Origin of the sequence: Amycolatopsis orientalis DSM 40040 = KCTC 9412 (assembly GCF_000478275.1) — a bacterium.
GTDB classification, from domain to species: domain Bacteria; phylum Actinomycetota; class Actinomycetes; order Mycobacteriales; family Pseudonocardiaceae; genus Amycolatopsis; species Amycolatopsis orientalis.
Genome location: NZ_ASJB01000093.1, coordinates 56,066 through 111,620, shown reverse-complemented (window position 1 = coordinate 111,620; position 55,555 = coordinate 56,066). Strand labels below are relative to the sequence as shown.

Annotated in this window: 63 protein-coding genes (2 of these 63 cut by a window edge); 24 read left to right on the top strand and 39 right to left on the bottom strand. The window is 68.4% G+C overall.

What is annotated here, in order from left to right:
* The 4 genes from L324_RS38080 to L324_RS38065 form a co-directional block, all read right to left on the bottom strand.
* Positions 1-357, bottom strand: the start of a protein-coding gene (locus tag L324_RS38080) for a flagellar basal body-associated FliL family protein (protein WP_037320484.1). 441 nt of this gene lie to the left of the window's left edge; 357 of the gene's 798 nt are visible here — the first part of the coding sequence; it begins with the start codon at positions 355-357; the stop codon falls past the left edge of the window.
* Between the two features lie 175 nt (positions 358-532).
* Entirely contained in the window at positions 533-1,378 is an 846-nt protein-coding gene (locus L324_RS38075; protein WP_037320481.1) for a lysozyme, read from the bottom strand.
* Between the two features lie 185 nt (positions 1,379-1,563).
* Positions 1,564-2,379 (bottom strand): lysozyme, encoded by an 816-nt coding sequence (locus L324_RS38070; RefSeq protein WP_037320479.1) that lies wholly within the window; start codon positions 2,377-2,379, stop codon positions 1,564-1,566.
* Positions 2,380-2,484: 105 nt separating this feature from the next.
* Positions 2,485-3,105, bottom strand: a complete 621-nt coding sequence (locus L324_RS38065; protein WP_438938481.1) for a type VII secretion system-associated protein — start codon at positions 3,103-3,105, stop codon at positions 2,485-2,487.
* Positions 3,106-3,164: 59 nt separating this feature from the next.
* Here L324_RS38065 and L324_RS38060 point away from each other — a divergent pair, with 59 nt between their 5' ends.
* Positions 3,165-3,545, top strand: a complete 381-nt coding sequence (locus L324_RS38060) for a sterol carrier family protein (RefSeq protein WP_037320474.1) — start codon at positions 3,165-3,167, stop codon at positions 3,543-3,545.
* 90 nt (positions 3,546-3,635) lie between these two features.
* Here the strand turns inward: L324_RS38060 and L324_RS38055 are convergent, their stop codons facing one another.
* Entirely contained in the window at positions 3,636-4,433 is a 798-nt protein-coding gene (locus L324_RS38055) for an SAM-dependent methyltransferase (protein WP_037320470.1), read from the bottom strand.
* Positions 4,434-4,637: 204 nt separating this feature from the next.
* On the opposite strand from L324_RS38055, the gene L324_RS38050 reads away from it, so the two are divergent.
* The 6 genes from L324_RS38050 (at position 4,638) to arfB (ending at position 9,821) form a co-directional block, all read left to right on the top strand.
* Positions 4,638-5,516: a Sco1979 family transcriptional regulator gene (locus tag L324_RS38050; protein WP_037320468.1), complete on the top strand. Its 879-nt coding sequence runs from the start codon at positions 4,638-4,640 to the stop codon at positions 5,514-5,516.
* A gap of 283 nt (positions 5,517-5,799) precedes the next feature.
* On the top strand, positions 5,800-6,039 hold the full coding sequence (locus L324_RS38045) for a DUF397 domain-containing protein (RefSeq protein ID WP_037320466.1): 240 nt from the start codon (positions 5,800-5,802) through the stop codon (positions 6,037-6,039).
* Positions 6,023-6,424 (top strand): hypothetical protein, encoded by a 402-nt coding sequence (locus tag L324_RS38040; protein ID WP_037320464.1) that lies wholly within the window; start codon positions 6,023-6,025, stop codon positions 6,422-6,424. Before L324_RS38045 ends, L324_RS38040 begins: the two co-directional genes overlap by 17 nt.
* A 276-nt stretch (positions 6,425-6,700) precedes the next feature.
* A complete protein-coding gene (purF, locus tag L324_RS38035; RefSeq protein WP_037320462.1) occupies positions 6,701-8,239 on the top strand; it encodes an amidophosphoribosyltransferase in 1,539 nt (512 codons plus the stop codon).
* 30 nt (positions 8,240-8,269) lie between these two features.
* Entirely contained in the window at positions 8,270-9,340 is a 1,071-nt protein-coding gene (gene purM, locus L324_RS38030) for a phosphoribosylformylglycinamidine cyclo-ligase (RefSeq protein WP_037320460.1), read from the top strand.
* Between the two features lie 49 nt (positions 9,341-9,389).
* Positions 9,390-9,821: an alternative ribosome rescue aminoacyl-tRNA hydrolase ArfB gene (arfB, locus tag L324_RS38025; protein WP_235783770.1), complete on the top strand. Its 432-nt coding sequence runs from the start codon at positions 9,390-9,392 to the stop codon at positions 9,819-9,821.
* Here arfB and L324_RS38020 read toward each other — a convergent pair.
* The 3 genes from L324_RS38020 to L324_RS38010 form a co-directional block, all read right to left on the bottom strand.
* Positions 9,810-10,568, bottom strand: coding sequence for a GNAT family N-acetyltransferase (locus L324_RS38020; protein ID WP_081736602.1), 759 nt, complete (start codon positions 10,566-10,568; stop codon positions 9,810-9,812). The genes arfB and L324_RS38020 overlap by 12 nt on opposite strands.
* Before the next feature lie 177 nt (positions 10,569-10,745).
* Positions 10,746-11,396, bottom strand: a complete 651-nt coding sequence (locus tag L324_RS38015) for a VanZ family protein (RefSeq protein WP_037320456.1) — start codon at positions 11,394-11,396, stop codon at positions 10,746-10,748.
* A 234-nt stretch (positions 11,397-11,630) separates the two neighbouring features.
* Positions 11,631-12,530, bottom strand: a complete 900-nt coding sequence (locus L324_RS38010; RefSeq protein WP_037320454.1) for a Gfo/Idh/MocA family protein — start codon at positions 12,528-12,530, stop codon at positions 11,631-11,633.
* A gap of 123 nt (positions 12,531-12,653) precedes the next feature.
* On the opposite strand from L324_RS38010, the gene L324_RS38005 reads away from it, so the two are divergent.
* Positions 12,654-13,112 carry a helix-turn-helix domain-containing protein gene (locus L324_RS38005; RefSeq protein ID WP_037320452.1) on the top strand — a complete coding sequence of 153 codons (459 nt, stop codon included), beginning with the start codon at positions 12,654-12,656 and terminating at the stop codon, positions 13,110-13,112.
* A gap of 12 nt (positions 13,113-13,124) precedes the next feature.
* Entirely contained in the window at positions 13,125-13,550 is a 426-nt protein-coding gene (locus L324_RS38000) for a PIN domain-containing protein (RefSeq protein WP_235783769.1), read from the top strand.
* Positions 13,551-13,570: 20 nt separating this feature from the next.
* Here L324_RS38000 and L324_RS37995 read toward each other — a convergent pair whose 3' ends face one another.
* On the bottom strand, positions 13,571-14,431 hold the full coding sequence (locus L324_RS37995) for a 3-hydroxybutyryl-CoA dehydrogenase (protein WP_081736600.1): 861 nt from the start codon (positions 14,429-14,431) through the stop codon (positions 13,571-13,573).
* An 88-nt stretch (positions 14,432-14,519) separates the two neighbouring features.
* Positions 14,520-14,705: a DUF3073 domain-containing protein gene (locus tag L324_RS37990; RefSeq protein WP_007032561.1), complete on the bottom strand. Its 186-nt coding sequence runs from the start codon at positions 14,703-14,705 to the stop codon at positions 14,520-14,522.
* 207 nt (positions 14,706-14,912) lie between these two features.
* Between L324_RS37990 and L324_RS37985 the strand changes: the two genes are divergently transcribed.
* The gene (locus L324_RS37985; RefSeq protein ID WP_037320447.1) at positions 14,913-15,812 is read left to right on the top strand and encodes a DUF8083 family protein; all 900 of its coding nucleotides are present in this window, start codon (positions 14,913-14,915) and stop codon (positions 15,810-15,812) included.
* On the opposite strand, the gene L324_RS37980 is transcribed toward L324_RS37985, so the two are convergent.
* The 3 genes from L324_RS37980 to ygfZ all read right to left on the bottom strand — a co-directional run bounded on the left by L324_RS37980 (position 15,809) and on the right by ygfZ (position 19,045).
* Entirely contained in the window at positions 15,809-16,756 is a 948-nt protein-coding gene (locus tag L324_RS37980) for an asparaginase (RefSeq protein WP_037320441.1), read from the bottom strand. The two genes, L324_RS37985 and L324_RS37980, sit on opposite strands and share 4 nt — an antisense overlap.
* Complete coding sequence (locus L324_RS37975; protein ID WP_037320439.1) at positions 16,753-17,316, bottom strand: RsiG family protein; 564 nt, start codon at positions 17,314-17,316, stop codon at positions 16,753-16,755. The genes L324_RS37980 and L324_RS37975 overlap by 4 nt, the downstream gene beginning before the upstream one ends.
* A gap of 601 nt (positions 17,317-17,917) precedes the next feature.
* Entirely contained in the window at positions 17,918-19,045 is a 1,128-nt protein-coding gene (gene ygfZ, locus L324_RS37970; RefSeq protein ID WP_037320437.1) for a CAF17-like 4Fe-4S cluster assembly/insertion protein YgfZ, read from the bottom strand.
* Positions 19,046-19,075: 30 nt separating this feature from the next.
* Between ygfZ and L324_RS37965 the strand changes: the two genes are divergently transcribed.
* Positions 19,076-19,930, top strand: a complete 855-nt coding sequence (locus L324_RS37965) for an aminodeoxychorismate lyase (protein ID WP_037320435.1) — start codon at positions 19,076-19,078, stop codon at positions 19,928-19,930.
* Here the strand turns inward: L324_RS37965 and L324_RS37960 are convergent.
* The 9 genes from L324_RS37960 to L324_RS37920 all read right to left on the bottom strand — a co-directional run bounded on the left by L324_RS37960 (position 19,923) and on the right by L324_RS37920 (position 25,869).
* The gene (locus L324_RS37960; protein WP_037320433.1) at positions 19,923-20,336 is read right to left on the bottom strand and encodes a hypothetical protein; all 414 of its coding nucleotides are present in this window, start codon (positions 20,334-20,336) and stop codon (positions 19,923-19,925) included. The genes L324_RS37965 and L324_RS37960 overlap by 8 nt on opposite strands.
* Positions 20,324-21,196 (bottom strand): 5-oxoprolinase subunit C family protein, encoded by an 873-nt coding sequence (locus L324_RS37955; protein WP_037320425.1) that lies wholly within the window; start codon positions 21,194-21,196, stop codon positions 20,324-20,326. Before L324_RS37955 ends, L324_RS37960 begins: the two co-directional genes overlap by 13 nt.
* Entirely contained in the window at positions 21,193-21,804 is a 612-nt protein-coding gene (gene pxpB / locus L324_RS37950; RefSeq protein ID WP_037320423.1) for a 5-oxoprolinase subunit PxpB, read from the bottom strand. The genes L324_RS37955 and pxpB overlap by 4 nt, the downstream gene beginning before the upstream one ends.
* Positions 21,805-21,813: 9 nt before the next feature.
* Positions 21,814-22,437: a heme-binding beta-barrel domain-containing protein gene (locus L324_RS37945; RefSeq protein WP_037320421.1), complete on the bottom strand. Its 624-nt coding sequence runs from the start codon at positions 22,435-22,437 to the stop codon at positions 21,814-21,816.
* A 263-nt stretch (positions 22,438-22,700) separates the two neighbouring features.
* Positions 22,701-23,012, bottom strand: a complete 312-nt coding sequence (locus L324_RS37940) for a DUF1416 domain-containing protein (RefSeq protein WP_037320418.1) — start codon at positions 23,010-23,012, stop codon at positions 22,701-22,703.
* On the bottom strand, positions 23,012-23,848 hold the full coding sequence (locus L324_RS37935; protein ID WP_037320416.1) for a sulfurtransferase: 837 nt from the start codon (positions 23,846-23,848) through the stop codon (positions 23,012-23,014). Before L324_RS37935 ends, L324_RS37940 begins: the two co-directional genes overlap by 1 nt.
* A 21-nt stretch (positions 23,849-23,869) precedes the next feature.
* Positions 23,870-24,304, bottom strand: coding sequence for a DUF4395 domain-containing protein (locus L324_RS37930; protein ID WP_037320414.1), 435 nt, complete (start codon positions 24,302-24,304; stop codon positions 23,870-23,872).
* A 229-nt stretch (positions 24,305-24,533) separates the two neighbouring features.
* Positions 24,534-24,953: a TlpA family protein disulfide reductase gene (locus L324_RS37925; protein ID WP_037320412.1), complete on the bottom strand. Its 420-nt coding sequence runs from the start codon at positions 24,951-24,953 to the stop codon at positions 24,534-24,536.
* A 22-nt stretch (positions 24,954-24,975) separates the two neighbouring features.
* Positions 24,976-25,869, bottom strand: a complete 894-nt coding sequence (locus L324_RS37920; RefSeq protein WP_081736599.1) for an LmeA family phospholipid-binding protein — start codon at positions 25,867-25,869, stop codon at positions 24,976-24,978.
* Positions 25,870-26,012: 143 nt separating this feature from the next.
* Here L324_RS37920 and L324_RS37915 point away from each other — a divergent pair, with 143 nt between their 5' ends.
* From L324_RS37915 to pstB, 6 genes are all read left to right on the top strand, one after another.
* On the top strand, positions 26,013-26,765 hold the full coding sequence (locus L324_RS37915; RefSeq protein ID WP_037320410.1) for a winged helix-turn-helix transcriptional regulator: 753 nt from the start codon (positions 26,013-26,015) through the stop codon (positions 26,763-26,765).
* A 67-nt stretch (positions 26,766-26,832) separates the two neighbouring features.
* Positions 26,833-27,708: a mycothiol synthase gene (gene mshD / locus L324_RS37910; protein WP_037320408.1), complete on the top strand. Its 876-nt coding sequence runs from the start codon at positions 26,833-26,835 to the stop codon at positions 27,706-27,708.
* 229 nt (positions 27,709-27,937) lie between these two features.
* A complete protein-coding gene (pstS, locus tag L324_RS37905; protein ID WP_037320407.1) occupies positions 27,938-29,065 on the top strand; it encodes a phosphate ABC transporter substrate-binding protein PstS in 1,128 nt (375 codons plus the stop codon).
* Between the two features lie 211 nt (positions 29,066-29,276).
* Complete coding sequence (pstC, locus tag L324_RS37900) at positions 29,277-30,194, top strand: phosphate ABC transporter permease subunit PstC (protein ID WP_037320607.1); 918 nt, start codon at positions 29,277-29,279, stop codon at positions 30,192-30,194.
* A 2-nt stretch (positions 30,195-30,196) separates the two neighbouring features.
* Positions 30,197-31,114, top strand: a complete 918-nt coding sequence (gene pstA, locus L324_RS37895; RefSeq protein ID WP_037320405.1) for a phosphate ABC transporter permease PstA — start codon at positions 30,197-30,199, stop codon at positions 31,112-31,114.
* A gap of 10 nt (positions 31,115-31,124) precedes the next feature.
* Positions 31,125-31,901 (top strand): phosphate ABC transporter ATP-binding protein PstB, encoded by a 777-nt coding sequence (pstB, locus tag L324_RS37890; RefSeq protein ID WP_037320403.1) that lies wholly within the window; start codon positions 31,125-31,127, stop codon positions 31,899-31,901.
* 82 nt (positions 31,902-31,983) lie between these two features.
* On the opposite strand, the gene phoU is transcribed toward pstB, so the two are convergent.
* From phoU to L324_RS37865, 5 genes are all read right to left on the bottom strand, one after another.
* Complete coding sequence (phoU, locus tag L324_RS37885; protein WP_037320401.1) at positions 31,984-32,646, bottom strand: phosphate signaling complex protein PhoU; 663 nt, start codon at positions 32,644-32,646, stop codon at positions 31,984-31,986.
* Positions 32,647-32,738: 92 nt separating this feature from the next.
* Positions 32,739-34,142 carry an LCP family protein gene (locus L324_RS37880; RefSeq protein WP_037320399.1) on the bottom strand — a complete coding sequence of 468 codons (1,404 nt, stop codon included), beginning with the start codon at positions 34,140-34,142 and terminating at the stop codon, positions 32,739-32,741.
* A gap of 810 nt (positions 34,143-34,952) precedes the next feature.
* Positions 34,953-35,672 carry a GGDEF domain-containing protein gene (locus tag L324_RS37875; RefSeq protein WP_037320397.1) on the bottom strand — a complete coding sequence of 240 codons (720 nt, stop codon included), beginning with the start codon at positions 35,670-35,672 and terminating at the stop codon, positions 34,953-34,955.
* A 65-nt stretch (positions 35,673-35,737) separates the two neighbouring features.
* Positions 35,738-36,349: an isopentenyl-diphosphate Delta-isomerase gene (gene idi / locus L324_RS37870; protein ID WP_037320602.1), complete on the bottom strand. Its 612-nt coding sequence runs from the start codon at positions 36,347-36,349 to the stop codon at positions 35,738-35,740.
* A gap of 58 nt (positions 36,350-36,407) precedes the next feature.
* Positions 36,408-37,241, bottom strand: coding sequence for an alpha/beta fold hydrolase (locus tag L324_RS37865; RefSeq protein ID WP_037320395.1), 834 nt, complete (start codon positions 37,239-37,241; stop codon positions 36,408-36,410).
* Between the two features lie 72 nt (positions 37,242-37,313).
* Here L324_RS37865 and L324_RS37860 point away from each other — a divergent pair, with 72 nt between their 5' ends.
* Positions 37,314-37,508 carry a hypothetical protein gene (locus L324_RS37860; RefSeq protein WP_235783768.1) on the top strand — a complete coding sequence of 65 codons (195 nt, stop codon included), beginning with the start codon at positions 37,314-37,316 and terminating at the stop codon, positions 37,506-37,508.
* Positions 37,509-37,560: 52 nt separating this feature from the next.
* On the opposite strand, the gene dusB is transcribed toward L324_RS37860, so the two are convergent.
* The 3 genes from dusB to L324_RS37845 form a co-directional block, all read right to left on the bottom strand.
* Positions 37,561-38,706, bottom strand: a complete 1,146-nt coding sequence (dusB, locus tag L324_RS37855) for a tRNA dihydrouridine synthase DusB (RefSeq protein ID WP_037320393.1) — start codon at positions 38,704-38,706, stop codon at positions 37,561-37,563.
* A gap of 82 nt (positions 38,707-38,788) precedes the next feature.
* Positions 38,789-39,166 carry a hypothetical protein gene (locus L324_RS37850; protein ID WP_037320391.1) on the bottom strand — a complete coding sequence of 126 codons (378 nt, stop codon included), beginning with the start codon at positions 39,164-39,166 and terminating at the stop codon, positions 38,789-38,791.
* On the bottom strand, positions 39,163-39,378 hold the full coding sequence (locus L324_RS37845; RefSeq protein ID WP_037320389.1) for a hypothetical protein: 216 nt from the start codon (positions 39,376-39,378) through the stop codon (positions 39,163-39,165). Before L324_RS37845 ends, L324_RS37850 begins: the two co-directional genes overlap by 4 nt.
* Positions 39,379-39,619: 241 nt before the next feature.
* Between L324_RS37845 and L324_RS37840 the strand changes: the two genes are divergently transcribed.
* Complete coding sequence (locus L324_RS37840; protein WP_037320387.1) at positions 39,620-41,659, top strand: DUF2339 domain-containing protein; 2,040 nt, start codon at positions 39,620-39,622, stop codon at positions 41,657-41,659.
* A gap of 44 nt (positions 41,660-41,703) precedes the next feature.
* Positions 41,704-42,105: a TIGR03667 family PPOX class F420-dependent oxidoreductase gene (locus tag L324_RS37835; protein ID WP_037320385.1), complete on the top strand. Its 402-nt coding sequence runs from the start codon at positions 41,704-41,706 to the stop codon at positions 42,103-42,105.
* A 9-nt stretch (positions 42,106-42,114) separates the two neighbouring features.
* Here L324_RS37835 and L324_RS37830 read toward each other — a convergent pair whose 3' ends face one another.
* Entirely contained in the window at positions 42,115-42,666 is a 552-nt protein-coding gene (locus tag L324_RS37830; RefSeq protein WP_037320384.1) for a superoxide dismutase, read from the bottom strand.
* Positions 42,667-42,751: 85 nt separating this feature from the next.
* Between L324_RS37830 and L324_RS37825 the strand changes: the two genes are divergently transcribed.
* Entirely contained in the window at positions 42,752-43,714 is a 963-nt protein-coding gene (locus tag L324_RS37825) for a DMT family transporter (protein WP_037320382.1), read from the top strand.
* On the top strand, positions 43,659-44,123 hold the full coding sequence (locus tag L324_RS37820) for a DUF6328 family protein (RefSeq protein ID WP_037320379.1): 465 nt from the start codon (positions 43,659-43,661) through the stop codon (positions 44,121-44,123). The genes L324_RS37825 and L324_RS37820 overlap by 56 nt, the downstream gene beginning before the upstream one ends.
* Here L324_RS37820 and L324_RS37815 read toward each other — a convergent pair whose 3' ends face one another.
* Positions 44,124-44,663, bottom strand: coding sequence for a hypothetical protein (locus L324_RS37815; protein ID WP_037320377.1), 540 nt, complete (start codon positions 44,661-44,663; stop codon positions 44,124-44,126).
* 77 nt (positions 44,664-44,740) lie between these two features.
* Here L324_RS37815 and L324_RS37810 point away from each other — a divergent pair, with 77 nt between their 5' ends.
* Entirely contained in the window at positions 44,741-46,555 is a 1,815-nt protein-coding gene (locus tag L324_RS37810) for a LamG-like jellyroll fold domain-containing protein (protein ID WP_037320375.1), read from the top strand.
* A 181-nt stretch (positions 46,556-46,736) separates the two neighbouring features.
* Positions 46,737-48,941, top strand: coding sequence for an RNA polymerase recycling motor ATPase HelR (gene helR, locus L324_RS37805; protein WP_268871973.1), 2,205 nt, complete (start codon positions 46,737-46,739; stop codon positions 48,939-48,941).
* Between the two features lie 348 nt (positions 48,942-49,289).
* Here helR and L324_RS37800 read toward each other — a convergent pair whose 3' ends face one another.
* From L324_RS37800 to L324_RS37775, 7 genes are all read right to left on the bottom strand, one after another.
* The gene (locus L324_RS37800; RefSeq protein ID WP_037320370.1) at positions 49,290-49,784 is read right to left on the bottom strand and encodes an Lrp/AsnC family transcriptional regulator; all 495 of its coding nucleotides are present in this window, start codon (positions 49,782-49,784) and stop codon (positions 49,290-49,292) included.
* Between the two features lie 168 nt (positions 49,785-49,952).
* Positions 49,953-51,296: a diaminopimelate decarboxylase gene (lysA, locus tag L324_RS37795; protein ID WP_037320368.1), complete on the bottom strand. Its 1,344-nt coding sequence runs from the start codon at positions 51,294-51,296 to the stop codon at positions 49,953-49,955.
* A 141-nt stretch (positions 51,297-51,437) separates the two neighbouring features.
* Positions 51,438-51,596 (bottom strand): DUF6307 family protein, encoded by a 159-nt coding sequence (locus L324_RS43170; protein WP_162835893.1) that lies wholly within the window; start codon positions 51,594-51,596, stop codon positions 51,438-51,440.
* A 10-nt stretch (positions 51,597-51,606) separates the two neighbouring features.
* Positions 51,607-51,789 (bottom strand): RGCVC family protein, encoded by a 183-nt coding sequence (locus tag L324_RS37790; protein ID WP_037320366.1) that lies wholly within the window; start codon positions 51,787-51,789, stop codon positions 51,607-51,609.
* Complete coding sequence (locus L324_RS37785) at positions 51,786-52,838, bottom strand: fatty acid desaturase family protein (RefSeq protein WP_051174361.1); 1,053 nt, start codon at positions 52,836-52,838, stop codon at positions 51,786-51,788. The genes L324_RS37790 and L324_RS37785 overlap by 4 nt, the downstream gene beginning before the upstream one ends.
* A gap of 451 nt (positions 52,839-53,289) precedes the next feature.
* The gene (locus tag L324_RS37780; protein WP_037320364.1) at positions 53,290-54,213 is read right to left on the bottom strand and encodes a dihydrodipicolinate synthase family protein; all 924 of its coding nucleotides are present in this window, start codon (positions 54,211-54,213) and stop codon (positions 53,290-53,292) included.
* A 150-nt stretch (positions 54,214-54,363) separates the two neighbouring features.
* Positions 54,364-55,555, bottom strand: partial view of a M20 metallopeptidase family protein gene (locus tag L324_RS37775; protein ID WP_037320362.1) — the 3' portion only. Its footprint extends 38 nt past the window's final position; the window shows 1,192 of its 1,230 coding nt (coding positions 39-1,230); its start codon lies off the right edge, out of view; its stop codon occupies positions 54,364-54,366.

Sequence of the window (55,555 nt, the reverse complement as noted above, 5' to 3'; positions counted from 1 at the left end):
GTCCTTGCTCAGCAGGAAGCCCGGCGCGACGAAACCGGTGACACCGAAGGCGATCAGCACGACAAGGCCGATCACGATCCCGATGATCAGCCCGGTCTTGCTCTTCGGCGGCGGCGCGGGCGGGCCGCCGTGACCCTGCGGGTAGCCCGGGTTGTTCGGGTCCCAGCCCTGCTGCTGCGCGTTCGGATCCCAGCCCTGCTGCTGTTGCGGGTACTGCTGGGTCTGGTCCCAGCCCTGCTGAGGCTGCTGACCGTACTGCTGGGTCTGGTCCCATCCACCCTGCTGCGGGTAGCCGCCGGGCTGCTGTCCCTGGGGGTCCTGGCCGTAGGGCTGGCCTGGCTGGGGTGGGTAGGTCATCGGGTCTCGCCTTCCGTACTGGGGCCTGAGGCTGGAGATCAGACGGACGGTGGCCGATACCGGTTCCGGATCCGCCCGTGCCAGGAGCTCAGGGGCATTCTGCTCGGAAGGTACCTCGCGCGCGAGGGCGGCTCCCGGCCGAGGCCGGGAGCCGCTTCTTCACGAAATGCGCAGCTCAGCCGTTGGCCAGTGCCTGCAAACGGTCGTAGGCGCCGTTGAAGGTGTTCTGGTCGAGCGGACTCGAGGTGTACTGCCACACGGTGTAGAAGCTCCAGCCGTAGGGCAGGGAACCCACGGTCGACGCGTAGCGCGCGATCCACAGGGGGACCGTGCCACCGAAGTTCTGCGACGTGCCGACGCAGGTGCTCCACCAGCTCGTCGAGGTGTAGATGACGGGCCAGCGGCCGGTGCGCGCCTTGTAGCGATCGTGGAACGCCCGGATCCATGCCCCCATGGACGCCTGGCTCAAGCCGTAACAGGTGGCCCCGTACGGGTTGTACTCCATGTCGAGCGCACCCGGCAGGGTCTTGCCGTCGCCGGACCAGCCCCCGCCGTTGTTGATGAAGAAGTCCGCCTGCGCGGCGCCGCCGGAGACGTTGGGCAGCGCGAAGTGGTACGCGCCGCGGATGAAGCCCTGGTTGTAGGAACCGTTGTACTGCTGGGCGAAGTACGGGTTCTTGTAGCTAGTGCCTTCGGTGGCCTTCGTCCACACGAAGCGCTTGCCCTGTCCCCACCAGTACGCCCAGTCGACGTTCTGCTGGTAGCTGGCGACGTCCATGCCCGCGACCGTCGCGAGCACCCCGGCTTCGGGCTGCGGCTGAGCGGCCTTGGCCTTGGACTCCGGGGTGGAGGTGTCGCCTTCCACGCGCCGGATCTGCGATCCGATCGTGTGGTCGTTCCGCTGGAGATCCTGTTCGATCGACATGATCTCCGGGGACGGGGCGGCCGACGCCTGAACCGTGCTGCTGAGCAGGAGCAGCGCGGAGCCGACGGCGATGGCGATTCTTCGGGAAGTGCGCATACGACAATCCCTTCACGGATAACCCTCGCTGAGGACGACTAACTGCAGGTAGCCGTCCGGCCACGATTGTTGACGACGGTGTCGGGTTTGTCACTAACTTCCGTGAAATTGGTACTACACGTGGGTGATTTTCATTTCCATCTTGGTGGTGATTTGTGATCTTGTAACACTCGTAGGTGAGGGGCTCAGCCCTGTGACAGAGCGCGCACTCGATCTTCCGTGCCGTTGAACCAGTTCTGGTCGCCGGGCAGGCTGCCCTTGTTCGAGAACTGCCAGATCGTCTGGGTCTTCCAGCTGGCGGGCAGCTCACCGATCTCGGTGTTGTAGCGCGCGAGCCAGAGCGGGTTCTGCCAGAACACGTTGCTGTTGCCGGTACAGCGCTTCCACCAGCTCGTCGACGTGTAGATCGCCGGATGCCGTCCGGTCCGCCACAGATAGGTCTCCGCGAACGACGCCATCCACGCCACCATCTGGGCGGGCGTCTTGCCGTAACAGGTTTCGCCGTACGGGTTGTACTCGACGTCGAGCGCGCCCGGCAGCGTCTTGCCGTCGCCGGACCAGCCGCCGCCGTGGTCGACGAAGTAGTGCGCCTGCGAAGCGCCGTCCGAGATGTCGGGCCGCGCGAAGTGGTACGACCCGCGGATCAGGCCGACACCGTAGGAACCGTTGTACTGCTGAAGAAACCGGGGATTGACGAAACCCGTGCCCTCGGTCGCCTTCACGTAGACGAATTTCGCGCCGGTCCTGGCCGCACCCGGCCAGTCGACGTCGCCCTGATGTCCGCTGACGTCGTGGCCGAGGGTCTGCGCCTCGCCGCCGTAAAGCGGGCCGAGCACGGCGTCGACGCCTTCGTGCAACGCGATCTGCGAGCCGGCGTAATGCTCCTCGGCCCCGTCGTATCTGGGCCTGGCTTCCTGTGCCGCGGCGGGGGTCTGCGCGAGCAGCAAGACCCCCGCCGCGAGGACGGCCCCCCAGCCTTTCGAACACACTCTGCGACTCATCACGTCGCCACGATCCCCCGCGGAAAGGGAATCAGCGACTCGAACATCACCCGAAAGAGTTGCGTTCGACGGCGGAATATTGGGCCGAGTGGGTTAATCGAGCCCCTAGCGGCGCTCGTCCGAAAGGGCTTTGTCGAGGTGCTCCGAGGGGACGATCGCGGTGAGGCGATCGTGCGGATTGATCGCCACCGGATGCCCGGCGAGCAACGGGACCATGTCCCGGCCCAGCACCGCGCGGGCGTGCGGCCATTCGCTCGGAACCAGCGTCTTCGCCGTGTACGCCGGCACCAGCACCTGGCCGTCGGTGTTGTGGAAGCCGATCACCGTGCGCTGGACCGGCGAAAGGGCGTAGACGAACAGCGTCGAGTCGAGGAAGACCCGCGGCAGGTCGGCGGCCGGGCGGTGGTTCGTGCGCACCAGCTGCAGCAACTGCTCCAGCTCGTTGCGCGGCTCCGGGAAACCGAGCGCCTTGGGCGAGGGGCGGTAGCGGTCGTTGGGGTGGAAGTCCTCGACGATCTCGCCCGTGCCGTTCACCGGGTACGCGCCGACGACCGCCCAGGACGGCACCGGGCCATCGGGATCGAAGGCCTCGTCGATGACGTACAGCCAGCTGTTCGGATTGGCCTTGGCGTTGGCGCGCATCTCTTCGGTGATCTTCGGCTTGCGCTGTTTCCGCTTGCCCGCCAGGCTCGACGCCGACCGATCCGCCTCGTCCCGCTGCGCCATCGCCATCCCCACGTTCCGGGTGCCTGAAGGTTTGTTCGCGCTCACTCTACTGTTCTCCCATGGCCTCTTCGCGTTCGGTCGACCCCGCTGAGTTACGTGCCGCGATCACGGCGATTTCCCCCTGGTTGAGCGGATCCGCTCCGGATCCGGCCCGTCCCGAGCTGGCCGCGGCGGTCCGCCTGAGCCTGCGGACGCTGGCCGCGGACGCCCCGGGGAAGAGTGTCGAAGTGCGGGTGCCGCCGTTCGCGGCGGTGCAGTGTGTCGAAGGATTGCGGCATACGCGCGGGACGCCGCCGAACGTCGTCGAAACGGATCCGCGCACGTGGCTGGAACTGGCGACCGGCCTGCTCGCCTGGGCCGACGCCGTCGAATCGGGGCGGGTCACCGCCTCCGGGAGCCGGGCCGACCTGGCCCGCTGGCTGCCGCTGGTCCGGCTCTGAACCCCGTCCCCGCGTGCAATGAAAGGTCCTTTCCTTGCGAAATTTGCAAGGAAAGGTCCTTTCATTGCACGCACGCGAGGGGGCGGAGCCTTACTTCTTGCGGCCGACGCCGCCCGAGATCGTCCGCTGAGCCGTGTTCAGCTCCTTGATCCGCGGGCCGTCCGGCCACCAGTCGGCGCACAGGGTGACGCCGGGCTCGACCATCTCGAGGTCGTGGAACAGCTCCTCGATCTCGGCCTTGGTGCGGAAGGTGCCCGAGCCCATCGGGCTGTGGAGGAAGAAGTCCTCCATCTTGCGGGCGACCTCGGACAGCTCGTCCTGCGGGTCGGAGAAGTGCGAGATCGCCACGTACGAACCCGACGGCAGCGCGTCGATGTACTTCTTCATGATCTGCGCGGGCGCTTCGTGCGGCCCGTTGTAGTGGTGCAGGGTCCCGAGCTGCAGCAACGCGATCGGCTGCGTGAAGTCGATGTGCCGCTGGATGTCCGGGTTCTCCAGGATCCGCTCCGGCTCGAAGATGTCGTCCGAGACGAAGTGCGTGTTCTCGTTCTCTTCGAGCAGGGCGCGCCCGTGCGCGAGTACGACCGGGTCGTTGTCGACGTAGACGACCTTGATCTCCGGGTTGATCCGCTGCACGACCTGGTGCGTGTTCTCCGCGGTCGGGAGGCCGGATCCGAGGTCGAGGAACTGGGTGATGCCCGTCTGGCTGGCGAGGAACCGGCACGACCGGATCAGGAAGCCGCGGTTCTCGGTCGCCAGGTCCTGCGCTTCGGGAGCGGCCTGCTGGACCTTGCGCAGCACCTCCCGGTCGATCTCGTAGTTGTCCTTGCCGAGGAGGAAGGCGTCGTACACCCGGGCGATGCTGGCCCGGGTCGGGTCGACACCCACAGGCACTCGTTCCGTCCGGGTCGGGGCGTCGGGCATCTTGAACCTCACAAAACTGTGTCGGAAGTCTCGGGCTCTACGTAGAGTAGAACCACGTGCGCGACCGGTAAACCGAGCCATGCCTGTCGTGTCGAGGCCCAAACGTGTACTTTGAGTAGTCGGGTTTTGATCCCTGGTGAGTATTGGCGTACGAAAGGTCCCCGGTCGATGAACGCGGTCAACCCGCCCGGTGGTGAGCAGTCCCTGGGTCCCACCGCGCGCCGGATGATCCTCGGCTCACAGCTCCGGCGGATGCGCGAGGACGCCGGGATCACGCGCCAGGAGGCCGGCTACAGCATCCGGGGTTCCGAATCGAAGATCAGCCGTCTCGAACTCGGCCGGGTCGGGTTCAAGGAACGCGACGTCGCCGACCTGCTGACCATGTACGGGATGACCGACCCCGACGAGCGGCAGCAGTTCCTCGACATGGTCAAGGAGTCGAACGAGCCGGGCTGGTGGCGCCGCTACGGCGACCTGATGCCGAGCTGGTTCAACGACCTCGTCGGACTCGAAGAGGCGGCGGCCCGGATCCAGGTCTGGGAGCCGCTGTACGTCACGGGTCTGCTGCAGACCGAGGCCTACGCGCGGGCGATCATGAGCCACGGCCGTCCGGACATGGTCAATGAGCAGGTCCTTCGCCGGGTCGCGCTGCGCATGCGGCGGCAGAAGATGCTGTCCCGGCCGGACGCGCCGCGGTTGTGGCTGGTGCTCGACGAGTCGGTGCTCCACCGGCCGATCGGCGATCGCGAGATCCTGAAGGGGCAGATCGACTACCTGCTGGAGATGATCCAGCAGCCGAACATCTCGGTGCAGATCCTCCCGTTCGATCGCAGCGGTTACTCCGCGGACAGCGCGTTCTCGCTGCTCAGGTTCGCGGAAGAGGAATTGCCGAACATCGCCTACACCGAATGCCTGACCGGCGCGCACTACATCGACAAGCGCGACGAGATCGAGCGGTACAGCCGGGCGCTCGACATGCTCGCGGTCGACGCGGAGACGCCGGACCGCAGCCGCCAGATGCTCCTGAAGCGCCGCGCGGAAATCTGAGTCACTCACCGTTGTGGGGTTCTCCGCCGTCCCGGTGACGGTGGGGGTTTTCTCGCGCCCGCCCCAAAACGTGCTCACGAACTGTAGTTGTTCCCCCATTGGGGAAGGCGATCATCACGCTTTAGTGGGACGGTCGATGGACCTGATACTCACTGCACGCGAATTCTGCAGAAACTTCTGCACGTGCATTTACCGCTGCAGCCACACGTGCTAACTTTGGATCACAAGCAAATGCACATGCAGATGCATCGCCCGAAGTCTTCTGTCGGGGAAGGTGGGGACCATGGCTGAACAGTTCGACAACGGCATCCCGGCTGATCGTCTTACCGGTGCGCACTGGCGCAAGGCGAGCTACAGCAACGCGATCGGCAACTGTGTGGAGGTGGCTCCGCTCGCGTCCGGTGAGATCGCGATGCGCAATTCGCGCTTCCCGACCGGACCCGCGCTGATCTACACCCAGGCTGAGATGGCCGCGTTCCTCGCGGGTGCCAAGGACGGCGAATTCGATGATGTTCTCGGGTGACACCATCACCGCGGAAATCACCGATATCGAAAGCGGCCTCAAGGAACTGATCCACCGCGGGTATCAGTTCGTGCACCCGTGCGACGCGAACGGCGAGGTCCTGGCCGTGGTCGGCGTGCGAGTCCACGACAACGTGGTCGACGTCGTCCGGCTCAACGCCGAGGACGATGTCATCGCGACCCGTATGCCCGGCACCGAGGAGGACATCCTCGAGCCGGAGGTGTGGCTGTGGCGGTCCGCCGGCGACGCGGCGACGGTGCTGACGGCACTGCTCGCGCTCCCGGACGAGCGCACGCCCGGCTCGCTGTATCTCCCGGAGAAGGTGTCCAAGGGATGCTGGGTTCCGGGTCGCGGTGGCACGTCCAAGTGGCTCGCCGCCGGTTGATCAAGCCGCTCAAGCACAGTCGACCGCCTCTGTCGAGGGGGAGCGGTCGGCTGGTCGGGGGTCGTGAGTGCCGGGTCCTGAACCCTGCCCGTCACTCACGGTCATACGTAGAGGTGCGAGCTTCGATCACGTCCTGCCCACTTCGATCGTGGGACGCGGACTCACTGCGAGTAGCCGACTGAAGCGTGTCCAGTGCCACGTCGCGCGGCGCGTTGATCTCCTGCCCACCGTTTACACTGGTGGCGGCCTGCCCTCTTCTCCCCTGGGAGCACCTCGGTGGTTTCCGACCCGTCCGTCCCTGGACAGCCCGTGACCGACCAGCCCGATCCGGAACCCCGCGAGGAATGCGGCGTCTTCGGTGTCTGGGCGCCCGGAGAAGAGGTCGCGAAGCTGACCTACTACGGGCTCTACGCACTTCAGCACCGCGGCCAGGAAGCGGCCGGCATCTCGGTCTCCGACGGTTCGCAGATCGTCGTCTTCAAGGATCTCGGCCTGGTCAGCCAGGTGTTCGACGAGCAGGTCCTGCAGTCGCTGCAGGGGCATATCGCCGTCGGGCACTGCCGTTACTCGACCACCGGCGCGACCATCTGGGAGAACGCGCAGCCGATCTTCCGCACCACCGCCACCGGCAGTGGACTGTCGTTCGCGCACAACGGGAACCTCGTCAACACCGCCGAACTGCGCGACCGCACGGCCGAGGCCGGGCTCAAGCCGCACGCGGGCCTGACAGGTTCTTCCAGCGACTCCGACCTGGTGTGCGGGCTGCTCGCGGCCAACGCCGCCGACAAGGGCATCGAAGCCGCCGCGCTGGAACTGCTGCCCACCCTCAAGGGCGCGTTCTGCCTGGTCTTCGCCGACGAGTCCACCCTGTACGCCGCGCGCGACCCGCACGGCGTACACCCCCTGGTGCTCGGCAGGCTCGAACGCGGCTGGGTGGTCGCGAGCGAGACGGCCGCGCTGGACATCTGCGGCGCGTCGTTCGTCCGCGAGGTCGAACCCGGCGAGCTCATCGCGATCAACGCCGAGGGCCTGCGTTCCTCCCGTTTCGCCAACCCCGAGCCCAAGGGCTGCGTCTTCGAGTACGTCTACCTCGCCCGCCCGGACACCTCGATCGCCGGCCGCAGCGTGCACGCGACCCGCGTCGAGATCGGCCGCCGCCTCGCCGGCGAGCACCCGGCCGACGCCGACCTGGTCATGCCGGTGCCCGAATCCGGCACCCCGGCGGCCATCGGCTACGCGCAGGGCTCCGGCATCCCCTACGGCACCGGCCTGGTGAAGAACGCCTACGTCGGCCGCACCTTCATCCAGCCGTCGCAGACCATCCGCCAGCTGGGCATCCGGCTGAAGCTGAACCCGCTGCGCGACGTCATCCGCGGCAAACGGCTCGTCGTGGTGGACGACTCCATCGTCCGCGGCAACACCCAGCGCGCGCTCGTCCGCATGCTGCGGGAGGCCGGCGCGCTCGAGGTGCACGTCCGGATCGCCTCGCCGCCCGTCCGCTGGCCGTGTTTCTACGGGATCGACTTCGCCTCCCGCGCCGAACTGGTGGCCAACGGCGTCGACCTCGACGGCATCCGCCGTTCCATCGGCGCGGACACGCTGGGCTACATCTCCCTGGACGGTTTGGTCGCCGCTTCGGAACAGCCGAAGTCGCGGCTCTGCACCGCGTGCTTCTCCGGCGAATACCCGATCGCGCTCCCCGACGACGCGCTGATCGGGAAGCACCTGCTGGAGAGCCTGGACTCGGTCAATGGCGCGGCGAAGCCCGTCAGCCCTGCCGGGTACGGTGCTGAAGACGCCATCCGGCGTCCCTAGTCCTTTCTTCCAGAGTTGGAGTCCGCTTCCGTGAGCGAGTCCACGAGCGCCACGTACGCCGCCGCCGGCGTCAGCATCGACGCCGGTGACAAAGCCGTCGAGCTGCTCAAACCGCACGCCGAGAGGGCCACCAGGCCCGAGGTGATGGGCGGGGTCGGCGGTTTCGCCGGGCTGTTCTCCCTGAAGCTGGACAAGTGGAAAGAGCCGGTGCTGGCGTCGTCGACCGACGGCGTCGGCACCAAGATCGCCGTCGCGCAGGCGCTCGACAAGCACGACACCGTCGGCATCGACCTGGTCGCGATGGTCGTCGACGACCTGGTCGTCACCGGCGCCGAGCCCCTGTTCATGCAGGACTACATCGCCGTCGGCAAGGTCGTGCCGGAGAAGATCGCGGCGCTGGTCGGCGGCATCGCCGAAGGCTGCGTCCGCGCGGGTTGCGCGCTGCTCGGCGGCGAGACCGCCGAGCACCCCGGCCTGATGGGCGAGCACGACTACGACCTCTCGGGTACCGGCATCGGCGTCGTCGAGGCGTCCGCGGTGCTCGGCCCGGAGCGGGTCCGCCCCGGCGACGTCGTGCTCGCGCTCGGCTCGTCCGGCCTGCACTCCAACGGTTTCTCGCTGGCCCGGCACGTGCTGCTGGACATCGCGCGCATGCCGCTCGACGGGCATGTCGAGGAGTTCGGCCGCTCGCTGGGCGAGGAGATGCTGGAGCCGACCAGGATCTACGCGAAGGACTGCCTCGCGCTGGTGGCCGAGGCCGAAGTCCGCACGTTCGCGCACATCACCGGCGGCGGACTGGAGCAGAACCTCGCCCGTGTCATGCCGCGTGGCCTGGTCGCGCGGCTCGAACGCGGCACCTGGACCCCGGCGCCGGTGTTCGCGCTGATCGGGCACCGCGGCAAGGTCGAGCGCGCCGAACTGGAGAAGACGTTCAACATGGGCGTCGGCATGGTCGCGATCGTCGGCCCCGACGACGTCGACCGCGCGCTGGCGATGCTGACCGCCCGGCACGTGCCGGCGTGGATCCTCGGCGACGTCCAGCCCGCGGAGGACCCGGACGGCCCGCGCGCCGTGCTCTCCGGTGACCACCCTCGCTTCTGAACCCCGCACATTCAAGAATCTGCTTGAGCCCGGGTGTCACACTGGTTCCGTGGCTGATGACGTGGTGGTCGGCACCCGGTTCGTGATCCCGGGTGCCGAATTGAGCGAACGGTTCTCCCGGTCGTCGGGTCCGGGTGGGCAGGGCGTGAACACCACGGACTCGCGGGTCGAACTGTCCTTCGACGTGGCCGGTTCGGCGTCCGTCCCGGAGCACCTCCGGGCCAGGATGCTGGACAGGCTTTCGTCGCGGCTGGTCGACGGCGTCGTCACGATCGCCGCCTCCGAACACCGCTCGCAGCTGATGAACCGGGAAGCCGCGCGGGCACGGCTGGTGATGCTGCTGCTGGAGGCGTCGGCGCCCCCGGCCGCCAAACGGCGTCCCACCAAACCCTCGCGGGGTTCGAAGGAACGCCGTCTGGCCTCGAAGAAGCGCCGCGGCGAGGTCAAACGAACTCGCCGCGGCGGCTACTCAGACGAGTGACAGGTGCACGCATTCGGCCGCGGTTTTGAAGCCGACCCGGCCGTAGACGCGTTCCGCCTGCCCGGCTCCCGGGGTCAGGAACACCGACCGGCCACCGCGAGCGTGAGCCTCACGCGTCAGGTACGCCGTCATCGCCGCGGCGATCCCGCGGCTCCGGTACTCCTCGATCACCCCGATCCCGGCGACCTCGGTCGCGCCGTCGAGGATCGGCGTCGCGACCCCGCCGCCGACGACCTCCCCGGTTTCGCCGACGGCCATCACCGAGAGGGTCTCGCCGCTCAGCTGATCCGGTGAGGGGTCGAGGTGCTGATCGGGATCGGTCTCCCCGAACGCCAGGTTCTGCGCCCGGATCATCTTCCGGAGCTCGTCGGGCGTCTTCGGGGTGAGCAGGCTGATCCCGGCCGGTTTCGGCTGGTCGACGAGGTCGTCCGGGGTGCAGATCATCAGCGGGACCCGCCGCTCCAGCGTGTACCCGCGGCCGACGAGGACCGCCTCGGCAGCCGGAACCGCCTCGGTCAGGAACTCCAGACGCGGCAGGAGCCCGCGCCTGCGGAACGCCTCGGTCAGCGCGTCGACGTCGTCCCCGGTGGGGACGGCGCCGTCATCGGGGATCGCGTAGTTGAGGAAGGGGCTGTCGGCCTCGAGGTAGTACGTGGCCAGGAACGGCCCGATCCGCTCGGTTTCGCGGAACTTCGCCGCGGTCGTGCGGATGTAGGACTGCAAAGCATGGATCGTCTCGGAAAGCACTGGTGGACAAGCCTTTCGGGCAAGAAGAAGGGACGCACGGGAGAACCGCGTGCGTGTGGAGCTGGCGTGGGCGCCGGCTAGCTCGTGCCGACGCCGCTGAAGGCGTCAGGCATGAGGCATCCCTCTTTCCGCGTGAGTAAGGCTTTCGCAGTCACTTTCGCATGACGGTCAAGCGGTTTACCGGCGTTGCGGATGCGCGACACCCGAATACCGCTCGTCCCACACCGACCTCGGCACCCGCAGCCGCACGGGGGCCTCGCAAACCCTCCTGACCTGCATCGGGATCTTCACCGCCGGCCGGACGTCCAGCCGGTGCCAGAGGCGTTTGCTCAGCGCGGCACCGAGCACGGCGCCCAGGGTGTTCAGCAGGATGTCGTCGGCGGAGGTCACCCGGCCTGCCTGGATCAGATATTGCGTACCCTCCACCAGCACCGAGACGGCCAGCGCGCCGAGCGCGATCCGGCCCAGCGAACGCAGCCGTCGCGAGCGCAACGGGAGCAGGGCACCGAGCGGGCTCAGCATGAGGACGTTGCCCAGTGCCTGCCAAAGATTGGCGCTGTCGCTGAGCGCGAGACGCAGGTCGGTGCCGGGTTCGAGGCTCAGCCTGCTGCCCTGCGCGCCGGTCACGGGCATCGTGACCAGGCATAACACCAGGACGCACGCCAAGGCCAGCGTCATGTCCACGGCGGCTGTCGCCGACGCGGAGAAGCGGTCGGCTTGTCTTCGCCGCCGGTGCGCCGCGAGCAGCGGCCAGCCGAGTAATGCGTACGGAATCGCGGTGATCGTCAACGGGATCATCGCGCCGAAAGCGCGGAGCAGCTCTCCCATGGCCCTTCCTTTCCGGAGCGCCCAAGATCACCTTCGCATTGCAAGATCAACTCGGCATGGTGGAGCGGCCGCACTATGAGGTGATCTTTTCCGGTAGCGGAAAAGGCTTTCCCATGCTTGGGTCCAGTCGGTGACTGTCCACAATGGAGCCTGTGGACAAACCTGTGGATGACCGCGAAGCAACTGGTGGAAGGCGTTATCGCACAAGGAAAAGCCTTGTGAGTGACCTGTGTACTACTTGCCGTGCCCGGCGAGTTCGCGCGCGCGTTCGATCAGCTTCTGCAGGTGCAGTCCGCGACGCACGTCACAGGGGTGGGACGTCGTCCCGCTCGCCGCCATCGCGGCGAAATCGTCCAGCAGCGCGGTGAACGATTCACCGGCGGACCCCGGTTTCCGTCCTAAAGTGCGGTAACCGTGCTCGCCGTACACGGCCACTTCCACGACCGTCGGCTGGATCGGCAGCCGCAGCGACAAGGTCGCCGTACTGGTCGCGCCACCCGCGTGGGCGAACAAGACCTGCCACAGATCGTCATCGGTCCGGTGGGCGGCCAGCACTTCGGTGATCTCGCCGAGGGCCGCGTCCAGCAGGTCGAAGGCGTGCGGGCCGATGTCGGCGAGCGCGCCGGAGTCCGTCCGCCACGGCGACGCCTGGTACTTCCCGCCGAGCAGCGCGCCCGAAAGCCAGCGCGCCCCGCCGCCGCGCCAGCCGCCCGCTTCCTTGATGCCGTCGAGCCAGTCACGGGTCATCGGCGAGAAACGCAAGGTCAGGACCACGAGAGCGGCCACCCCGGCGGCGTCGACCGCGTCCACGAGCCGCCGCGCGCCGTCGAGATCCGCGGCGATCGGTTTCTCCAGGATGAGGTGCTTGCCCGCTTCGGCGGCCTTGACCGCCAGCTCCGCCTGAACGGCGGGCGGCACGGCGAACGCGACCGCGTCCACCCGGTCCAGTAGCTCTTCGAAGCTGTCGACCGCTTCGGCGCCGTGCGCCTCCGCCAGCTCCTTCGCGGCTTCGGGACGCCTGGTCCAGACGGCGCTCAACGTGGTCCCGGGGTGATCGGCGAGGCCCGGCGCGTGCACCGTCTTCGCCCATGGACCGGCCCCGACCAAACCCGCGCGCAGCTGTCCCTGTCCCACGATCCCGAGTCTAGGTGTGCTGCCCTCGCGCAAGGTGAACGCACCATCGAGTTGCGTTTATTGCGTTCGTTGCGAATAATTCGTTTATGGCCGGTACTGGGTTCACGCAGGCAGGGAGCGATGATGAGTGCGCTGACCATTGATCAGATCGTCCCCGGGCGGCATGACATCGACGTGGCGCTCGAAGCACTTCCGCACGTCGAGGCTTATCTGGCCAGGCCCCATGAACAGGACACCGTGCGTGTGGTCGTCGTCGATGAGCGCGAAGAGTCGCTGGTGATTCCTCGCGGTGTCGTCGATCTGATGGCCCGGATCCTGGCGCTCGTGGCGGCCGGTGAGAGCGTCTCCATCGTTCCGTCGCACGCCGAGCTGACCACTCAACAGGCCGCCGATCTGCTCAACGTTTCCAGGCCGTACCTCATCGGGCTGCTCGAAACGGGGCAGATCGAGTTCCGCACGGTCGGCAAACATCGCCGGGTGAAGGCGAGTTCACTGCGCGACTATCTGAGTCGCGACGATCAGCGGCGCCGCGAGGCGGCGGACGAGCTTTCCGCGCTGAACCAGGAGATGGGGCTGACCTAGCAAGTGGCCTTCGTGGTCCTTCTCGACCCGGGCAAGCTCGACCGCACACGGGAACTGATGAACCGGTCGGTCCGGGATTGCCTGGTCACCGGCTATGAACCGCTCATCCCCGCCCTGAGCTTGCCCGATCCGGACGACCGCCATGTGCTCGCGGCCGCCATCAAGGCGCAGGCCCGGGTCATCGTGACCGAGAACCTGCGGGACTTTCCGGGGCACGCGCTTCAGCGCTGGAACATCGAGGCCCAAAGCGCTGACGACTTCATCCTCGACCGGATCGACCTGCACCGGCGAATCGTTGTCGAAGCGGTGCTCCGGATCGCGGATTCCCGGCGTGCTCCGCCGACGAGTTTCGCCGAAGTCCTCGACGCACGCGAGCGCACTGGGCTCAGCAGGTCTGTCGCTGAGCTGCGTTCACAGCTCCCGCATCCAGAGGACTAAATGCGGGAGAAGGACGGGGATCAGGAGTAGCTGTAGAAGCCTCGGCCGGTCTTCTTTCCGAGCAGGCCGGCGTCGACCATGCGCAGCAGCAGCGGCGGCGAGGAGTACAGCGGCTCCTTGAACTCGGCGTACATCGAGTCCGCGATGGCCTTGATGGTGTCCAGGCCGATCAGGTCCGACAGCCGCAGCGGCCCCATCGGGTGCGCGGTGCCGAGCTCCATACCGCGGTCGATGTCCTCGGCCGACGCGAAGCCCGACTCGATCATCCGGATCGCCGAAAGCAGGTACGGCACGAGCAGGGAGTTCACGATGAACCCTGCCCGGTCCTGCGACCGGATCACCGTCTTGGCCAGCGCCGACGTCGCGTGCTCCTCCGCGCGGCGGGCGGTGTCGTCGCTGGTCAGCAGCGAGGGCACCAGCTCGACGAGCGGCAGCACCGGGACCGGGTTGAAGAAGTGGATGCCGACCACCTGCTGCGGGCGGTTCGTGGCCATCCCGAGCTTCATGATCGGAATCGAAGACGTGTTGGACGCGAACAGGGCGTCCTCGCGCTCGACGATCTTGTCCAGCGACCGGAACACCTCGACCTTGGCCTGCTCCTGTTCCAGGATGGCCTCGATCACGAGGTCACGGTCGGCGAACTCGCCGATCTCGGTGGTGAAGCGAAGCCGTCCGAGCGCCGCGTCGGCGTCCTCCTGCGAGAGCTTCCCGTTCTTGACGCCGCGTTGCAGCGACTTCTCGATCCGCGCCCGCCCGGAGTCCAGCGCCGGCTGGTTCACCTCGGTGACGATCACGTCCAGACCGGCACGTGCGTGCACCTCGGCGATGCCCGAGCCCATGAGACCGGCTCCGATGACACCTACTCGCGATACGTCGGACATGGCACCTCCTCCATCTTTTGGGCAGCACGCGACACGCGAGGGTGGTTACCGGGGCAAGCCCCGACCACCCTCGCGTGTCACGCGTTGCTCAGCGGCGGTATTCGTCGTACCCGTCGTACGGGTCGTCGTCATACCGCTTGTCGTCCTCGTGCCTGTCTTCCGAGGAACTACTGGACAGCTCGCGCTGCAAAGCATCGAAGTCGGTTTCGTGCGAGCTGTACTTGAGCTCGCGCGCCACCTTCGTCTGCTTGGCCTTAGCCCGGCCGCGCCCCATGGCTCGACCCCCTCGCACAGGGGCGGGGCGGCCGGGGGAATCGGCGGCCCCGCATCGTCTCGACAATTCTTTCCTGCTGACACCGTACCGTGTCCGGGGGGTTGGATGCGACGTGGCACGGTGTGCCGGTGGCGACAGTGTTCCCCGAACGCCGGTTACCGGCCGGTCGGTGGCGATAGTCGCAGGTCGGCGTGTCACGATGCTCGTGTGCCCCGTCCGTTCGCGGCTTATCTCCGCGTCTATGAGCCCCTGCTCGCGCTGGGTGATCCACCGGACGAACGCCTGCTCGAGGCCGTCGAAGCGGCCCGGCTCGATCGTTCGGCCGCGGGGACGCGCGAGCAGGCACTGTGGCTCAAGTCACAGCATGTCGGGCGGCTGCTGCCCGCCGAGCTCGCGGACGGCCGGCCAGCCCCCAGTCTGCTCACCGACGTGCTCGTCCTGGACCCCGAGGACGTGCCGGAGGGTGAGCACGGTGACGCGGGCCCGGGGCCGCTGGTCTGCCCGATGGAGATCCGCGCGCGTTCGGCCGCGGCGCTGGTGACCTTCCTCGGCGACGCGCATCCGGCGCTGAAGAACGCGGTACTCGACGCGGGCGGTGCTTCGCTCGACGTGATCCGCTCGCGGGCGAAGTCGGCTATCGGCGACTTGTCCGCTTCGGCCTCGCACACACTCTCGACGACGTGGACCGTTCCGCTCCCGTGGTTCGTCCTGTTCGACCCCGGGATGCGCCGGGTCAAACTGGGCAAGGGCCGCGACGACCCGGAGCGCGAAGTGTCGTGGCGGGTGTCGATGGCCGATGCGCGTCATCGGGCGCGCGACGTCGGCGACCTGCTCGAAGCGACCTTCGGGGACTCCGGGCCCGGCCGGGTACTGCACGAGACGCGACGCTGGCTGGACAGCTTCCACCCGGGCTCCGCGGTCGAACTCGACTACGGCGGTCTCGTACAGCTCTTCGCGGACTCGATCCTTCAGGCCGACACGACCGCCGAAGAGGTGCACGACATTCTCGACGCGCTCCGCACCGGCAACGTCGACGAGCTGGCGGATCTGTTCGCCGACCTGCGGGACTTCTGGGGCGACCTGGCCGCGCGGGAACGCGCCAACTAGCCGAACAGACCGGCGGCGACGCGTAGTTCGCCGACCGGTTTCCCGCCGCCGAGCACGGCCGACCCGGACAGCTGTTCCGCTTCGCCGCCCGGGTCGATGCCGAGGTGACGCAGGGTCGCGAGCAGCAGCGGGAGCCTGGCCCGCGCGGCGCCGTCGTCGATCTTGAGCGCCAGCGCGGTGCCGTCGGGGAGCGCGAACGAGTGCACGCCCTCGGCGCCACCCTTCGAAAGCAGGCCTTCGACGCTCCGCATCAGCACGGTGTCCTCGCGGCCGGTGCCCGCGACCTGCCAGGGATGCGCGCGGACGGCGTCCGCGACCCGGCGTTCCGGTCCGCCCATGGCGGTGACCAGCCTGCCGAAGGAACGGGCGAGGCCGGTGAGGGAGAACGCGAACAGCGGGGCGCCGCAGCCGTCGACGCCGACCGTTTCGATCGGTTCGCTGGTGAGGTCGGCGATGGTGGCCTGGATGATCTTCTGCAGCGGATGGGTCGCCGACGCGTAGTCCGCGCATGCCCAGCCGAGCTGGGCGCAGGTGGTGAGCATGGCGGCGTGCTTGCCGGAGCAGTTCATGGCGGCGCGGCGTTTCCCGGCCGCGGCCACGGCGAGCATGCTCGGCTCGTGCAGCGGGAAGGCGGGCGGGCAGGCCAGCGCGTCCTCGGTCAGCCCCGCGCGGGACAGCATCGACAGGGCGCCCTCGACGTGGCCGGGCTCGCCGTTGTGCGATCCGCAGCCCAGTGCGAGGTCTTCGTCGCCGATGGTGAGACCGGCGCGCAGCATCCCGACGGCTTGGAGCGGTTTGTTGGAGGAGCGCGGATAGACCGGCCGCTCGATGTCGCCCGCGGAGAACCGCACCGACCCGTCCGGGGCCGTGATCACCAGCGCGCCGCGGTGCGTGCTTTCCACGAAACCCGACCGGACGACCTCGACCAGGACGGGATTCGTCACTCGGGCCCGCCGCGTTCGGTGTCGAGCAGATCGTCGACCGACGCCGTGCCCTTCCGGTAGCGGGTCGCGATCTCGGCGTTGATCGTGTCCATCACGCCCTGCACCTCACGGCGGTACGAGGAGACGGAGACCTCTTCGTCGGCGTACCTGTCGAGGGCGCTGACCAGCTTCTCGTCCGACAGGGTGCTCACGTCGGAAAGGTCCGTGTCGCCGATGAGCGCCTCGGCGAACCGCCGGTGCTCACCCGCCCGCGACGGCTCCAGCCGCTGATGCCTGCCCGAACCCGTGGCCGGACCGATCGCGTTGTCCGCCAGGATCGCGGCCAGCCGCTCGACGACGCTGCGCTCCCCGCCCGAACTCCGGCGCTCCTGCTCGGCCCGCACGATGTCGATCCGCGCGTGCAGCAGCCGCCGCAGGTAGGACAGGTCTGTCTCCTCCTGCGCGGCCTCGTCACGGCGCTCGCGCAGCACGGAAAGGGGCAGCTCGCCGAGGTCGCTGAGATACCCAGGGCCGAGCACGCGGTCGATACGACGGCGACCACCGGGCCGGACTTCGATCACGCGCGTAGCTTATCGCGCTCCAGCGGAAATGTTCCGCAGGGCGCGATACCACAAGGATCCTTCGCCCCCTGCCGAACCCTCCGACGGCCCACCGCTCTTTCGGTCCCTTCCAGAGCGCGCCCCCCACCCGTCCCGGGGGCGGCCCCTGGTCCAGTCTACCGGGGGTGGGGGTGGAAAAGGGCTGGTCGGCCGAGTTGTCCACAGGTGGGCAGAGTTGTGGACAACTTGTGGATGGCTGACGTGGGTGGGGGAGGGGCGGCGGGTGCGCGGAAGTACGTGAAGGACGCCTTCATTGCGTCTAGCGCAGTGAAGGGGGCCATCACGTACTTCGGTTCTGAGCGAAGGGCGAGTTTCCAGCGCTCAGCCGAGGGAAGGGAGCCTTCGCGTGCGGCCGTTGTGGCAAGTGAGGCAGCTGTGACCACCGAGGCCAAAGTCGCGCCGCACCGCCTGGCGAGGGGAACTTCACGAGACCTAGAGGTCCCAAGGGGTCGCTCCCGGACCGGCCGCCAAGCCCCGACAGGCGGAAGCCGTGAAGGTCTCCTTCCCTACCCTCAAGGTAGGCAAGGAGACCGTCACGGCGTGAGCCACCAAGCCTGAAGTCTCAGCCCCGCAGTCGCTGAGCCGCTTCCCGTCCGGGAGCGGGCGCCTCACCCGGCACGGAGTCCGGGTCGATGGCCGCCTGCACCACGCGGTCCTCGGCACCGACCAGCAGCTCGGCACCCGGTCGCGTCGAGCGCTTGACCAGCGCCAGCGCGATCGGCCCCAGTTCGTGGTGCTGCACCACGCTGCCCACCCGCCCGACGGTCCGTTCGCCGACGACCACCGGATCGCCGGTCTCCGGCGTGATCTCCGGTGAACCGTCCAGATGCAGCAGCGCCATGTACCGCGGCGGCCGCCCGACGTTGTGGACCTTCGCGACGGTCTCCTGGCCGCGGTAACAGCCCTTCGCGACGTGCGCGGCGGAGTCGACCCAGTTCACCTCGTGCGGGATCGTGCGCTCGTCGGTGTCGATGCCCAGCCGCGGCCGCAGCGACTCGACCCGGAGCGCGTCGAACGCCCAGCTGCCCGCCGGTCGCGCGCCCGCGTCGGTCAGGCGGCGCCACCACTCGGCGATCTCGGCGCGGGGGACGGCGAGGTCGACGCTGTACCGCCCCGGCCACGGCATCCGCCGCGCGAAACCGCCGGGGATCGTCGCGACCGAATACGGTTCCGGGGCCAAGGAGACGCCGACGGTGGCCAGCACGCGGTCCGCGTCCGGGCCGAGGACGGTCAGCAGCGCCAGTTCACCGGAGACATCGCGGATGTCCACTTTGGACCAGAACTTCATCGCTTCGAGGTACTCGCGCAGGGGCTGCTTGCCGCCGGACGGCAGCGCGCTGGACGCCACCGCGCCCCGGTCGCTGTCGAGCCAGACCGTGCCGTCCGCGTGCGCGACGACCATGTGGGTGTCGACGCGGCCCTGGCTGTCCAGGACGAGCGCCTCGGTGCCGGTGCCTTCGGCGAGCCCGGTGACGTGTTGCGAGATCACCAAATGCAGCCAGGACAAGCGTTCTTCGCCGGTCACGGCCAGGATCTCGCGGTGCGAACGGTCGATCACGACCGCGCCGCGCGTCGCCGTCCGTTGCTCGGCGAAGGGATCTCCCCAGTGCCACGGGACACCCTCTTCAGGATGCCCGTCGGGTGCCGCGATCGGTCCGGGAAGGTCCAGCAAGGGGGAGCGGTAGGGCATAAAACCCATGCTAGTGAGTACCGTGTCCGTATGCGCGTGCTTGCCTTCCTCGACGGGACCCTGGCCGACCCCGAAGCCGCTCACCTGCGGGTGGACGATCTCGGGCTGCTTCGCGGCGACGGCGTGTTCGAGACGATCCTCGTAGTCGACGGACGACCTCGCGAGCTGCGTCCGCATCTCGACCGGCTGGCCCGTTCCGCCGCCATGCTCGACCTCCCGGAGCCGGACCTCGCGGCTTGGGAACGTGCCGCACAGACCGTCATCGACAACTGGTCGGGCAGCGCCGAGATCGCGCTGAAACTGGTGTACACCAGGGGAATCGACGGCGATCCGGAGGCGAAGCCGTTCGGGTTCGCGCTCGGCGTGGAAATCGACGAGAAGGTCCTCCGCGCCCGTGTCGAAGGCGTCGCGGCGATCACCCTCGAACGCGGTATCGACCCCGAACTCGCCCAGCGCGCGCCGTGGCTGCTGCTGGGGGCGAAGTCCATCTCGTACGGCGTCAACATGGCCGCGCTGCGGGAGGCCGCCCGCCGCGGGGCGAGCGATGTGATTTTCACCGCCGCCGACGGCTCGGTCTTCGAAGGGCCGACTTCGACGGTCGTCCTCGCGAAGGACAAGACGCTCTACACGCCGCCGGCGACCATCGGCATCCTGCCGGGGACGACGCAGGCGGCGCTGTTCCGCGGGGCCGAGCGGGCGGGCTGGTCGATCAAGGTCGAGCCGCTCCAGGTCTCGGACCTCAGCGAGGGCGACGGGCTCTTCCTCACCTCGTCGGTCCGCAAGCTGACCAGCGTGCACACGCTCGACGGCGTCGCACTGGGCGACTCCAGCGCGGTACACGCCGAACTGGTCGCCGCCTACGAGAGCGAGTACACGATCAGCTGAGCGGGCTGATGATCAGCAGATGCGGCAGGATCGCTTCCTCGCGGTAGGCCGCGATCTTGTGGTGCCCGTCCAGGATCACCGCGGCGTCGGCGGTCTCCAGCACCACCGCGACCGGCCGGTGCCCGCTCTTGATCGCGGTCCGGTAGTAGCCGACCCGCGAGACGTCGGCGGGCGGCCAGTCGGCGCTCGGCGTCAGGTAGCGGTCTTCGGCCAGCCGTTCGGGGCCGGTGACCTGGTACTCGCCGTCGGCGAAGAGATCGAGAAGCGGGCGGAGCGTGTCGCCGAGCGGGCGCCGCATCTGACCGGTGGCCAGCGCGATCCGCAGCGACTGCGGCAGTTCTGGCTGGGTTGGGACCGAATTCGTGTCGATGACACCAGTGCCACCGGCGACCTTTACCTGTTCCACATCCTCGTGGACGAGTGAAAGCGGAGAAGGGTTCCGGGTCGGGCCTGCGCGAGTGACGGGAGTGACGCCTGTCTCACCACGGCTGCCACCGGATAACCACCGGTAGTTGGATGATCCGCCAAGAACACCACCGGCAAACCGCTCGGCGGCACCTGCACGGCACCGGTCAGCAGGCCTTCGCTCGGCAACTCCCGCTCCGCGTATTCGTCCCCGCGAGTCAGGGCGGGGCCGTCGAGCCGGAGTCCGACGCGGTTGGATTCCGCGGTCACCGTCCAGGTCTTCGCGAGCCCCGCCGCCAACCCCGAGAACCAATGAGCCCGCGGTCCCGGATCGACCCGCACGACCAGTTCCGCCGGAGCCACCGTGGGCAGTACGACGTCGGCGCCGCCGGACACCGACGGCGGGCCGAGCGGGAGGACGTCGCCCGCCCGCAGCGGCGCGGGCCCGATCTCCGAGAGGACGTCCCGCGACCGGCTGCCGAGTTCGGCGTCGATCGCGATCCCGCCGGAGACCGCCAGGTAGCACCGCAATCCGGTGGCGGGTGCGCCGATCGACGCGACCTGGCCCGCGGCCAGCCACACGGGCGCGTGCGAGCCGACGTCGCGGTCGTCCACGCGAACGGTGACGGGTGGTCCGGTCACCGCGATCGTGCAGGACGTCTTCGCGCGCAGCCGCAGACCGCCGAACAGGCACTCGACGCCCGCGGCGGCCTCGTCGTTGCCGACGAGCCGGTTGGCCAGCTTCAGCGCGGGAACGTCCAGCGCGCCGGACGGCGGGACGCCGAGATGCGCGTATCCGGGCCTGCCGAGATCCTGCACCAGCGCGAGCGGACCGGGCTCGACCACTTCGACGGCCCTCATCCGGCGCTCCGGAACCGCACCCGGTCGCCGGGCGCCAGCAACGCGGGCGGATCGGCGCGCGGGTCGAACAGGACGGCCCGGGTATGGCCGATCAGCCGCCAGCCGCCGGGTGAGACCCGCGGGTACACGCCGGTGAACTCGCCCGCGATCCCGACCGAACCCGGCGGTACCCGGGTGCGCGGGGTCGGCAGCCGCGGCTGCCGGAGTGGTTCGGGAAGCCCTGTCAGATAACCGAAACCGGGCGCGAACCCGGTGAAGGCCACGGTGTAGACGGCGTCGGTGTGCAGGCGCACGACGTCCTCTGTGGACACTCCGGCGTCCTCGGCGACGAGTTCGAGGTCTTCGCCGTCGTAGGTGACGTCGAGGGTGATCTCGCGGGGTTCGCCGCCGGGCGGATGTTCGAGGTCGGCGCCGGACAGGAGTTCACGGACGGCCGCGAGGGCGCCCGAACCTGGGGTCTCCACCACGAGCAGGCTGTGGGCGCCGGGGACGAGTTCGGCGACGCCGTCCGGGCGCGTGGCCGCGATCGTGGCGTGCGCCGCGCTCATCTGGGGCAGGGAATCGCAGTCGAGCAGGGCGGCGTGCTCGCCGTAGGCACGCCACCGCACGGGAAACGGTCAGCCCACCACGCGACGCAGCAGCGCCGACGTGTGCGGCTGCAGTTCCTGGCCCATCATGGCGCGCTCCTCGACGTAGCCGAGTTCGCCGTTGACGATGCCGTAGAGCCGCTGCGAAGCCGTGACGTCCTTCGCGGAGGAGGTGCGGACGACGGCGTCGGTGCCCAGCTCCCAGGCCGGGACCGAGGCCTTGCCGCGCGGCTTGCCGTAGAAGAGTTCCACGATGCCGGTGTTGTGGGTCAGCAGCAGTTCGATCGTGTCGTCGGCCTGCGGGCGCCAGAACCCGGACTCGCGCGCGGCCGGACGGATGACCTTGCCGTCTTCGTCGAGCAGCCAGGCGCGGGCCTCGTGCGTGAGGAAGGGACGGCCGTCGTGCGCGATGGTCAGCTGCATGCCGAACCGGTACGGGCCGTCGATGGTCGGGTAGTCGACCTCGCCCTCGCCGCGCCACACGCCGACGAGCGGCAGGAGCGCCAGGCAGGCGTCGTTGAGGTTCGGGCCTTCGCGCAGGTTCGCCGTGTCGCCCGGGATGGGCATGTCGTCGAACTGGGGGAGGTTTCGGTCGCGCGTGTTTTCCGCGCGCTTCTCCGCGGCCTGGATGGCCTCGTCGCCACTAGCCGTCATGGGTCAGCGCTGGTCCGCGTAAAGCCGGTAGACGACGTACACGGCGAACCACGTGATCGCGACGCCGGCGAGTACCAGCAAAGTCGTAAACAGGATCTCCACGAAACGCACTTTAGTCGCTACCTGCCCGGACAGGCCTGCCGAGGTCACGTGGCCGTCCCCACAACCCGCCCGACGCGCGTGAAGGACGCCTTCCCCGCGTCAGATGCGACGAAAGGGCCCTTCACCGCATGACATGCGGTGAAGGGCCCTTTCGGCTCTCGTCAGGCCACGGAGACCTGGAGTTGGTGCACACCGGGACCCTGGGCGGTGACCGACGCTTCACCGTTCCCGCTCTTGTGCAGCGCGCGCACCGTCCAGTCGCCGGGAGCCGCGTAGAAGCGGAAGTCGCCGTCGGCCGACGAGACCACCTCGCCGGTGAAGTCGCCGCCGCCGTCCAGCAACCGCACGAAGGCGCCGCCGACGGGCCCCTCCGCTCCGGTCACCTTGCCCGCGAGCACGACCTGGCCACGCGTGTCGTAATCAGCGGGCGTGGCCTCCTGGACCGGCGCGCCGCAGCTGTCGTCTGCCGCCATCATTTCGCTCCCAACTCGACCGGCACGCCGACGAGCGAGCCGTATTCCGTCCACGAACCGTCGTAGTTCTTCACCTGCTCGTGGCCGAGGAGCTCGTGCAGCGCGAACCACGCGATGGACGAGCGCTCACCGATCCGGCAGTACGCGATCGTGGACTTCGACTCGTCGAGGCCCTCGTCGGAGTACAGCTCCTTGATCTCTTCCTCGGTCTTGAAGGTCCCGTCCTCGTTGGCGACCTTCGCCCACGGCACGTTCAGCGCGCCCGGGATGTGGCCGGGGACCTGGGACTGCTCCTGCGGCAGATGCGCCGGGGCGAGCAGCTTGCCGGAGAACTCGTCGGGCGAGCGCACGTCGACGAAGTTGCTCTTGCCGATCTCGGAGACGACCTCGTCGCGGAACGCGCGGATCGAAAGGTCCTGCTCCTTGGCCTTGTACTCGGTCGGCTCGCGCTTGACCTCTTCCGAGTTCAGCTCGCGGCCGTCGAGTTCCCACTTCTTGCGGCCGCCGTCGAGCAGCTGCACGTTCTCGTGACCGTAGAGCTTGAAGTACCAGTAGGCGTACGCGGCGAACCAGTTGTTGTTGCCGCCGTAGAGGACGACGCGGTCGTCGTTCGAGATGCCCTTCTCGGACAGGAGCTTCTCGAAGCCTTCCTTGTTGACGAAGTCGCGGCGGACCCCGTCCTGCAGGTCCTTGCGCCAGTCGAACTTCACCGCCCCGCGGATGTGCCCGTTGTCGTACGCGGTCGTGTCCTCGTCGACCTCGATGAACACGACACCCGGGGTGTCCAGGTTCTCCTCGGCCCACTGGGTGGTGACCAGGACGTCTTCACGGCTCATGGAGCTGACTCTCTTTCTGGGTTAGGACGCGCGGGGGCTGGGACTGAAACGCTTGATGAGCAGGTACATCTCGCAACCGAGACAGAAGTTGAACGCCGCGTTGAGGAAGGCCGCCAGCAGCGCGAACGCCGTCGCGACGAACCCGAGCGCGGTGAGGCCCGTCGCGAAACCGACGGTGCCGACGACGGCGAACACGAAGCCGACCGCCTGCGCGAACCGCAGCGGGGCGGCGTCCTCGCGTTCGGTCGTCGGGCCGAGGCGCGGCGCGACCAGGTACCGGTAGACCAGTGAGTACGGCGCCGGCTTGAGGCCGACGAACGCGCCGATCGCGAACACCACCGCCTGCGCCGCGAGCAATGGCCACCACTGGGTGATGAGCACGACCGCGAGCACGATCGTCGTCAGGATGGCGGCGAAACGCGGACCACGCGGGTCGACGGCCGGTCCTGCGGACATGGATCCTCCTGCGATGAGAGGGAAGAAGTGCGCGCCGGAAGGGCACGCGCAAGCAGCGAAGACGCGCTCAGCGAGCCGGACACAGGCTGCTGCGAACGCGGCACAGATCCACTGCGCGGCGCTGGGTCAGCAAGGTTCGGGGCAGCCTGTTCACGGGCACGAGGGTACGCAGAGCTCCCTCAGGTTGGGAACCGTGTTCACACCTTGGGACGCTTCCCAAAAAGCGGGATCAGGCGTTCGCCAGATGGGGCTTCAGGGCTTCGAGAAGCTCCTGACCTCGGGGAACGCCGCCGACACGGAAGACCTCCCGGCCGTCCGGTGTCAAGGCCAGCGTCGTCGGAGTCCGCAATATCGAAAGCGCCTTGGCGACTTCGGGGGTCTCGGTGACGTCGAGATCGACGTGGGTCAGCCCGTCGGTCTTGTCCGCGAGGGCCGACAGGATCACGCGGGTGTGGCGGCAGGGCGCGCAGAAGGTGGTCGAGATCTGGACGAGGGTGACGCCCTCGGGAGCGAGGGCGCCCGAGACGCGGCCGGGCAGTGCGGGGGCGCTGGGCTTCGCCGCGCGGATCCGGCCGTTGCGCGCCCGCAGCAGCGCGCCGGCCACTCCGCCGAGCGCCAGTACGCCCAGCAGCACCCACACTCCGGTCACTTCGAGATCACCCCTGTGTCGATCAACCTCGTGGCTTCGCTCCGCTGAAGGCGACGTTCTTGCCCTCGCCCTTGATGGTCACCGAGCCGCTGTTCACGCGCACCGACGTCGGGGTCACCGAGAACGGCAGCGCGCCGGTGTCGATGGTCGCGTTGAAGTTCGGCAGCAGCGCGTCCTGTACTGCTTGGGGAACGACGGTGGTCTCCTTGTCATTCCCGAACTGCAGCCGCTTCGGCTCGATGCTGATCTTCTGGCCGTTCAGTTCGATCATGGCGAAGCAGAAGATCTCCACCTTCTGCCCGGCGATCTGCACGTTGCCCGACAGCCGGATGCCCGCGCTGGAGCTGTCGATCGGTTCGCCCTGCGCGTTGGTGGTGGGCGGCGTCGTCTCGCCCTGGCCGTTCTCGCCGTTGCGGACGTAGTCCTCGGTGACCGGCTCGATCTTGAGGTTCTCGATCTTGTCCAGCGGAGCCTGCTTCGCGATGTCGGACGCCTTGACGGTCACTTCGCCCTTGAGCGTGCCGATGACGATCGACTTCGTGTTGCCGGACGTCAGGTCCGAGAGCGGCGCCGTGACGTCGCTCATCTCCGCGTTGAAGTCCACGTCACGCAACTTCGGCGGGACGGCGACGCCCTGGGCGTTGATGGTGATGTGACTGTAGTCACCCGAAAGGGCTTGGGTCAGGAACGGGAAACCGTGCACCGTGACCGCCGGATCGTTGGTCAGGTTCAACTGCTCGCGGGCCTTCTGGGAGATCGTGTGCTCGGCGAAGGCCGCCGCCCCGAAATCGGCCCCGACCAGCAGCACCACCAGCACCACGAGGGCGATCAGCCAGCCCCGGCCACGGCGCCTCGGTCGCTTGGCGGACCGGCCGGGGGACGGTCGGTCGTCCTGCGCCACGGGCCTGCTCACCATCGCGTCGAATCTCCTTCGGGTTGTTCTTTGTGCAGGTGTGATCGATCCAGCACGGGGTAGGTGTCCGGCTGTTCACCCGCTATTCTCACTAAGCACCGGCTGTAGCCACGTTCGAGGCGACTACGAGTAAGGGCGGTGCGGCGATGAGCCTGGACCTTCTGGTACTGACCGCGGAAGCAGACGCCACTTCGGTACTGCCCGCCCTGGATCTGCTGCCCCACACCGTACGCGTCCGCCCGCCGGAAGTGACCGCGCTGCTCGACGCGGGCCACCGCGACGTCATCGTCCTCGACGCCCGCAGCGATCTCGCCTCCGCGAAGAGCCTCTGCCGTCTGCTCAAGGGCGCCGGTGAGGACGAAGCCTCCACGCCGATCATCGCCGTCGTCGGCGAAGGCGGCCTGGTCGCGGTCAGCGCGGAATGGCGCACCGACGACATCCTGCTCCCGACGGCCGGTCCCGCCGAGGTCGACGCCCGGCTGCGGCTGGTCACCACCCGCGACGGCGGCGCCGCCCAGGTCGACGCCGAACTCCGGGTCGGCGAGCTGGTCATCGACGAAGCGACGTACACCGCGAAGCTCCGCAAGCGCACCCTCGAACTCACCTACAAGGAGTTCGAACTCCTCAAGTACCTCGCGCAGCACGCCGGCCGGGTGTTCACCCGCGCCCAGCTGCTGCAGGAGGTCTGGGGTTACGACTTCTTCGGCGGCACCCGCACGGTCGACGTCCACGTGCGGCGCCTGCGCGCGAAGCTGGGCCCGGAGCACGAGCAGATGATCGGGACCGTGCGCAACGTCGGCTACAAGTTCGAGCGGCCCGCCAAGGGTTCGGCGGCCAAGCACCAGGCCATCGCCCCGGACGCGAGCGTCTACGAGTCGAGCGAGCTTTCCGCGCACTGAATTCCTTCCTCTTCTCCTCTGACAAGACGTCCGGGCGGGAGCAGGGTTCCCGGGTACTGTCGGTTTCATGCTCGATCTGGTGTGGACCGGTGAACCGGACACGGAGGAGATCCGCCGCTTCCTCCTCGCCGTGCGCGAGGCCGACGGCAAGCCCGAGGACACCGGTTTCGCCGGTGGCCTGCATCTGCTGGGCCGCCTCGAAGGCGAGCTGGTCGCGTACGCGCACCTGGACACCGAAGGCGATTCGCACGGCAACCAGGTCGCCGAACTGTTCGTCCATCCCGCGCGCCGTCGCTCCGGACACGGCAGGACCCTCGTCAAGGCACTCGTGGAGCGGGCCGAGGGGAAGCCGCTGCGCGTATGGGCGCACGGCGATCACCCCGCCGCCGTCCATCTCGCCGGGACCGAAGGTTTCCAGCGCGCTCGCGAACTGCTGATCCTGCACGCCGACGTCGAGGCCGCGGACTGGCCGGAACCCGTGACCGGCGAGGGGATCACACTGCGCACGTTCGTCCCCGGTCAGGACGAGGAGGCGATGGTCCGCGTCAACGCGCGCGCCTTCGACTGGCATCCCGAACAGGGCGCCCTCACCGCCGACGAGGTCCGCGCGACCGAGACCGAAGCCTGGTTCGACGTGGGAGGCTTCTTCCTCGCGGAGCGGGATGGCGAGGTCATCGGCTTCCACTGGACGAAGGTCCACGAAGCGGTGCCCGGTCGTTTCGGAGGCGAGCCCGCCGGCGAGGTCTACGTCGTCGGCATCGATCCGGACGCTCAGGGCGGCGGCCTCGGAAAGGTGCTCACCCTCGCCGGACTGCGGTATCTCCGTGATCGCGGATTGGGTCAGGTGATCTTGTACGTCGAGGGCGACAACGCCCCCGCGCTCGCCGTTTATTCGAAGCTCGGCTTCACCCGGTACGAGGTCGACGTTCAATACGCTCGGTAATCGGGTTCCCACGTCTGGTCCTTGACCGGTCACGGAGAGCAAACGCGCAGGTCACGCGCGGGACACGGTCCCCTTTCGGAGTAGTCGCGCTGCTCACATCGGGCGCCTTGTTCACCTTTCGTTCACCCTTTGACGGCCACCTGTCCACTGTGAGTGCCTAATGTCCGGGTCCGGCAGGAACGTTCCCGTTCCACCGATCCGGCGAATGTCTCCCAGTGGAGGAAATGCAGTGAAGATCATGCGGCCCGCGGGCGCGATCGGCATCGTGGCTAGCGCCGCCCTCGTGCTCGGCGCCTGTGGATCCGACCCGGCGGCGACGAAGACCGAAGGCACGGGTGCCGCGGCCGCGCCCAGCGGCACGGCCGGTGTCGAATGCGGTGGCAAGAGCCCGCTTTCGGCCGAGGGTTCGTCCGCGCAGAAGACCGCGATCGACATCTTCGTGCAGCAGTACGCCGCCAAGTGCTCCGGCCAGAAGGTGAACTACAACCCGAGCGGCTCGGGCGCCGGCGTCAAGCAGTTCAACGGCAACCAGGTCGACTTCGCCGGTTCCGACTCGCCGCTCAAGGACGGCGAAGAGGCCGAAAAGGCGAAGGCCCGTTGCGCCAGCGACGCGTGGAACCTGCCGCTCGTGATCGGCCCGGTCGCGATCGCCTACAAGGTCGAGGGTGTCGACAAGCTGACCCTCACCCCCGAGGTCACCGCCAAGATCTTCAACGGTGGCATCACCAAGTGGAACGACCCGGCCATCAAGGCGGTCAAGGGCAACGAGAGCGTCAACCTGCCCGACAAGGCCATCCAGGTCATCTCCCGCACCGACGAGTCGGGCACCACCGACAACTTCCAGAAGTACCTGAAGGTCGCGTCCAAGGGCGCCTGGACCCAGGGTGACGGCAAGAAGTTCAACGGCGGTGTCGGCAACGGCGCCGAGAAGTCCAACGGTGTCGCCAACGCGGTGAAGTCCACCGACGGCGCGATCACCTACGTCGAGGCTTCCTTCGCGAAGGACGGCGTCAAGTCGGCCCTGATCGACAGCGGCTCCGGCGGTGTCGAGCTGACCGCGGCGAACGTCGCCAAGGCCCTCGACGCGGCGAAGTTCAAGAAGGAGGGCACCAACGACCTCGCGCTGGACCTGGACTCGATCTACTCCAGCAACGTCGCGGGTGCGTACCCGGTGCTGCTCGCCACCTACGAGATCGTCTGCTCGAAGTACGCCGACGCCGAGGTCGCCAAGGCCGTCAAGGCCTTCCTGACCGTCGCCGCCACGGACGGCCAGAAGCCGCTCGCGGACAAGGGGTACGTGCCGATCCCGCAGAGCCTGCAGGACAAGGTGCTGACCGCTGTCAAGGCCATCGCCTGACCCTGTTGCCAACCCCCAGGTTGACGAGTAAAGACAGGCTGGACAGAAGTAGTCGATGAGCGATTCGTCTTCGACCAGAACGCCCACCGGCGACCCCGGTGGGCGTTCTGCCGTCCGCGAGACCGTCCCGGAGGACCCGATTTCGCCGCAATCCGCCGCGTCACCGCCCGAGGAGTCCTCGGTGCCCCTCGCGAATCCCAAGTCCAGGACGGTGCGGCCCGGTGACCGCATCTTCCAGTTCCTGACCACCGGCGCCGGCGTCCTCGTCGTCGCGCTGATCGGCCTGATCGGGCTGTTCCTGCTGGTGCGGGCCGTCCCGGCGCTGCAGGCGGACAACGTCAGCTTCCTGACCAGCCAGGTCTGGCAGACCGACCCCGGTGACATGCGGTTCGGCATCATGGGCCTGCTGCTGGTCACGATCTACTCCGCGCTGCTGGCGCTGATCATCGCGATGCCGATCTCGCTCGGGATCGCCCTCTTCCTCACCCACTACGCGCCGAAGCGGCTGGCGCGGCCGTTCGCCTACGTGATCGACCTGCTCGCCGCGGTCCCCTCGATCATCTACGGCCTCTGGGGCCTGATGGTCTTCGCGCCGACGATCGAGCCCTTCTCGCAGTGGGTCAACGACACCTTTTCGTGGGTCCCGATCTTCGCGGCGGGCAACGTCTCGCCGGACATGCGCGGCACGATCTTCACCGCGGGCATCGTGCTCGCCGTGATGATCCTGCCGATCATCACCTCGCTCTCCCGCGAGGTGTTCGAGCGGACCCCGACCCCGCAGATCGAAGGCGCGCTGGCGCTGGGCGCCACCCGCTGGGAGGTCATCCGCACCACCGTCCTGCCGTTCGGCAAGGCAGGCTACATCGGCGCTTCGATGCTGGGCCTCGGCCGCGCGCTCGGCGAGACGATCGCGCTCGCGATCATCCTGACCGGCGCGGTGGGCCGTGAGTTCACCTGGAGCCTCTTCGACGGCGGCGCCACCTTCGCCTCGAAGATCGCCGCGGACTACGCGGAACTCAACAACGAGATCTCGGCGGGCGCGTACATCGCGGCCGGCCTCGTGCTGTTCCTGCTGACCTTCGTGGTCAACTTCCTCGCGCGATCCATCATCGCCAAGAAGGGGGACTGAGCATGTCCACCACGCTCGAAAAGACCCCGGCCCTCACCCCGGCTTTCCAGCAGGTCAGCCTGGCGAGGAAGAGCAAGAACTGGCTCGCGACGATCCTGATCTGGCTGTCGTTCCTGATCGCCGTCGTCCCGCTGGTGTGGCTGCTCGCCACGGTCGTCATCAACGGCGTCAAGCGGATCCCCTACAGCAACTGGTGGACCGAGGACTTCGGCTCGGTGCTGTCGGACGAGGTCGGCGGCGGCGTGCTGCACGCGGTCATCGGCTCGGTGCTGCAGGGCCTGGTGTGTGCGATCATCGCCGTGCCGATCGGCCTGCTGGTCGCGATCTACCTGGTCGAGTACGGCCGCGGCAAGCTCGCGAAGACCACGACGTTCATGGTCGACATCCTTTCCGGTGTCCCCTCGATCGTCGCGGCGCTGTTCATCTACGCGCTGTGGATCACCACGCTCGGCCTGCCCCGCAGTGGTTTCGCGGTGTCGCTGGCCTTGGTGCTGCTGATGATCCCGGTGGTGGTCCGCTCGTCGGAGGAGATGCTGCGGATCGTTCCGGACGACCTGCGCGAAGCCTCGTACGCGCTCGGCGTGCCGAAGTGGAAGACGATCATGAAGATCGTCCTGCCGACCGCGCTGTCCGGCATCGTCGGCGGCGTGATGATGGCGCTCGCCCGGGTCATGGGCGAGACCGCGCCGCTGCTGGTCCTCGTGGGCTACTCGGCCTACGTGAACTGGGACATCTTCGGTGGTGAGCAGGCCGCTCTGCCGCTCCTGATGAACAACGAACGGGTCAGCAACCCGTTCAACGAGGGGACCGTCGCCTTCGACCGGATCTGGGGTGCCGCGCTCACCCTGGTGCTGATCATCGCGATCGTGAACCTCCTCGCCATGCTCTTTGCCCGTCTTGTCGCCCCGAAGAAGAAGTGAGCTGTTTGAGATGGCCAAACGAATCGACGTCAAGGACGTGGACATCTACTACGGCAAGTTCCACGCCGTGGACGGCGTCACCCTCTCGGTGCCGCCGCGGAACGTCACCGCCTTCATCGGCCCGTCGGGCTGCGGCAAGTCGACGGTGCTGCGCACGCTGAACCGCATGCACGAGGTCATCCCCGGCGCCCGCGTCGAGGGCGAGGTGCTGCTCGACGGCGAGGACATCTACGGCGCCGGGGTCGACCCGGTGCAGGTCCGCCGCACGATCGGCATGGTCTTCCAGCGGCCCAACCCGTTCCCGACGATGTCCATCCGGGACAACGTCGTGGCGGGTCTGCGCCTGGGCGGCACCAAGGGCAAGAAGGAACTCGACGAGGTCGCCGAGCGCGCGCTGCGCGGCGCGAACCTGTGGAACGAGGTCAAGGACCGGCTGAACCGGCCGGGCGGCGGTCTCTCCGGTGGTCAGCAGCAACGGCTCTGCATCGCGCGGGCGATCGCCGTGCGGCCCGACGTGCTGCTGATGGACGAACCGTGCTCCGCGCTCGACCCGATCTCGACGCTCGCCATCGAGGACCTGATCGGTGAGCTCAAGAAGGAGTACACGATCGTCATCGTGACCCACAACATGCAGCAGGCGGCGCGGGTCTCGGACCAGACCGCGTTCTTCAACCTGGCGGGCGTCGGCCAGCCGGGTCGCCTGGTGGAGCTGAACGACACCGAGAAGATCTTCTCGAACCCGGACGAGAAGGCGACCGAGGACTACATCTCGGGCCGCTTCGGCTGAGCCTCCCCCTCGCGCGTGAAGGCCCCCTTCCCTCGGTTCAGCCGAGGGAAGGGGGCCTTCACGCGCTTGGTGCGCGGGTGGATCAGAGTTCGTCGGGGCCGTAGCCGGGCATCTTCCCGGTCACCACGAAGATCATCCGGCGGGCGACGGAGACGGCGTGGTCGGCGAAGCGCTCGTAGAAGCGGCCCAGCAGGGTGACGTCCACGGCCGCGGCGACGCCGTGGTCCCAGTTCCGGTCCATGATGACCGTGAACAGGTGCTTGTGGATCTCGTCGACCTCGTCGTCGTCCGACTCGATCGTGCGGGCGGCCTCGACGTCCTTGGACTTGATGACCTGCTCGGCCTGCCGGGCCAGCTTGACGGCCACCTCGCCCATCTTGGCGAAGTCACCTCGCACGGCCTCGGGCAGCACGGGCTCGGGGTGACGGCGGCGCGCGGCCTTGGCCACGTGCAGCGCCAGATCGCCCATCCGCTCCAGGCTTTCCGCCGCGTGGATCGCGGCGAGGACGGTCCGCAGGTCGGTCGCGACGGGTGCCTGCAGGGCCAGCAGCGCGTACGCCTGCTCCTCGCATTCGGCGCGCGCGTCATCGACCTTCGCGTCGTCGGTGATCACCTGCTCGGCGAGTCCGAGATCGACCTCGAGCAACGCCCGGGTCGCCCGCTCCATCGCGTCGGCGACCTGGAGCGACATGCTCGCTAGGTTCTCGGCGAGCTGTTCGAGTTCGACATGGTAAGCCTCACGCATGGCCCAACCCTACGGGCAACAGGGGCCAAAAGCCGCATCCCAGAGTGAACCTGACGTGAACCCGGACTAACGAATGATCCTTCGGCGGATCTTCAGCCTGAGCTGCTGCTCTTCTTGCCGCCGCCGGACTTGGCGGAACTCGTCGGAGCGGACGAGCTCTCGCTCGGCGGCGCTTCCGGCGCCTTCTCTTCCAGCGGGGTGTTGTTGATCAGCGCCTCGAAGACGGCCTTCGCCTTGCTCTGCACCAGCACCTCGTTACCGCGGTTGTTCGCTTCGCCGGTGGTGGGCACGGTGAGGAACTTGACCTTGTCCGAACCCATCCCGCGCATCGACTTCGCCAGCGTCATCATCTGCTTGATGCCGAGGTTCTCGCCGAAGGTGGCCTTGGCGAACGCGTCGATGAACCCGCTGAGCTTGCCGGTGTCCAGGATGACGTCCTTCGACATCACCGTCTTCAGCAGCGCGCCGAGGAAGGTCTGCTGGCGTTTGATCCGGCCGTAGTCCGACGTCGGATCGCCCTTGACGTGCCGCGCCCGGACGTAGTTCAGCGCCTGGTCGCCGGAGATCCGGACCTCGCCGGCCTGCGGGATGATCATGCCGAGGGTGCCGTCGTCGATCGGCTTCTCGTTGAACACGGTGACGCCCTGCACGGCGTCGACCATGGACTTGAAGCCGTTGAAGTCGATACCGACGAAGTGGTTCATCTTCATGCCGGTGATCTGCTGGATCACCTTCGTGACGCACTGCGGGCCGCCGACCGCGTAGGCCGTGTTCAGCTTCGCGATCTTCTGCGCCGGAGAGGTTTGATCTGTGTACGACGACGTCGCCGGGTCCCAGCGCTTGCATTCGGGACGGCTGATCTCGAGGTCGCGCGGGAAGGAGACCATGACGACGCGCTGCCTGTCGGCGGGGACGTGCGCGATCATGATGGTGTCCGATCGGGCACCCGGAGTGCCGTCCGCGTCGCCGACGCCGTCTTCGGCCGCCGCGCCGTCGCGGGTGTCGGAACCGACCATCAGGAAGTTCTCGTCACCGGTCTGGCCGGCGGCGTCCTGGATGTCGGCCGAATCCTCGTCGAGCGAGACGACGGTGTGGAACTTCGCGTCGAACCAGGTCTGCGCGCCCCAGGCCGAACCGAGCGAGAGGAACACGAGCGCGGCGACCACGGCGACGGCGATCCGGCCCGACCTGGCCGTCTGCTTGGTCTTGCGGTCCTTCTTCTCCTGCAAGCGGGTCTGCGGAGACGACTGCTCGGCGGCTTCGGCCGGTTCGCTGTCGGTGGTCGTGACCACCCGCTGCAGCGCCGTACGAGTCTGCTCCAGCAACGCGGCGGGCCGGGACGCGAGCCGTTCGCGGCGCTCCCGCTTTTTGGCTTCTTCGGCCGCGAGTTCGTCGTGCGCGGCGGAGAACCGGGCGAGCGTGTGGTCGATCTTGCGTTTGGTGATCGTCGCTTCGTCGATCGCCTCGAGCTCGTCGGTCATCGTGAGCCGGTCCATCTCGGACCGCGCCGGGACACCGGCGGAAAGCGACTGCGGACCGGACGGCTGCCGTCCCGGAGGCTGCTGGACCGGTCGCTGTGCCGGACGGCGAGGACGGCGGGGTGGCGGCGGCACCGCGGGCTGCTGCGCGCCCGGGTTCACCACCGGCGGACGGCGCTGCGTCGGAGCCTCGGGGCTAGGCGCGGCCTGCGGGGTGCGGCGAGGCTGGCGAGCGCGAGGCGGTCTCGGTGTCTCGGTGGGCTGCGGGGTCCGCGGCGCCTGGGCCTGCGGGGGCGCGGGCGGCGGGTTCTCGGCGGGGGTGGCGCGCCGAGGACGACGGGGCGCGGGCGGCTCCGCCCGGGCGGCGTGCGAACCGGGTCTCGGGGGCTCCGGCGCCGGCTCAGGCCGCCGAAGACGACGAGGTGCCGGTGCCTCGGCTTCGGGGTCGAAGATCGGGCGTTCACCGGTATGACGTGCGACGACGTCCGAAACGCTGATCCCGCCGTGGGTGTCCATCGAGCGGCGACGGCCACGCTGCTCACGACCGGAGCGGCGCTCACCGGCGCTCCTGTCGATGTTGCTGTGGCGACCGGTCCCCGGGGTGTGGTGCTCGTCGGGCACTCGGTCTCCTTTCACAACTGGCGTCGAAGCTCTTTCGTTATCGTACGGACACCTCAGGTTCGTGACGACAACCATCCCGGAATTTTCTTCACCCAAGGTACCGAGAAGCGCCGAACGGTCCATGCGATCGGGTGAGCGGTCCTGGTTAAAGCCGCGTTAAAACACTCGGAACCGTTACGCACGGTGTGTCGATAACCGAGTGGGTGGCTAGGCGCCGGCGGAGTCCGCGGAGTTCATCGAACGGGGAATCGTCCGCGACGAATCCTTATCGTGATACGCGACTTTGTTCCGGCCCGCCCGTTTCGCCATATACAACAAGGAGTCGGCGTGGCGCAACTGCCGTTCCGGTTCCACCACTTCCGCGCGGTTTTCGTGGGCGAGTCCCACGCTGATCGTCACCGAAAGACCGGGCCGGATCCGGGCCCACGGATGGTGGGCCACCCGGATACGCGCGGTGTCGGCGATGCGCACCGCGTGGGCGTGGTCGACGTCCGGCATGACGAGCGCGAATTCCTCGCCGCCGTAGCGGGCGCAGAACCCCTCGGACGGAAGTCCTTGCTGCAGCAGGTCGGCCACTTCGCGCAGGACCCGATCGCCGACCAGATGCCCGAAAGTGTCGTTGACCTCTTTGAACAGGTCGAGGTCGACCAGCGCGATCGCCATCCCGGCCGGGCCGCGGCGTTCGACGGACGGGCCGTGCAGCCATTGGTCGAGGTAGCGACGGTTGTAGCTGGACGTCAGCGTGTCCCGCAGGCTGCCGGCGCGGGCGAGGTCGAAGGCGGACTTGAGATGGTGGTAGGCGCGTCGCCAGTCACCCTGGGTGGCGAGCACACCGGCGATCGACTCGTGAAGGCTGAGCAGATCGGTGGCCGGCGCGCCCGGTGGGAGCGCGGCCTCGTCGTCGGCTGCCACGCTCACCTCCGCCACGAATTGGTTTTCGTCGTACAGGAGGGATCTCTTGAGGTATCGGTACGGGCCAAAGTGAATATCGCTCAAGTGGACGACGGTTCGGCACCATTGTCACGCACCGAAGTGCCGTTCTGTAAGGCCGAAAACGGCTCGACGTCTTTGAGCTGCGAAAACTGATCCTTCGCCCAGTAACTCACGTCAGTCACATCGTCATTCAACAACAGTGAGTAATCATTCCAGCTCAGCCAACGCCAGTCGCCGACCTCGTCCGGATGTGGGTCGGGATCCTCGTCGACCCAGGCGACGAAGACCGGGCAGAACTCGTTTTCGACCACACCCTCGAACGGCGGAGTCCGGTAGCGGTACGCCGGGAGGACGCAGCGGAGGCCGTCCAGCCGGGGCAGCCCGAGTTCGAAGGCGGCGCGGCGCCGGACGGCCTCCTCGAGGGGTTCACCCGGTGCGGGATGCCCGCAGACACTGTTGGTCCAGACCCGGGGCCACACCTTCTTCGTGGCGGCGCGGCTGGTGATCAGCAGCGCCTGGTCGCTGCTGCGCAACAGATAGCAGGAGAACGCCAGGTGCAGCCGGGTGTGCTCGTGGTGGGCGGCCAGCTTGGGCGCGGTTTCACCGGTCGGCTCGCCGTCTTCGGTGACGTAGACGATGCGTTCGGTGTCCACTTCGGTCGTGTTGTTCACCGGGCCCACTGAACCATCCGGCTCGCTGTAACCGGTACCGCGACCAGAGTTACCCCTGTTAGTGGGATGAAAGGTGTTCCACCACCAATGAAGTGACGGCCTCGGGCGCCTCCTCCACCACCCAGTGGGAGACGTCCTCGATCATCTCGAAGCGGTACGGGCCGGTCACCCGGTTCGCGGTGTCGAGCGCGGCCGTCGATCCGAAGGCGGCGTCCTCGGTGCTCCAGATGTAGAGCGTCGGAACCTCGATCGGGCCGATCTTCCCGCCGGGCCGTCCGGCGCGGTACCAGTTGAGCGCGGCGGTGAGCGCGCCCGGTTCGGACAGTCGCCGGATGTACTCGTCGACCTTGCTCGGCGGCAGCTTCCAGTCGAACATGCGGCGCAGCGCGTCGGCGTTGTTTTCGAGCATCCGCCGCTCGGTGACGCGGGTCTGCCGCCATTCGGTCATGTAGGCCGACCGCAGATGCTGGTCCTCGTCGGTCTTCATGGCGTCGGCCAGTGCCGCCGGATGCGGCGTCGAAATGACGGTGAGACTGCGGAGCCTGCCGGGATGCGCGTCGGCCGTCCACCACGCGACGGCGCCGCCCCAATCGTGTCCGACGAGATCGAATTCGTTCCACCCCAAGCGATCCGCGATCGCGATGACGTCACCGACGAGATGGTCGATGCTGTACTCGGACGCCTGCTCCGGCCGGACGTCCGGCGAGTACCCGCGCTGATCCGGTGCCACCGCGCGATATCCGAGCACACCGAGCGTCGCGACCTGATGCTCCCATTCCACCGCGGCCTCGGGAAACCCGTGCAGCAGAAGGACGGGACGGCCGTCTTCCGGGCCCGCCGCGATGGCGTCGAAGGAACCGGCGGCGGTGGGGATGCTCAGCTGCTCGATCACGTCGCCGACTTTACGGGCCCGCTCCGGTCGAGCCCGCGAGGGATTGACGGCAGATGTCCGGCCCCCTTCGCGGTGGCGCAAGAAGCACCGGTTTCGGTGCTCGGGGTCTGTGATGGCAACCCGGGTTGCCATCTCGGGCCGTACCCGACCTACGAAGCGTGTCTCATCGAGCAGAGCAACATGGCCCGGTACTACACGATCACCATGCGGTGCTTCGAGGTCGACCACGACCAGTGGAAGTTCGCCTACAAGACCAGGGGCACCTGAGTCGTGAACGAAAACGCTCCCGCCGGTCCGTCCGGCGGGAGCGTTTTTCGGTTCAGCCCCCGGAGTGCATGTCCTCGGCCTCGGGGACGCAGTCGTCGTCCGGGTCGTCGAGCCAGCCGTGCGGCAGCGTGACCTTGCCGGGCGACCCTTGCCGCCCGCGAGGCCCGGTGGCCGCGACGGGGAACGGCGCTTCGTGGTCGAGCCGGGCGATGAGATCGTCGAGCTGGTCCATGCTGGACAGCATCGCGAACCCGCGCCGCAGCTCGGAGCCGACCGGGAAACCCATGAAGTACCAAGCCATGTGCTTGCGGATGTCGCGCATGGCCTTGTCGTGACCGTCGTGTTCGACGAGGAGTTCGGTGTGGCGCCGCAGCACCTTCGCGACCTCGCCGAGGTTCGGCGGGGTGGGCTGCGGGCGCCCGGCGAAGGCGGCTTCCAGCTCGCCGAACAGCCACGGCCTGCCCAGGCAACCGCGGCCGACGACGACGCCGTCACAGCCCGTCTCGTCGACCATGCGCAGCGCGTCCTCGGCGGAGAAGATGTCACCGTTGCCGAGCACCGGGATGCTGGTGACGGCTTCCTTGAGCGCGGCGATCTTCGTCCAGTCGGCCTGGCCGGAATAGCGCTGCGCGGCGGTGCGCGCGTGCAGGCTGACCGCCGCCGCGCCCTCGGCCTCGGCGATACGCCCGGCGTCGAGGTAGGTCAGGTGGTCGTCGTCGATGCCGACCCGGAACTTGACCGTGAACGGCACACCGGCCTCGGCCGCGGCCTTCGCCGACTCGCGGACGATGTCGGCGAACAGCTTGCGCTTGAACGGCAACGCGGCGCCGCCGCCCTTACGCGTCACCTTCGCGACCGGGCAGCCGAAGTTGCTGTCGATATGGTCGGCGAGGCCCTCGCCGGTGATGATGCGGACGGCCTCGGCCATCGTCTTGGGGTCGACCCCGTAGAGCTGCATGGACCTGGGCTTTTCGTTCTCGCCGAAGGTCATCATGTGCATCGTGCCGGGGTGGCGTTCGACCACCGCGCGGGCGGTGATCATCTCGCAGACGTAGATGCCCGCGCCGTACTCCTGGCAGAGCTGCCGGAAGGCGACGTTGGTGATGCCCGCCATCGGAGCGAGCACGACCGGGGGATCGACCTCGTAGGGGCCGATCTTCAGGGTTGGCTTGCTCAGGGTGGCTGTCACGTCCTCCATTGTCGCCTGTGGTGTCTGTCACTCGCAGGTGGGCCGGTCTCGTCGCCGATCGGCCCGGGAGAGTCGAGGGGCCTTCGAAATGTCAGGACGAACGCGCCAACTGGCTGACTCGCTGGAACGACATGCCGAGAACTTCGCCGGCTTCGCGTTGTGAAACCCCGAGCGCGAGCAGTTCGTGAACAGCCGCGCGGTGTTCGGCGGCCGCCTCCGCTTGTTTGCGCTGAGCTTCCTCGCGCAGAACCTCGGCGCGCGCCTGATGGTCCGTCACGGAATCAGGAAGATGTACCTCGAGGTGCAGTTCGTATTCGTCGCTACCGATCTTCTCCATGACCTCGATGAGTTCGCTCGCCATGGTCGCGACGTCCTTGTAGCGGAGTGCTTGCGTCGAGCGGCCGATCTCCGGGACACGGATGAGCCAGAACTTGCCGTCACGGGTGACTTCGGCGTGGTAGGTCTTCACTTCCTCCACCATCCTTTCCCGAGGACGTCCTCGCATTCTTTGAAGATGTCAACGGCGAAGATCTCTCCCAGCTCGGTATGTCGCGGAATGGGTACCACGACACCGTTCAGGGTGTAGATGGTGTGGTTGGCCCCTTCGCGCTCGAGGACCCACGCCGCGCGTTGCCGTCTGGCGGCGATCGCGATCTTCTTGATGACTTCCCGCCTCTTCACAGAGTATGTCTAGGCAGGGATAGACGCAACCGTCAATGGCGGCCTAGACAGTTCGCGAGATGAAGTGAAGATTCTCCGCCTCTTGCTGGGATGCAACAGAATCCGAGATTTTCCCCCTGTGTTTCTGGCCTGGAGCCTCCGTGCCGGGACCCGTCCCCGATCGCGATGATCTCGCAGGTCGCGACCACATCGTCATCACGATTGAGTAGTGCTACGGATCCCTCGGCCCGCTCCAGACCGCATGCTGATCGCCATGACCACCGATGGGGATGTGCTCCTCAGGCTCGCCGGGGAGATCGACGACCTTGGGGCCCGCCTCGCGCGGGTCGGTACGGAGCTGCGGACCGTCCTGTCCGGAGCGGAAACGGCCCAGGAAACGGCGCCTGAGCAGGCAGCTGAGGCGCAGCCTGACCAGCCAGCCGCGCAGCAGGAGACCCCGGAGCAGCCCACGGCAGCGCAGCCCGACCAGCCCGCCGCGCAGCAGCCCACGGCGGCGCAGCCGGAGCAGTCCGCCGCACAGCAGCCGCAGCAAGCCCCGCAACCCCAGCAGCCCCAGCCTCAGCAGCCCCAGATCCCGCCCCAGCCGTACCCGCGCTACTTCACCCACCCGCAGCACCCCCAGTACCAGCAGCAGTACCACCAGCAGCAGCAATACCAGCAGTATCAGCAGGCCCAGTACTCGCAGTGGCAGCAGCAATACCGTCAGCAGTACCAGCAGCCGCAGCAGGCCCGCCCGTACCAGCCGGTGCCCAAGACCACGCTGGCGGAGAAGCTGAGCAAGGAGGGCGCTGGCAGCAGGCTGCTGGCCTGGATCGGCGGCGCGGTCACGCTGCTCGGCGTCGTGCTGTTCCTCGTGCTCGCCATCCAGCGCGGCTGGTTCGGCCCGCTGCCGCGGGTGATCGGCGGTGCCGCGCTCGGGGTCCTGCTCGTCGGGATCGGGCTGCGCCTGCACCGCACCCCGGCCGGCCGCACGGGCGCGTTCGCGCTCGCCGCGACCGGGATCGGGGCGTTGTACCTCGACACCATCGCCGCGACGACGATGTACGAGTACCTCCCGGCCTACGCCGGTCTCGCGCTCGGCCTCCTGATCGCGGTCGGCGGGTTGCTGCTGGCCGTGCGGTGGAAGTCGTCGCTGCTCGCGACGGCCGTCGTGCTCGGCTGCGTGGTCTGCGCGCCGTTGATCACGCAGGGCTTCAAGCCCGAGCTGGTCGCGTTCCTGCTGGTGGTCCAGGTCGCCTCGACGCCGGTGCAGCTGCGCCAGTCGTGGCCGTCGGTCGCGGTCGCCGCCGGGATCCCGCCGCTGGTCGCGTCCGTCTTCAGCACGGCGTTCACCGGCGTCGGCGGCAGCACCGCCAACACCGCCGCCGCGCTGGCCGCGGGCGCCGTCGGTCTCGCGCTCGCCCTGATCGTCACCACCAAGCGATCCGGCGACGCCGCCGCGCTGGCCCTGCTCGCCACCGCTCCGGCGCCCTCGTTGCTCGCCGCGTTGTTCCTGCCGAAGACCTCGGCCGTGCTGGTGACCGCTTCGGTCGCGCTGGTGCTGCTCGCCGTGTGGGCGGCCGGGCAGTGGCTCGACGGCTGGACGGGTGACCTGGCGGGTGCGGCGGGGCTCGTCGCGGCCCTGCAGACGACGATGACGCTGTTCGACGGCAGCGCCCGGTCGGCGATCCTGCTCGGCGAAGGGGTTCTGCTGGCGTTGGTCGCGCTGTGGACGAAGAAGCACGTCGCGCTCTTCGGCGGGCTGGGTTTCGCCGTCATCGGCGGTGTCATCGCGCTGGCCTTCGACGTGCCGCCCACGCTCTTCTTCCTGATCAGGGACCGCCTGGACGCCGACCTCGCCGCCGCCCTGCTGGTCGCCGTCGCGATCCTGGCCGTCTCGATCACGCTTCCGTGGGTCGCGCACCGGCTCGGAATGTTCAGGGCCGCGTCGGAGAACGTCGTGCCGTGGTTCTTCGCCGGAATCTGCGCGCTCTACGGCGCGGGCGCGATGGTGCTGTGCGGCGCGCTGCTGGCCATCCCCGGCCGCTCGGGCTTCCTGGTGGGCCACGTGGTGATCACGGTGTCCTGGACGGTCGCGGCGCTCGTGCTGCTCATCCGCGGTATCGCGGTGGTCGGCCTGCGGGTGATCGGCCTGGTACTGGTCGGCGCGGCGGTGCTGAAGCTGGTCCTGTTCGACCTCTCCGCGCTCGACGGCCTGGCCAGGGTCGCCGCCTTCCTCCTCGCCGGCCTGGTGCTGCTCGGTGCCGGGACGCGCTACGCCAAGCTCGTCGCGTCCCGCTGAGCGAGCGAGGAAGAAATGCCCGCGGGTCGTGGTTGGTTCGACACATGAGCTACCAACCCGACCCGCGGCTCGCCGAGCGGGCCAAGGAGAGCGTCGCCTGGCTGACCACCATCAGCCCGAAGGGCCGCCCTTCACCCCGCCCGGTGTGGTTCGTACTCGACGGTGACGACTTCATCGTCTTCAGCCAGCCGGACACGGCGAAGACCCGGCACATCGAAGCCAACCCCGAGGTCAGCCTCCACTTCAACAGCGACGAGCACGGCGGCTCGATCCTGGTGATCGGCGGCAGTGCCGAGATCCTGCCGGACGGTCTCGCGTCGGAGCAGCCGGGCTTCCTCGAGAAGTACGAGAAGCACTATCCCGCGATCGACTACGACGTCCCGAAATTCGATCGGGAGTACAACGTCCGGATCAGGATCCGGCCGGAACGCGGCTGGGGTTTTTAGCGGACACGGCTAGAACCCGACGGTGACACAGGCCAGCCGGGCACCCGCGGTCCCGGCGTGGCCGGGGTCGGTGTGCGTATGCGTTTCGTGGATCACGATCGAGTTCGCCCGCCGCTCGCCGAACGTCCAGTCCACTTTGGACACGGCGACGCCGCGGCCGGTGGCGTCGGTGGTGAGGTCCAGCCAGATCTCGTTGCGGGGGTTGGCGTAGGCCGGATCCACCGACGGCTTCACCGGGTCTTCGACGTTCTGGTAGTGCGGTCCGGCCAGGTCGCCGGTGGCACCACAGGGCTTCGTGTGCGCGTGGGCGCCGTATTCGCGGTCGGGCAGCAGACCGGTCACGAGTAGCGCGGTCGAGGTGCCGAAAGCCTTGGAGGTCAACCCGAAGACGTGCGCGCGAGCGCCTGCCGGGACCAGGTCCGGTTTGTACGTCGTGAGCTTGCCCTTGGCGGTGATCACGTGCACCGGGGATTCGGTGGCGGCGGTGGCCGGTCCGGTGCCGGAGGTGAGGGCCAGTGCGGCCGTGGACAGGACGATGGCGAGTGCGGGGACGGGGCGCATGCCCCCTTGCCTAGTCCGCCGGACATCGGGCACGCCAGACCGATCACTCGGTCGGGCGATCATTCTCAAACTATGGGCAGGAAATGTGAGTACCAATCCTCCGGATCGCACCTGGCTGGTCGCGGTCGCCGCGGCCCTCTGGGGCACTGACGGCCTTCTACGCCTTCCGCTCGCCGAGGCGCTCCCGGCGGCCACGGTCGTCTTCTGGGAACACCTGTTGGTGGTGCTCGCGCTGAGCCCGCTCATCCCGGGTGCCTTCCGCGCGCTGCGCAGGTGCGGCCCGCGGGAATGGCTGGCCGTGCTCGCCATCGGCGGCGGCTCGTCCGCGCTGGCGACGGCGATGTTCACCGCCGCCTTCAAACTGGGCGGCCCCGTGACACCGTTGGTGCTGCAGAAGCTCCAGCCGGTGTTCGCCGTCCTCGCCGCGTTCTTCGTCCTCCGCGAGCGGGTTCGCCCTGGCTACGCCTTCTTCGCGATCCCGGCGTTGCTGGGCGCCTGGCTGCTGGCGTTCAAGGATCCGCTGAACATCCAGGTGGCCGCGGCGAAGGCGGCGCTGCTGGCGATCGGCGCGGCCGCGTTGTGGGCGGCGGGCACGGTGCTCGGCCGGCTGCTCTCCACCGGACTGGCGCCGAAGGAGGTCACCACCCTGCGGTTCACCGTCGGGCTCCCGGTCGCGGCGGGCATCGTGGCGGTCCAGGGCGGCGGGTTCGCGGTCGGCTGGGACAACGCGCTCGGACTCGGGTTGCTCGCGCTGGTCCCCGGTCTGCTGGCGCTGAGCCTGTACTACCTGGGCCTGCGGTCGACCCCGGCCGCGAGGGCGACGTTGGCGGAGCTGGCTTTCCCCGTCACCGCGGCCGTCATAGGCGTATCGTTCCTGAACGCGCATTTGTCCGGTACGCAGTGGCTGGGCCTCGCCGTCGTGGTCGTGTCGGTGACTTCGCTCGGCTGGCATGAAAAAGTCACCCGTCAACCGATGGTCTTGGAGTCGCCGCATGGTCGAGCACACCGGAGAGACGAAGAACGAACGCCTGACCCGCAACGTCAGTGAGCTCCTGCAGGAACTCCGGGTCGCGCAGGCGGGCGTCCAGATCCTCTTCGGGTTCCTGCTCACGGTGGTGTTCACCGACGAGTTCCACGAGGCGAGCGGGTTCGAGAAATCCGTTCACCTGACGGCGGTCCTGCTCACGGTCTGCTCGACGGTGCTGCTGACGGCGCCCGCCGCGTGGCACCGGTTGCTGTTCCGCACCGGGAACCGTGAGCGGATCCTCACCGTCGGCAACCGTTCGGTCCTGATCGGACTCGGCTGCCTCGCGGCCGCGATCACCACGACCGTCTCGCTCATCGCCAAGGTCGTCTTCGGCCCGATCGCGATGACGATCCTCGGGGTGGTCTCGGCGGTGCTGTTCGTCGTGATGTGGTTCATCGTGCCGAAGATGATCGACCGGAACAGCGACTGATCACCGCCGGGCGCGGACCGGGGTGTCTTCGGGCAGGCCGAAAGCGGCGGGCGCGAGCTTCGCCGGGTCGTCGGTGCTCGTGCCGTCGAGCACCCGGCGGGCGCCGACCCACGAGAACATCGCCTTGACCGACGGTGAATAGGCCGCACCGTCCTTCGCGAACTCCTGATCGAGTACGCGGTACCCGTCCGGCGTGCGTTCGACGCGGTAGACCACCGGCTGACGGCGGAATCCGCCGCGCGTGACGAGCCCGTCGCCTTCCCTCGCGACCTCGTCGCAGCTCGCGACCAGGCCGACCTTGACCCGCTCGCCGTCGGCCAGGGTCTCGATCACCTTCTGCGTGCACACCCAGCGGATGTTCGGGTCGCCGGAGCGGGCGGCCGTCGCCAGCCACGCGCGAAGATGTTCGTCGATCGACGGCAGCGCGTCCCGCGCGACGGCGTCGTCCACCGACGGCATCTCGTCCACGATCCACCAGCCTGCCGCGGCCACCACCACACCGACCCCGGCGAGCACGGGCCAGCGTTTGACGTTCCCCATGCCACGAAGCTACCGAGCGGGGCAAGTGTTCATCCGCGGTTCGGGACGCGTTGCCTCCACCGCCGTAGGTTGCGGCCGTGAACGACTCCTCCCGACGGACTTTCCTGCGCGGCGCCGGCCTGCTCGGCGCCGGTGCGGCGGTGTCCGCGTTGCCCGCGCTCGGCGCCCCGGCGGCTTCGGCGACCCCCGGCCACCACGGCCTGGACACCGAAGACGCCTGCTTCACCTTCGCTGTCCTGCCTGACACGCAGTACCTCTTCGACGCCGACCGCGGCGACCCCGCGCCGTTGGACGCCACACTGCGCTATGTCACCGGCGGCGACGAGAACATCGTCTTCCTCGCGCATCTCGGCGACCTCACGGAGAACGGGCAGCCGGGTGAGTTCGACCAGATCAGCCGGTCGTTCCAGCACCTGGACCGCCGGCGGTTCCCGTACAGCACGCTGGCGGGCAACCACGACATCAAGTCCTCGACCGACGACCAGCGCGGCCGCACGCCGTACCTCGACGCGTTCGGCCCGCATCGGCAACGGGGTTCGCGGACCTTCCGCGGCGCGAGCCCGGACGGCTACAACAGCTACCACGTGTTCCGCGGCGGCGGCCGCGAATGGCTGCTGCTCGCGCTCGACTGGCGGCCGTCGGCGGGTGGGCTGGAGTGGGCGCGGTCGGTACTCGCGCGGCATCCGCGGCTTCCGGCGATCCTGACCATCCATGAATTGGTATGGGCCGACGACGCGGGCCAAGCGCAGCTCTCCGAGTTCGGGCAGAAGGTGTGGGACGAACTGGTCGCCGGGAACGACCAGATCTTCCTGACCCTCAACGGGCACTTCTGGCCGCCGGGCCGCGCGGTGAAGAAGAACAAGGCCGGCCACGACGTCCACCTGCACATCACCAACTACCAGGACCGGTACTACGGCGGCAGCGCGATGATCCGGCTCTACCGGTTCGATCTGACGCGGAACGTGATCGACGTCCGCACGTTCTCGCCGTGGCTGGCCGGGCAGGCGCCGCGGCTGAACGAGCTGCAGCGGCAGGAGATCGAACGCACCGGCCCGGTGGACTACTTCAGCCTGGACGTCGATTTCGGCACGAGGTTCGCCGGGTTCGCGCCGGTCCCGGTCCCGCCCGCGCGTCCCGCCGATCGGCAGCTCGTCCGCGGAACCGTGGCCTACTGGCGCTTCGAAGGCCGCGACGGCGCACCCGCCGGCGGTATCCGCGACCTGTCCGGCCGCGGCAACGACCTGGTCCGGGTGACCCTGCCCGGCAGCGCGGAAGACACGCTGCGGTTCTCCGGCGAGTTCTCCGGGCGGCAGCCGTCGAGGTCGAGTCTCCGGTTCGACGGCGGCAAGAAACCGGCGCGCGGGGCTTACCTGCGCACGGCGGACTCCGCGCCGATGAACGCGGAGACGTTCGCGCGCGGCTACACCGTCGAGGCGTTCGTCAAGCTGCCCGAGGATTTCAAGGACGGCAACCATTCCTGGGCCGCGCTCTTCGGCAGGCAGGGGTCCGGCGGCAAGGCGGGCAAGACCGGTGACGATCCCGGCGAGCCGGCCGCGACACTGTCCCTTTCGGACGGTGCGGCGTTCCAGTGGGCGGTGTTCCCGCTGAACCAGAACGGGATCTCCACCTGCTGGGGGCACGAACTGCCGCTGCGGGAATGGATCCATGTCGCCGCGGTCAACGACGGGAGGCGGACGACGTTGTACGTCGACGGCTGCCCGGTGCTGCGCAACCCCAAGACGGCGGCCGCCGGGATCGCGAACCCCGGTGGTGCGTGGCTGATCGGTGCCTACGCCTACGACTCGATCGTCGAGCAGGCTTTCCACGGCTGGCTCGGTGACGTCCGCGTGGTGGGGAGGGCGCTGGACCCCGGAGAGTTCATGCTCGGCTGAACGACGGCACGAAACGTGCGCGGTAATGGTGGGTTCGCGCCCCCATTATCGCGCACGATCCTTTTCCCGGTAACGGCGGGTCCCTCTTGACAAGGGGTGGACAATAAAAAATCGGCGTCCGATCAGAATTGCCCGATCGATACGCCGAATGTGTCAGTAGTCTAACCGCTGTGAGGGGAACTTGTCAAATCAGGGGTACGACGAGGAATTGCGGTCCGAACGGGAGTACGTCACGTCCCTGTACGGGCGGCTGGACGCCGAACGTGTGCGGGTGAGCGAAGCGTACGCGGGCGCGCTGCGCGGAGAAGGGTTCGCGCTTTCGGACCGGGAAGTGTCGGTCGCCGCGAAAGCCCGCGAAATGGCCCGGTTGAAGGTCGCCGACGAGGGCCTTTGTTTCGGCCGTTTGGACGCCCTTTCGGGCGAACGGATCTATGTCGGCAGGGTCGGCCTTTTCGACGAAGACGACGACTACGAACCCTTGCTGCAGGATTGGCGCGCGCCCGCGTCACGCGCGTTTTACTGCGCGACGGGCGCGTCCCCGGAGGGAATGGCGCGACGCCGTCAGTTCCGCACCCTCGGCCGCAAGGTCCTCGACTTCACCGACGAGGTCTTCGGCCGCCCGGACGCGGCGGGGGAACGGGGCGACGTCGCGCTGCTGGCCGCGGTCAACGCGCCGCGCGGCGAGGGGATGCGGGACATCGTCGCGACGATCCAGGCCGAACAGGACGAGATCATCCGGCTGGAGCATCCAGGTGTCGTTGTCGTCGAGGGCGGCCCCGGCACCGGCAAGACGGCGGTCGCGCTGCACCGGGTGGCGTACCTGCTGTACACGAAACGCGAGCGCATGGAACGCCGCGGCGTGCTCGTGGTCGGGCCGAGCAGCGGCTTCCTCGACCACATCGGCCGGGTCCTGCCGTCGCTCGGCGAGACCAGCGCCGTCTTCACGACGCCGGGAGACCTCGTCGCCGGCCTGCACACCGAACGAGAGGACCCGCCGGCCGTCCAGCGGCTCAAGGGCTCACTGGCGATCCTGGACGTGCTCGCGGCGGCGGTCGCGGACCGGCAGGAACTGCCCGCCCGGCCGGAGCCGATCGAACTCGGCGACGTCACCGTGACGCTCGACGCCGGGATCACCGCGGCCGCGCGCGAGGTGGCCAGGGAGAGCGGGCTGCTGCACAACGAGGCGAAGGCCGTCTTCGAACGCGAGGTGATCACCGCGCTCGCCGAACGTGCCGTCGACCGCGTCGGCGAGGGCTGGCTGCCGCGTGACGACACGCACAACCGGCCGGAGATGCTGAAGAACCTCCGGCGGGATCTGGAAGGCAGCGTGGGACTCGGGGCGGTGCTCGACCGCCTGTGGCCGGTGCTGACGCCGCGGCGGCTGCTCGCCGACCTCTACGGCTCGACGGCGCGGTTGCGGGCCGCCGGGGCCGATCCGGCGCTGTTCCGCGAGGACGCGGCGGCGTGGACGGTGTCCGACGTGCCCCTGCTGGACGAGGCCGTCGAACTGCTCGGCTGGGACCGCACCGCCGAGCGCCGCGCGGAGGAGCGGCGGCAGCTGGCCCAGCAGGAGTACGCGGAGCGGGTGCTCGAACTCATCGAGGTCGAAGAGGATCACGACGACTACGAGTTCGCGCTCCGGCCGACGGACGTGCTGAAGGCGGAGGATCTGGCGGCGCGTTACGCGAAGCGTGACGAACGGGACCTGGCCGAACGCGCCGCCGCCGACCGGGAATGGACCTATGGCCACGTCGTGGTCGACGAGGCGCAAGAACTGTCCGAAATGGACTGGCGGGTGCTGATGCGGCGTTGTCCCAGCCGGTCGTTCACCATCGTCGGGGATCTCGCGCAGCGACGGTCGCCGTCCGGGGCGCGGTCGTGGGACGCGATGCTCTCCCGGTACGTCGCCGACCGGTGGCTGTACCGGAAGCTGACCGTCAACTACCGGACGCCGTCGGAGATCATGGCGGTGGCGTCCTCGCTCCTCGCGAGTTTCGCGCCGGACGCCGTCCCGCCGGAGTCGGTGCGTTCGTGCGGTGTGCGGCCGTGGGCGCGTCCACTGTCCGAAGTGGACTTGGATGACGCCATCGCGGAGTTCGTCCGCGAGGAATCGGAGCGCGACGGGACTTCGGTCGTCATCGGGCCGCCGGGAATCCCCGGTGCGATCGCGCCGTCCGCGACGAAGGGCCTGGAGTACGACGCCGTCCTCGTGGTGGAACCGGAACGGATCCTCGCGGAAGGCCCCAGCGGCGAGGCGGAACTGTACGTCGCGTTGACGAGGGCGACCCAGCGGCTCGGGGTGCTGTACAGCGGGCAGCTGCCGAAGGTCCTTCGGGGGCTTGACTCCAGGCGGCGGACTCCGGACGCGTACCTGCGCTGTGTCTAGCCGTGGCGGTTCGACGGACGGGGGTGAAGGGGCCTTTCGTCGCATGCGATGCGGGGAAAGCGCCCCTCGCCGCATGAGACGCGGGGAAAGTTCCCTTCAGCCCCGGGCATGGCCCCTGAGAGCAGGGAGCGAGGTCCCGCGGCCGCGGAGGCCCCGTTGCGAAGGTACGACCTTGGCCACACCACCGGTCCCGCAACGACGTCGTGAGTGGCGAGTGTCGTTCTAACGTCACTCGCCACTCACGACCCCGCTCCCTCGGAACCTCAGGAGGAAAGCGAGCGACGACGAAGGGGCCTTTCCTCGCGTATTTCGCGGGGAAAGGCCCCTTCATCGCACGGGACCGAGGTACTAGCGGGTCAGGTTGCCCCAGGCGTATGTCTGTTTTGCCAGTTTCAGATAGACCAAGGTCTCGGTGCTCACGACACCCGGGATAGGCCGGATGTCGTCGTTCAGCACACTCAAGAGGTGTTCGTCGTCCCGGCAGGCGACCTCGGCGAGCAGGTCGTATGTTCCCGCGGTGAGGACGACGTAATGCACGTCCGGCAATCCGGAGAGCTGGTCGGAGACCGCTCGCGGATCGCCATGGACCTTGATCCCGACCATCGCCTGCCGTCCGAGTCCGACGTTCGTCGGATCCGTGACCGCGACGATCTGCATCGTCTCGTCCCGCAGCAGCCGCTGGACGCGCTGCCGCACGGCCCCTTCCGACAGGCCGACGGCCTTGGCGAGCGCCGTGAACGAGGCCCGCCCGTCGACTTGCAACAGGGCGATCAGAGTGCGATCGGTATTGTCCAAACCTCTAGGTGTGCGCTGCTCCATCTGCGCGCGTGGTTCGTCACCCATGCCGTCCCTCCCTTTGTTTCGGCATGCGATTCTTGTCGCGCAGCGTATCGATCAATGTCCAGAATGCTACCGCCGTTAAGTTGTTTGTCGCGATTCTCTTTTCCAGCGTCGTCGCACGCAGGATTCTGTCGTGCGATAGAGCGAGTGGGGAGGTTTTCGGAAGGCGAGTCAGCCGAGGTCGCGTTTCAGCAGGTCTTCCTCGGTTTCGCGCCGGACGAGCAGGGTCGCCGTACCGCGCGAGACGCCGACTACCGGCGGCCTGCCGACAAGGTTGTAATTCGACGCGAGCGAGTGGTGGTAGGCCCCGGTGCACGGTACGGCGAGCAGATCCCCGGGGTGGACGTCGTCGGGAAGCGCCAGTCCGTCGGCGAGGACGTCGCCCGATTCGCAGTGCCGTCCGACCACCGTCATCGGCCGCCGGGCCGCGCGGCTGCGCCTGCCGATCAGGCGCGCGGTGTACGCGGCCCCGTAGAGCGCGGGCCGGGCGTTGTCGCTCATCCCGCCGTCGACGGCGACGAACGTGCGCGAACCGCGTTTCACCGCGCAGACCCGGTACACGGTGATACCGGCGGGGCCGACGATCGCGCGGCCCGGTTCGATCGTCAGTTTCGGCAGGGGGAAGCCGTGCGACGCGCATTCGTACGCGAGTGCGACACGCAGGCGGCGCACGTAGCCGTCGATGTCGAAACCGGTGTCGCCGGGCAGATAGCGGACGGCGTGCCCGCCGCCGAGGTCCAGTTCCCGCAGCGTGACGCCGTGGGTCGCGCGGAGCCGGACGAGCACCCCGATCATCTTGCGCGCGGCCTGTTCGTAGAAGTCCACACGGGACACCTGTGAACCGATGTGGCAGTGCAGCCCCGCCAGCCGGAGCCCCGGCTGGGCGAGGACTGCGGAGACGGCCCTGTCGAGGTTGTCCCGGACCTCCTCGCGCAGCGAGAAGCCGAACTTCTGCCCCTCGGTGCCCGTGGTGATCGCCGCGTGCGTCCCCGCCGCGACGTCGGGGGTCACACGGATCAGCACCTGCTGCGCGCCGGTGGCGAGCGCGCCGAGCTGCTCGATCTCGTCGAGCGAGTCCACCACGATCCGGCGGACGCCGTAGGACAGCGCGGCCTTGAGGTCTTCGGGGGTCTTCGCGTTGCCGTGCAGCAGGATCCGCTCGGCGGGGAAGCCGGCCGACCGGGCCACGGCGATCTCGCCCGCGGAGCAGGTGTCGAGGGAGAGCCCTTCCTCGGCGATCCAGCGCAGGACCGCCCGGATGCACAGCGCCTTGCTCGCGTACGCCACCTCGGCGTCCGGCAGCGCCCTCCGGTACGCGCGGGCGTTCTGCCGGACCTCGTCCTCGTCGAGCAGATACGCCGGGGTGCCGAACCGGGCGGCGAGGTGGGACACCGGGGCGCCGGCGAACAGCAGTTCCCCGCCGGGGCCGAGACAGGTGCTCCGGGGCCAGACGCCGGGTTCGAGGTGGTCGGCGGCCTCGCAGCCGAGGCTGGGCAGGAGCTCGCTGAGCGTCACGGTTACCTCCGCGTCGATCGGTCAGTGCTCCGCCAGCACAACCCCGATCGCCCCGCCCCGGCCGCTCCGGCAACAGCTCCCTGACGGCCAGGGGCGGGTCACTGACGCGTTGTTAACGCGCGAGTAACTTCGGCCACACCGTCAGCGGATCGGCTCCGGGACGGTGTCGAGGGCCCGCACCATGTGCACGGCCAGGGAGAACGCCGCCTCGTTGTCGAGGGTGGTGTGTTCGGTGACGATCTTCTTCACGGTGTCGACCCGCTTTTCGTAGCGGGAGACGGGGATGGTTTCGGCGTTCACGGTGCTTCCTCTATTCGGTTGTTTCGGGCTTCGTGGCACAGGTGCAGCCGCGGCTGAAGCCGCCGGCCGCGGTCGCGGTGCAGAACCGCCGCGCGATCGCGTCGTGTGAGGACATCGGATGCGGGCAGCTCGGGCAGCGGTCGCCGGCGGCGGGCTCGGCGACATCGCCGAGTGAGTGGACGGCGGCGGTCATCGCGCACCCGCCATCGCCTGGGCGCGCAACGGAGCGCCGACCTCGTGCAGGTGCCGGAGGACGTACCCGTAGGACGCCGCCCAGCCGCACTGCGCGTAGTCGATGCCGTGCTTCTCGCAGAACTCCCGGACGATCACCTGGGCGTGCTTGAGATTCGGCCGCGCCATGCTCGGGAACAGGTGGTGCTCGATCTGGTAGTTGAGCCCGCCGAGGGCGAAGTCCACGACCGGACCGCCGCGCACGTTGCGCGAGGTGAGGACCTGCTTGCGCAGGAAGTCGAGCTTGTGGCCCGCCGACAGCGTCGGCATCCCCTTGTGGTTCGGAGCGAACGAGCACCCCATGTACACACCCCAAAGGCATTGGTGCACGGCGATGAAGGCGAAGCCGACACCCGGCGAGAGGACCACGAACACGGCCGTCAGATACGCGGCGATGTGGGCCAGCATCAGCGCCGATTCGAGCTTCCGGCGTTTGAAGCCGCGCTGGAAGATCGCCGTCACGCTCGACACGTGCAGGTTCAGGCCTTCCAGCAACAGCAGGGGGAAGAACAGGAAAGCCTGGTACTTCGCCATCCAGCGCAGGAAACCGCGCCGTTCGGCGCCTTGGGCCTTGGTGAAGATGAGGGCCGCGAGGTTGACGTCCGGGTCTTCGTCCTCGTGGTTGGGGTTGGCGTGGTGGCGGTTGTGCGTCCCGATCCACCAGCCGTAGCTCAGCCCGGTCAGGCCGCCGTGGACGAATCCCGTGGCGTCGTTGGCTTTGCGGCTGGAGAAGATCTGCTTGTGCCCGGCATCGTGCCCGATGAAGGACAGCTGCGTGAACATCATCGCGAAGAAGGCGGCGAGGAACAGCTGCCACCAGGAGTCCCCGAGGTGCGCGAACGCGACCCAGCCGCCCGCGAAGGCGAGGAGGTTCAAGGAGATTTTCAGCGCGTAGTAGACGCGCCTCCGTTTGAGCAAGCCGGCGTCTTTGACCAATTTGGACAGTTCGGCGAAGTCGCTGCCCTGTTTGGACGGCGACGCCGGCTGATCCAGCGGCGTTGCGAAGGTCATGGCGAATCACACCGTTCTGGTTTGTGAGAGTGGTCAGTCCAGCAACGGGTTTCGGTACACCGAAGGGTCTGGTTCGGCCGAGAGAGGCACTGGTCCCACAACACGCCACGGTAGCTCCGTGGTCTATCCCCATCGTCCCACGGCCGTCCGGCGGAAGCAATTCACCGGAACGGCACGATCTGGCGTACAGTCAAGGACATCGAGGGAAACTTCCCCCGGTTCCGTCCGGTCGCGAGCTTCGGCCGGAGACAGGAGCACCGGCCAGACATCGATCTCCTCGCGCTCATGGTCCCACCGGCTCCGCCGGTGAGCAGCCGCCCGCCACGCCGCACGGCGTGCCTCGAGGCGCCCATAAGGGCCAAGCCGCGATCGTCGATGGCCACGACCTCTGACCTGTCACCGTGGGCACGCCCACCCCCCAGGGCGGGCGTGCCCACGGTCAGAAAACCTTCTAGCGAAGACCCCATTTCCCGAGCAGGACGCCGACCCGGTCCCGTTCGGCGCCGGTCAGCGGACGGCTCGGCGGTCGCACGTCCGCGCGGCACGAACCCAGCTGTGCCAACGCTTCCTTCACGACGCTCACGTTGTTGGCGTTCCTGTCCGCGGCCCGCAGCTCCTCGAAGGGCCGGATACGTTCCCAGCAGGCCATCGCGCCGCGGAAGTCGCCGTCCCGCAGCGAGCGGAACATCTCCAGCGAAATCGACGGCGCGACGTTCACGAGTCCCGACGTGAACCCGGTCGCGCCGACGGCGAAGTAGCCCGGCGCGGACAGCTCCGCCAGTCCGGCGATCCACGCGAACCGGTCGAAGCCCGCGTCCCGCGCCACCGACGCGAACCGCACCGGATCCGGCACCGCGTACTTCACCCCGATGACGTTCGGAGCGGCGTCACCGAGCCGGGCCAACCGCTCGCCTTCGATCGCCGGGTCGCGCACGTAGAGCACGACGCCCAGTTCCGGGACCGACGCCGCGATGGCGCGGTGGTACTCGACCCAGCCGTCCGCCGAGACGTACGGATGCACGGGCTGATGGATCATGATCAGCTCCGCGCCCGTCTCGTGTGCGTGCCGTGCCGCGCGGATCGCCGTGGCGACATCGTGTCCGACGCCGGCGACCACGGTCGCCCGCCCGGCCCCGGTCTTGACCGTCACTTCGAGGCAGTGCCGCGCCTCGGCTTCCTCGAGGGCGTAGAACTCGCCGGTGTTGCCGTTGGGCGTCACGACGTCGACGCCGCCGGTGAGCAACCGGTCCACCAGCTTCGCGTAGGTCTCCGGATCCACGGCGCCGTCGGCGTCGAACGGGGTCACCGGGATCGCCACGACCCCGGACAGCCGTCGTTTCAGCTCGTCGAACGAAGAAGCGGTCGTCACTGGCATGTCCGATCTGATATATGATGTGACAAGTCACGTTAGCACGACGGCTTCATCGGGACGTGCGTCCTGAAAGTTGGGACGGGTGGTCGGTCCAGATGGTCGTGAGTGGTAATGACGGTTAGAACCGTCATTACCACTCACGAGACGAGATGGCTACCGCAGTGCGTCGAGGGCGAAGGCGGCGTACAGCGCGACGCCGTTGGCCATGGCGTCCTCGTCGAAGACCACCTTGTTCGAGTGGTTGGCCTCGACCGTGGCCAGGTCCGCGCCGGGCGGGCAGGCGCCGAGGAAGGCGAAGGCACCAGGCACGCGCTGCAGGACATAGGAGAAGTCCTCCGCGCCCATCACCGGGTTCTTCATGACCTCGGCGTTGCGGGCACCGAGGACCTCGGCCGCCAGTTCCAGCACCCGGCCCGCGACCCCCGGATCGTTCACCGTGACGGGATAGCCGGGGAGGACTTCGGCGCTCACGCGGACGCCGTGCGCCGCGCCGACCGCCTCGCACACCTTCGGCAGCTCCTCGCGCACGAACGCCTGCGTCCGCTCGGACAGCGTGCGGATCGTGCCCTCCAGGAAGGCCGTCTCCGGGATGATGTTGGTCGTCGTCCCGGCCTCGATCCGGGTGACCGAGACCACCGCGGGCTCGAACACGCTCACCTTGCGGGTCACCATCGTCTGCAGCGCGCTCACCATCGCGGCCGCCGCCGGAACCGGGTCGATGGCCTGGTGCGGCGCCGAGCCGTGGCCGCCCCGGCCGGTGACGGTGACGTGGAAGCTGTTCGCCGACGCCATGATCGGCCCCGGCCGCGTCTGCACGATGCCGGACTCGACCTGGGTGAAGATGTGCAGGCCGAACGCCTTCTCGACCCGTTCGCCCGCCGCGTCGAGCACACCCTCGTGGATCATGTGGCGCGCGCCGTGCTCGCCTTCCTCGCCGGGCTGGAACATGAAGACGACCGAGCCGGCCAGCTCGTCGGCGTGCTCGCTGAGCAGCCGCGCCGCCGAAGCCAGCATCGCGACGTGGGTGTCGTGCCCGCACGCGTGCATCACGCCGTCGTCCTCGGAGGCGAAGTCGAGGCCGGTGTCCTCCCGCAGTGGCAGCGCGTCCATGTCGCCGCGGAGCAGGACGGCCGGACCCGGCTTCCCACCACGTAGGACGGCGGTCAGCGAGGTGGTCGATTTGCCCTCGATGATCTCCAGCGGCAGCCCCTCGAGGGCCGCCTTGATCGCGGCCTGGGTCTTCGGCAGCTGGAGGCCGAGTTCCGGATTCCGGTGGATCTCCCGGCGGAGTTCCACGGTTTTCGCTTGGAGTGCGCGGGCTTCGTCCAGCAAACCGGCGAAGCGC

Coding starts and splice junctions, on each gene's coding strand:
- L324_RS37785 (WP_051174361.1), bottom strand. CDS start 52,838: ATGACCTTCGCAACGCCGCTGGATCAGCCGGCGTCGCCGTCCAAACAG.
- L324_RS37830 (WP_037320384.1), bottom strand. CDS start 42,666: ATGCGCCCCGTCCCCGCACTCGCCATCGTCCTGTCCACGGCCGCACTG.
- L324_RS38005 (WP_037320452.1), top strand. CDS start 12,654: ATGAGTGCGCTGACCATTGATCAGATCGTCCCCGGGCGGCATGACATC.
- L324_RS37945 (WP_037320421.1), bottom strand. CDS start 22,437: ATGACGGCTAGTGGCGACGAGGCCATCCAGGCCGCGGAGAAGCGCGCG.
- pstB (WP_037320403.1), top strand. CDS start 31,125: ATGGCCAAACGAATCGACGTCAAGGACGTGGACATCTACTACGGCAAG.
- L324_RS37815 (WP_037320377.1), bottom strand. CDS start 44,663: ATGGGGAACGTCAAACGCTGGCCCGTGCTCGCCGGGGTCGGTGTGGTG.
- L324_RS37780 (WP_037320364.1), bottom strand. CDS start 54,213: ATGCCAGTGACGACCGCTTCTTCGTTCGACGAGCTGAAACGACGGCTG.
- L324_RS37790 (WP_037320366.1), bottom strand. CDS start 51,789: ATGACCGCCGCCGTCCACTCACTCGGCGATGTCGCCGAGCCCGCCGCC.
- L324_RS37995 (WP_081736600.1), bottom strand. CDS start 14,431: ATGTCCGACGTATCGCGAGTAGGTGTCATCGGAGCCGGTCTCATGGGC.
- L324_RS37935 (WP_037320416.1), bottom strand. CDS start 23,848: ATGAGCCGTGAAGACGTCCTGGTCACCACCCAGTGGGCCGAGGAGAAC.
- L324_RS37835 (WP_037320385.1), top strand. CDS start 41,704: ATGAGCTACCAACCCGACCCGCGGCTCGCCGAGCGGGCCAAGGAGAGC.
- L324_RS38045 (WP_037320466.1), top strand. CDS start 5,800: ATGGCTGAACAGTTCGACAACGGCATCCCGGCTGATCGTCTTACCGGT.
- phoU (WP_037320401.1), bottom strand. CDS start 32,646: ATGCGTGAGGCTTACCATGTCGAACTCGAACAGCTCGCCGAGAACCTA.
- L324_RS37990 (WP_007032561.1), bottom strand. CDS start 14,705: ATGGGGCGCGGCCGGGCTAAGGCCAAGCAGACGAAGGTGGCGCGCGAG.
- dusB (WP_037320393.1), bottom strand. CDS start 38,706: ATGGAGGACGTGACAGCCACCCTGAGCAAGCCAACCCTGAAGATCGGC.
- L324_RS37820 (WP_037320379.1), top strand. CDS start 43,659: ATGGTCGAGCACACCGGAGAGACGAAGAACGAACGCCTGACCCGCAAC.
- L324_RS38065 (WP_438938481.1), bottom strand. CDS start 3,105: ATGGCGCAGCGGGACGAGGCGGATCGGTCGGCGTCGAGCCTGGCGGGC.
- L324_RS37915 (WP_037320410.1), top strand. CDS start 26,013: ATGAGCCTGGACCTTCTGGTACTGACCGCGGAAGCAGACGCCACTTCG.
- L324_RS38015 (WP_037320456.1), bottom strand. CDS start 11,396: ATGGGAGAGCTGCTCCGCGCTTTCGGCGCGATGATCCCGTTGACGATC.
- L324_RS38050 (WP_037320468.1), top strand. CDS start 4,638: ATGAACGCGGTCAACCCGCCCGGTGGTGAGCAGTCCCTGGGTCCCACC.
- L324_RS37940 (WP_037320418.1), bottom strand. CDS start 23,012: ATGGCGGCAGACGACAGCTGCGGCGCGCCGGTCCAGGAGGCCACGCCC.
- L324_RS37800 (WP_037320370.1), bottom strand. CDS start 49,784: ATGGGTGACGAACCACGCGCGCAGATGGAGCAGCGCACACCTAGAGGT.
- L324_RS37965 (WP_037320435.1), top strand. CDS start 19,076: ATGCGCGTGCTTGCCTTCCTCGACGGGACCCTGGCCGACCCCGAAGCC.
- L324_RS38060 (WP_037320474.1), top strand. CDS start 3,165: ATGGCCTCTTCGCGTTCGGTCGACCCCGCTGAGTTACGTGCCGCGATC.
- ygfZ (WP_037320437.1), bottom strand. CDS start 19,045: ATGCCCTACCGCTCCCCCTTGCTGGACCTTCCCGGACCGATCGCGGCA.
- pstA (WP_037320405.1), top strand. CDS start 30,197: ATGTCCACCACGCTCGAAAAGACCCCGGCCCTCACCCCGGCTTTCCAG.
- L324_RS37955 (WP_037320425.1), bottom strand. CDS start 21,196: ATGAGGGCCGTCGAAGTGGTCGAGCCCGGTCCGCTCGCGCTGGTGCAG.
- L324_RS38040 (WP_037320464.1), top strand. CDS start 6,023: ATGATGTTCTCGGGTGACACCATCACCGCGGAAATCACCGATATCGAA.
- L324_RS37840 (WP_037320387.1), top strand. CDS start 39,620: ATGCTGATCGCCATGACCACCGATGGGGATGTGCTCCTCAGGCTCGCC.
- L324_RS38070 (WP_037320479.1), bottom strand. CDS start 2,379: ATGAGTCGCAGAGTGTGTTCGAAAGGCTGGGGGGCCGTCCTCGCGGCG.
- L324_RS37920 (WP_081736599.1), bottom strand. CDS start 25,869: ATGGTGAGCAGGCCCGTGGCGCAGGACGACCGACCGTCCCCCGGCCGG.
- mshD (WP_037320408.1), top strand. CDS start 26,833: ATGCTCGATCTGGTGTGGACCGGTGAACCGGACACGGAGGAGATCCGC.
- L324_RS37880 (WP_037320399.1), bottom strand. CDS start 34,142: ATGGACCGGCTCACGATGACCGACGAGCTCGAGGCGATCGACGAAGCG.
- L324_RS38075 (WP_037320481.1), bottom strand. CDS start 1,378: ATGCGCACTTCCCGAAGAATCGCCATCGCCGTCGGCTCCGCGCTGCTC.
- L324_RS37930 (WP_037320414.1), bottom strand. CDS start 24,304: ATGTCCGCAGGACCGGCCGTCGACCCGCGTGGTCCGCGTTTCGCCGCC.